We start from the raw sequence: 57,671 nt of genomic DNA, 5'->3' as shown, positions 1-57,671 counted from the left end.
TTCGCGCACCTGCGGCAGTTCGCCTTCCGACAGTGCGGCGACGTCGAGTTCGAAGACCACGGGCGCATGCGCCAGATCAGCCTGCTGCGCCAAACGCGGGTGCAGTTCGCCGATCCAGCCGACCTGCTGGCCATCCAGCAGCACGCGGGCGCCACGGCCCGGATGCAGCGCGGGATGCGCGGCGGCTTCAAAACGCAGGCGCCGGCCGCGGGCGCCGAACAGGGCCTCGACGTCCATCTTCACATCGAAGAAGTCCACGTGGCGCGTAGGCACGCCCCACTGCTCTTCCACCGCCGGGCCCCAGGCCGCGCCGGCCAGCTTCATGGGCTGGCGCACGCCGGCCACTTCAAGCGGACCATCCTGGGCCGAGGCGTCGCGCACGAAGACGCGGCCCAGTTCGAACAGGCGCACGCGCGACTGCTTGCGGTTGGCGTTGTGGCGGATGTTGGCCACCAGGCCGCCAATCAGGCTGGAGCGCATGACCGACAGGTGGCTGGCGATGGGATTGACCAGGCGGACCGGGTTGTCGTTGCCGGCGTAGTCGCGTTCCCAATCGGACTCGACGAAGCTGTAGTTGACGACTTCCTGGTAGTCCTGCGCAGCGGTCAGACGGCGCAGCGCATGTGCGCCGCGGCGCACCTCGGGCTGCGAGAACATCTTGGCTCGCGCCATCGGCGGCACGTCGGGAATGCTCTCGAAACCGTAGATGCGCGCGACTTCCTCGATCAGGTCTTCCTCGATCTCCAGATCGAAGCGGTACGACGGCGGGTTGACGATGAAATCGTCGCCTTCGACCGTGAACTCCAGGCCCAGGCTGCCGAAGATCTGCGCGACCTGTTCCTTCGTGACCGGCACGCCCAGCACGCGATGGCAGCGCGCCAGGCGCATGCGCACGGGCGGACGCTGGGGAAGATTGACGATCTGGTCGTCAACGGGGCCGACCTGGCCGCCGCAGATGTCGACGATCAGACGCGTGATGAATTCAAGGTGCTCGGGAATGCTGGCGTAGTCCACGCCGCGCTCGAAACGATGGCTGGCTTCGGAGCTGAACTTGTAGCGGCGCGCGCGGCCGGCAATGGCTTGCGGCCACCAGAACGCGGCTTCCAGATAGATGTTCTGCGTGTCCAGCGTCACCGAGGTGGCTTCGCCGCCCATGATGCCGGCCAGGCTTTCGACCTGATCGCCCGCGACCACGACGCCGACCTTCGGGTCCAGCGTGACGGTCTGGCCATTGAGCAGTTCCAGCGACTCGCCTTCACGCGCCCAGCGCACGCTGATGTCGCCGCCGATCTTGTCCAGGTCGAACACGTGCGACGGACGGCCAAGTTCCAGCATGACGTAGTTGGAGATATCAACCAGCGCGGACAGCGAACGCTGGCCGGCGCGCTCCAGGCGCGTCTTCATCCAGTCGGGCGTCGCGGCGCGGGCATTCACGCCGCGGATGACGCGGCCGCCGAAACGGCCGCACAGGTCCGGGGCTTCGATCTTGACCGGCAGGCGCTCGTCCAGGGTGACCGGCACCGCGACCGCAGTGGGCACCGACAGCGGCGCGCCCGTCAGCGCCGCCACTTCGCGCGCCACGCCCAGGATGGACAGGCAATCGGCGCGGTTCGGCGTGAGCTTAAGGGTAAAGAGGGTGTCGTCCAGATCCAGGGCCTCGCGGATGGACTGGCCGGGAACCATGTCGGCCGGCAGTTCCAAGAGGCCCGCATGGTCTTGCGACAGGCCGAGTTCGCGGGCCGAGCACAGCATGCCGGACGACTGCACGCCGCGCATCTTGGCCACGCCGATCTTCATGCCGCCGGGCAGTTCCGCGCCGACGCGGGCCAGCGGCACCTTCAGGCCGGCGGCCGCGTTGGGCGCGCCGCAGACGATCTGCAGGCGCTCGCCGGAGCCGTCGTCCACTTGGCAGACGCGCAGCTTGTCGGCGTCGGGATGCGGAGCGATCTCGACGATGTGCGCCACCACCACGCCGGAGAACGCCGGCGCGGCGGGCGCGGTGTCTTCGACTTCCAGGCCGGCCATGGTGAGCCGGTGCGCGAGTTCATCGGTTGCGATCGGGGGATTGACCAGCGTACGCAGCCAGGATTCGGGAAATTGCATGATCAGCCGTCTGTTATTCGTTGAACTGGCGCAGGAAGCGCAAATCGCCTTCGTAGAACTGGCGCAGGTCGTTGACGCCGTAGCGCAGCATCGTCAGGCGCTCGAGGCCGGAGCCGAAGGCAAAGCCGATGTAGCGCTCGGGATCCAGCCCGAAGTTGCGCACCACCTGGGGATGCACCTGGCCGGAGCCGGAGATTTCCAGCCAGCGGCCGCGGTTCGGGCCCGACGTGAACATCATGTCGATTTCGGCGGACGGTTCCGTGAACGGGAAGAACGACGGACGGAAACGCACGACCAGATCGTCGCTTTCGAAGAAGCAGCGCAGGAAATCGGTGTACACGCCCTTCAGGTCGGCAAACGAGATGTCCTCGGCGATCCAGAGCCCTTCCACCTGGTGGAACATGGGCGAGTGCGTGGCGTCGCTGTCGACGCGATAGGTGCGCCCGGGCGCGATGACCTTGATGGGCGGCTTGTTCATGCGGGCGTAGCGCACCTGCATGGGGCTGGTGTGCGTGCGCAGCAGCAGCGGCAGGCCGTCCGCGTCGTTCATGTCGACGTAGAACGTGTCCTGCATGGAACGCGCCGGATGGTCCAGCGGGTTGTTCAAAGCGGTGAAATTGGTCCAGTCGTTTTCCACTTCGGGGCCGTCGGCCACATCGAAGCCAATGGAACGGAAGATCTCTTCCACGCGTTCCCAGGTCCGGATCACCGGATGAATGCCACCCGGCGCGCGACCGCGGCCCGGGAGGGTGACGTCAATGGTTTCGGATGCCAGACGGGCATCCAGCTCCGCCTGCGCCAGTTCGGCGCGGCGCGAGTTCAACAGTTCTTCGATCTTTTGCTTGGCCTGATTGATCCGCGCACCCGCTTCGCGCTTTTGCTCGGGATCGAGCTTGCCCAGGCCTTTGAGCAGCACCGTCAGTGCGCCTTCCTTGCCGAGGAAGCGAGCCTTTGCGTTCTCAAGCGCGGCGGCATCCGTAGCCGCGGCGAACCGTTCTTGCGCCTGGGATACCAGGTCATCAACCAATCGAGTCATGAAATCCAGCCTTCAAAACGCAAACGGGGCTATTACAGCCCCGTTTGCAGCGATGCGCGATGAGTTAAAGCGCGCGATCAGGCAGCCAAGGCAGCCTTGGCTTGCTGCACGATGGCGGCAAAGCCGGCCTTGTCGCGCACGGCCAGATCGGCCAGGACCTTGCGGTCGAGTTCGATCGAAGCCTTCTTCAGGCCAGCGATGAACACGCTGTAGCTGACGCCATGCTCGCGGACGGCCGCGTTGATACGCGTGATCCACAGAGCGCGGAACGTGCGCTTCTTGTTGCGACGGTCGCGGTAGGCGTATTGGCCAGCGCGCATGACTGCTTGCTTGGCAATACGGAACACATTACCGCGGCGGCCACGGTAACCCTTGGCGGCGGCAATGACTTTCTTGTGACGTGCGCGGGCGGTAACGCCGCGTTTGACGCGAGGCATAGTAGATCTCCCTTAGATCAAGCGAAAGGCATCATGGCCTTGACGGAGGCCACGTTGGTTTCATGAACCGCCGCCGAACCGCGCAGCTGGCGCTTGTTCTTGGTGGTCTTCTTGGTCAGGATGTGACGCTTGAACGCCTGACCACGCTTGATGGAGCCGCTGCCGCGAACCTTAAAGCGCTTCGACGCGCTTTTCTTGGTTTTCATCTTGGGCATGATGATTCCCTAAACTAAAACACTCATTGTTGATTTACATGACGCCAGGTGCTTGGCGCGCGCTTTGGGTTTCAGCCACTTGTGCTTGAATCGCCACTCGGGCTTGAACCTTCACGCAACGACAAAACTTGTAGACCTGTTGCCACTTCTGGGGGGTACTGCTGGGGTACTGCACCTACGCCTTCGATACTGCCAAAGGATTCCCTTCCGGACGGCCCTTCAGGCGCAAGTTCTTCCCCAGCCAAGGCAAAAAAACAGCCCTGATCCGGGAAAGCCTTTGATTATATGGTGATTTCCCGCAGTTTGTCGAGTCGGCGGGGCGCGGCGCGCACGGGAAGCGACGTTGCGTCCCCGTGGATGGCAATCATACTTCGGGGCGCCGGTACTGGACCGCTTGCGCCACATGGCAGGCCGCAAGCCTGTCCTGGCCGTCCAGGTCGGCGATGGTGCGAGCCACCCGCAAGGCGCGGTGCATCGCGCGGGCGGATCCTTTCAGGCGCCGCATCGCTTGAGACATCAGGTTCCGGGCGGCGTCGTCCATGGCGCAGAACTCGTCGAGCTCGGCCCCTGCCAGCCCCGCGTTGGGCTTGCCCTGCCGGGCGTGCTGCCGTTCCCGGCACCGGACCACGCGCGCCCGGACGGCGTCCGAGGCCTCGCCCGGCGCTGCGGCCATCCAGTCGGGGTCGGATGGCGGCAGGGTCACGTGCAGATCGATGCGGTCCAGCAAGGGGCCGGATATCTTGCCCGCGTAACGCGACACCTGATCCGGCGTGCAGGCGCACGCGCGGGCGGGATGGCCGCGCCAGCCGCAGGGACAGGGATTCATCGCGGCGACCAGCTGAAACCGGGCGGGAAACTGCGCGGCGTGCAAAGCCCGGGCAATGACCACCCTGCCCGCTTCCAGGGGTTCCCGCAGCGCTTCCAGCGAACGGCGGCTGAACTCGGGCAATTCATCAAGAAAAAGCACGCCGTGGTGCGCCAGGCTGATTTCGCCCGGCCGGGGCCGACCGCCTCCGCCCACCAGGGCGGCGACCGAGGCGGAATGGTGCGGCGCCCTGAACGGAGGCTGGCCTGTCAGGGCCTCGGGCAGACCCGCCATGGCGGCTACTGCGGCGGTTTCCAGGGCCTGACCGCGCTCGAGCGGCGGCAGCAGGCCCGGCAGGCGGGCGGCAAGCATGGTCTTGCCGGCGCCAGGCGGCCCCACCATCAGCAGGCTGTGCGCCCCTGCCGCCGCGACTTCCAGCGCCCGTCGCGCACCTGGTTGCCCCCGGACGGCAGACAGGCAGGGAGCAGGCGCCGCGTCGGGCCAAGGGCTGGGCACGGCATTCGGCAGCAGGCAGACGCCGGCCGCGTGCGCCGCGACGTCGGCCAGGCTGCGCGCCGACAATACCCGCAAGCCGGGCACCCAGGCCGCCTGCTCGGCGCTGCCTGCGGGCAATATCAGCGTGGCATCGGGCGCTTCGCGCGCGACGCCCAGCGCAATGACCAACGGCGCGGCGACCGGCACCAGCGCGCCGGTCAAGGACAGCTCGCCGGCCAGGACCAGATGCGCCAGCGTGGCATCCTGAGGCGCGACATTGGCGCCGTCGGCGGCGGGCGGCGCCAACTGGCCGGAAGCCAGCAGCAAACCCAGAGCAATGGGCAAATCGAAGCGCCCGGATTCCTTGGGCATGTCGGCGGGCGAGAGATTGACGGTGATGCGGCCTGCCGGGAATTCGAACCCGCTGTTGATGATCGCAGCCCTGACCCGTTCGCGGCTTTCCCGCACTTCGGTGTCGGCCAGGCCAACCACGTTGAAGCCCGGCAGCCCCGGGCCCAGGTGAGTTTCGACGCGGACTGCGTGGGCGTCCATGCCGGAAAGGGCCCTGCTGGCAAGAACGGCAAGCGTCACTGCGGTCTCCGGATCGGTTCGGTGTCCGCCAGTATCCGCAAAAAACAAACGGCCGCGGATGCGGCCGTGACAAAACCATCACGCGCCTACGCATCCGACGACGCGCGGCGCGGCTGGGGTCGCCTACTTGTCCAGGGCGGACAGGCGCGACTCCATCTGCTGCACCTGGGCAGCCAGCTGATCGACGCGCGCACGGGTGCGGGCCAGCAGATCGGCCTGGACATCGAATTCTTCGCGCGTAACCAGATCCAGCTTGGAAAAGGCTTGCGTCATCATGGCGCGCACATTGCGCTCGACATCCGCAGCAGGACTGCGGGCGATCAGGTCGGAGATGTTCTTCTGAAGATCTTCCATCCATTGGGTGCGATTGTTCATATACGGCCTCTCGATGTTCTTGATGGCTCAAGTGTAGTGCGTCGACGCACATGTTTCAGAGCCTGCAGGCGTTGCGCCAAAAAAAAGGGCGGGCCGCATGCGGTGACCGCCCTTCAAAGCACAGGAGAAAACCGGGCTGCCAGACGGCAACCCCCTACCAACACCTTTACTCATGCCCGCTGCCCGTTCGGGCAGCGCCTTGGCATCCTCCAATTGGCCGATGCCGTGTTCCTGAGTCCGATTCTTCTCGAGCGCACCCGGACCAACAAGCTCACCCGTGTAAACCCTCGTATCACGGTCGCACCCCAATTTGAGGGGCGTTTGGCGGGTCGCAGCCCGGATCGCAATCGGTCCATTGCTCCCGAAGCCGCAGCCAGCAACGCTGAGCGAGAAGCAGCCTGCCGCAAGGCGCCCCCTCGCGGCCGTCTGCGGAGGATCCGGCTGTCATTGCACTCGCATCAATTCGCTACAAATGCTTGATGCGGAACATATTTCGTTGCATGCCGCACCTCGCGACGACTGCGCACCAAATTGAGGCCGCATCGCGGTGCATGGCGCACCACAACAGTGCAGTTACGCACAACTCTTGCGCCCTTCTGCGGCGCTGCGGGGTCTTCCCAACATGGCACAGATATTGCTTTAACCACGGTGCGTGCAACCATGAGAGGAAATGCCATGAAACTCATCATCGCCATCATCAAGCCCTTCAAGCTCGACGAGGTGCGGGTGGCTCTATCCGGAATCGGGGTCCAGGGCCTGACTGTGACAGAAGTAAAGGGATTCGGCCGCCAGAAAGGCCACACCGAGCTCTACCGCGGCGCTGAATACGCCGTCGACTTCCTGCCCAAGCTGCGAGTCGAGGCCGCCGTGCCCGACCACCTGGTCGACCAGGTCATCGAAGCGATCGAACAAGCCGCCCGCACCGGGAAGATCGGCGACGGCAAGATCTTCGCAGCCCCCCTGGAACAAGTGATCCGTATCAGAACGGGCGAAGCCGGCGAAGCTGCGCTGTAAATAAATAAAAACTCAATGGAGCCCTGAAAATGGATAAAGCAGATATCTCCTGGTTGCTCGTCTCTACCCTGCTTGTATTGATGATGGCCGTACCCGGTCTGGCGATGTTCTATGGTGGCCTGGTACGCAGCAAGAACGTGTTGTCCGTGTTGCTCCAAGTGCTGTGCACGTTCGTGCTGGGCCTGGTTCTCTGGTTCATCTATGGATACTCCCTCGCTTTCACCGAGGGCAACGCCTTCTTCGGCGGCCTGTCGCGCGCCTTCTTCTCCGGCATGTTCAACCCGGCTGACGGCGCGTACGCCATGTCGAACACCCTGACCGAGCTGCTGTTCGCCTCGTTCCAGGCCACGTTCGCCGGCATCACCTGCGCCCTGGTGGTCGGCAGCTTTGCCGAGCGCGCACGCTTCTCGGGCGTCCTGGTGTTCACGGTGATCTGGTTCACGTTCGCCTATGTACCCATCGCCCACATGGTCTGGTTCGCGTCCGAAACGGCGCCGGGCCTGCTCAACGCCCAAGGCGCGCTGGACTTCGCCGGCGGCACCGTGGTGCACATCAATGCCGGCGTGGCCGGCCTGGTGGGCGCCTATGTGGTCGGCAAGCGCGTCGGCTATGGCCGCGAAGCGATGCAGCCGCACAACCTGCCGATGACCTTCGTGGGCGCCGCCCTGCTGTGGGTGGGCTGGTTCGGCTTCAACGCCGGTTCGGCGCTGGCCGCCAACGAGAACGCCACCCTGGCCTTCTTCAACACGATGATCGCCACCGCGGGCGCCGTGCTGGCCTGGCTGTTCACGGAATGGGCCATCAAGGGCAAGCCCTCGATGCTGGGCGCCGCTTCGGGCGCGATTGCCGGCCTGGTCGGCATTACCCCGGCCGCCGGCCTTGTCGGCCCCGTGGGCGCACTGATCATCGGTGTGGTTGCCGGCGTGGTCTGCGTCTGGGGCGTGAACGGCCTGAAGCGCATGCTGCGCGCTGACGACGCGCTGGACGTGTTCGGCATCCACGGCGTGGGCGGCATCGTCGGCGCCCTGCTGACCGGCGTGTTCAACGCCCAGGTCTTCGGCGGCCCCGGCCTGGCCGAGCCCGGCATGATCGCCCATCAGCTCTGGGTCCAGCTCGAAGGCGTGCTGCTGACCATCGTCTGGTCCGGCGTGGTGGCCTGGATCGCCTACAAGATCGCCAACGCCCTGTGCGGCATGCGCGTGCCGGAAGACCAGGAACGCGAAGGCCTGGACGTCACGAGCCACGGCGAGTCGGCGTACCACAGCTAAAAGCTGCAATCAGCGCCCTTTTCCCGCCGCCCGCTGCGGCGGGAAAGGCGAAAAAATAGAGCCCCGAATCGGGGCTCTATTTTTTGGGTCGGCGGGAATCAGGTGGGACCGAGCGCGTCCAGATCCACGGGCAAGGCCCGGTTCAGCGCCGTCGCCACTTTGATGCGCAGGGCGTTGGAATGCGCGCGGCGGACCTCGCGCTTCACGTCCAGCAATTGCTGCGGATGCATCGAGAATTCGGTCAGGCCCAGGCCCAGCAGCAGCCGCGTCATGCGCGAATCACCCGCCATTTCGCCACACACGGCAACCGGCTTGCCCGCCCGCTCGCCCGCGTTGATGGTGTTGGCCACCAGCCGCAGCACGGCGGGGTGCAGGGGATCGTACAGCGCCGCCACGTCATGGTCGCCGCGGTCGATCGCCAGCGTGTACTGGATCAGGTCGTTGGTGCCGATGGACAGAAAATCCAGCGCCTGGGCGAACGGTTCGATCGCGATGGCGATGGCCGGAACCTCGACCATCGCGCCCACTTCCATGTGAGGCGCATAGGCTTGCCCGCGCGCATCGAGTTCGCGCCGGGCGGACTCGATGGCCGCCTTGGTCGCCACGACCTCGTGCATATGGGCGATCATGGGAATCAGCAGCCGCACCGGGCCGTGGGCCGAGGCCCGGAGTATGGCGCGCAGTTGCGTCGCGAACATTTCCGGCCGGGCCAGGCAGTAGCGGATGGCGCGCTGCCCCAGGGCGGGGTTGGTCGCCACGGTGGCCTCGCCATCCAGCGTCTTGTCTGATCCGATGTCCAGCGTCCGGATCGTGACTGGCCGGCCGGCCATCACCTTGACGACCGACGCGTAGGCTTCGTACTGCTCTTCTTCGCCGGGCAGGTCCGGCCGTCCCATGAACAGGAATTCGCTGCGGAACAGGCCGATGCCATGCGCCCCCGCCGCCAGCGCAAGCGCCGCCTCGTCGGGAAGCTCGATGTTGGCATGCAGGACGACGTCGATCCCGTCCAGGGTCACGGACGGCTCGTCGCGCAGCAGGCCGAGCTCGGCGCGTTCATCGGCGTAGACCGTCTGGCGGCGGCGGTATTCCTGCAGGATGCGTTCGGAGGGATTGACCACCACCGCGCCGGAGCCGCCGTCGATGATGAGCATGTCGCCGTCGCGGACGAGTTCGCGCACGTTCCCCATGGCGACCACCGCCGGCACGCCCATGCTGCGCGCCACGATCGCGGTATGCGAGGTCGGGCCGCCCAGATCGGTGACAAAGGCGGCAAAGCGCCCGCCCCGCAGGCGCAGCATGTCCGCGGGAGAAATATCGTGCGCCACCACCACCAGCGCTTCATCGCCGCCCATGTGCGACATGTCGGGCAGGATTGCCGACGTGCCGGCCAGGACGTGCAGCACCCGCTCGATGACCTGGCGCACGTCGGCGCCGCGTTCACGCAGGTACTCGTCTTCCATGGCGTCGAACTGCTGGCCCAGGATCTGGCCCTGCGTCGTCAGCGCCCATTCGGCGTTGTAGTGGCGTTCGGCGATCAGGGCGAGCGTCTGCTCCGCAAGCAGCGGATCGCCCAGCAGCAGGCTGTGCACGTTCAGCATGGCGCCAAGCTCGCGCGGCGCGTCGGCCGGCAAGGTGTCGGCCAATTGCAGCAATTCCTGCTGGGCGGACGCCAGCGCGGAGGTCAGGCGGCTGCTTTCGGCCGGCACGTCTTCCGGCGAGATGCGGTAATGGGCGACTTCGAGCGCTGCGGCGCCCATGACGACCGCGCGTCCGATGGCGTAGCCCTTGGCAACGCCTTTTCCGTACAGACAGACAACGGGGCTGGCAGCGCCAGCCCCGTTGCGAGCGTCCGCCATGGACGCGGGCGAACCGGTCCGAGCTGGGCTCGGGCCGGCCGCTTCAGAAGAAGTTCTATTCCTGCTCACCGAATTTGCTGTCGAAGAGGGTTTCGATTTCGGAAAGAGCCTGCTCGGCATCGCTGCCCGAAGCCTCCAGTTTGACCGTCACTCCCAGCCCAGCGGCCAGCATCATGACGCCCATGATGCTCTTGGCGTTCACGCGCTGCGCGCCGCGTGAAATGAAGATTTCGCTGGAGAACTTGCTCGCGAGCTGCGTCAGCTTGGCGGCGGCCCGGGCATGCAGGCCCAGTTTGTTGCTGATGACAATGTCTGTATTAGGCATAGGAAATATTATGACCGCGGCCTACGCCGCAGTGTTGATCGCAGCCAATCGTCGAACCGATCTTCGGCCTGAAATAATAGCCGACATAATAGGGCAAGTCCCTGCCCGTCAGTCTACACGTAAGACGCCCTGAACCCCTCCGGCCAGGGCCTTTTCGCGCGTCTCGGCCAAAGGCAGGTTGCGGTAGGTCAACGCGCGCAGCAGCATCGGCGTGTTCAATCCAGCCAGCACACAGCACTGGATGCCCTGGGCCTGGGCGTCCGCGACGGCCCGCTTGGAGATATTGGCCGGCGTGGCGCCGATCAGGTCCGTCAGCACCAGCACGCCCCCGCCGTGGTCCTGCTCCAGGATGTCCTTCAGGACATCCGGAGCCAGGTCGTCCGGCCGGTCCTCGGGCAGGATATCGTGGATGGCCAGCATGCCGTCGAGGTTGCCCATGACGTGGCTGGCGCATTCGCGCATTGCCGCGCCCAGGGGCGCGTGCACGACGATCACAATACCCGTGGTCATGTCAGGCGTTCCGACAGGTCAGGCCGCCACGGCGTCGGACGCCGCAGCTTTGGCCGCCACGGCTTTGGCCGCCACGGCCTTTTCCAGCGCCTGGACGAACATGCCCGCGACATCGAAGCCGGTCTGTTCGGCGATTTCCACGAAACAGGTGGGGCTGGTGACGTTGACCTCGGTGACGTAATCGCCGATGACGTCAAGGCCGACCAGCAGCAGGCCGCGGGCGGCCAGCTTGGGAGCCACGGCCTCGGCGATCTCGCGGTCGCGCGGCGACAGCTCCTGCGCGACGCCGCGTCCGCCGGCGGCCAGGTTGCCGCGCGTTTCGCCGGCCAGCGGAATGCGGGCCAGCGAATACGGGACCGGCTCGCCGCCGATGAGGAGGATGCGTTTGTCGCCCTTGACGATGTCGGGAATGTAACGCTGCGCCATGATGGTGCGCGCGCCGTTGTCCGTCAGCGTTTCCAGGATGGCGTTCAGGTTCGGATCCTTGGGCTGCAGGCGGAAGACGCCCGTGCCGCCCATGCCGTCGAGCGGCTTGACGATCACGTCCTGGTGGGTGTCGTGGAACGCCTTGAGGCGGGCCATGTTGCGCGTCACCAGCGTGGGCGCGGTGAACTCGCTGATTTCGGTGATGGCGAGCTTTTCGGGATGGTTGCGGATGGCCGCGCCGCCATTGAACACGCAGGCGCCCTGCGCCTCGGCGTATTCGAGCAGGTGCGTCGAATACACGTATTCCATGTCGAACGGCGGATCCTTGCGCATTACCACCGCGCCGAAGTCGGCCAGCGGCAGGTCGCGCGCGGCGGACTCGCGCCACCAGTCGTGGCCGTGCAGATCGGCGTCGGAGACCAGTTCGATCGGCGTGGTCGTGGCCTTGACCGAGCCGGCCTCGATATAGAGGTCGCCCTGCATGGCCACGCTGAGCGTGTGACCGCGCGCCACCAAGGCGCGCATCATGGCGACGGAACTGTCCTTGTACGCCTTGAGCAGCGGCAAAGGATCCAAAACGAACAAAACATGCATCGCGACACCCTGAACGGACGCCGCCTCCCCTTGCGGGAAGGCGGCTTTGCTTTATGACATCGTAGCTCAGAGCCGCCCAATAAGCGAACCCGCCGGTCACGAGACGGACACGGCGGGTTGCTGGATGGGAAGGCTGAGCCTTGCCTTAAGAGCTACAGCTGGCGCTCAGGCCGCCGATTCAGGCTTGCCCGCGGGCACGGCCTTCTTCTTGGGGGCCAGCACCATGACCATCTGACGGCCTTCGAGCTTCGGCATGGCTTCGACCTGGGCAAGCTCCAGGAGATCGTCGCGCACACGTTCAAGCACCCGCATACCCAGCTCTTGGTGAGCCATTTCGCGGCCGCGGAAGCGCAGCGTCACCTTGGCCTTGTCGCCTTCTTCGAGGAAACGGCGCAGATTGCGCAGCTTGACCTGATAGTCGCCCTCGTCGGTGGCCGGACGGAATTTGACTTCCTTGACCTGGATGACCTTCTGCTTGGACCGGGCTTCGGCCTGGCGCTTCTGCTCTTGGTACTTGAACTTGCCGTAGTCCATCAAACGGCAGACCGGCGGCTCGGCGTTCGGCGCGATTTCCACCAGATCCACGTCGTTTTGCTCGGAAAGACGGAACGCGTCGGCGATCTTGACGATGCCCAGCTGTTCTCCGTCCAGACCTATCAGGCGCACCTCGGGGACGCGGATTTCACCGTTGATGCGATTGGCTTTTTCAGTGGCGATGTTGAAAGCTCCTAGAAATGTTAAGCAGCGCTGCTATCAGGTTGATTGACGTCACGGCGGGTGGAAACGTCCTCGGACAGTCGCGCGACGAACTCGTCGTATGCGATGGCGCCAAGGTCCAGTCCACCCAGTCCGCGTACGGCTACGGTGCCGTTTTGCTTCTCCTTGTCGCCGACGACAAGAATGTACGGCACCTTTTGCAGGCTGTGCTCCCGAATTTTACGAGTGATTTTTTCACCGCGCAAATCGGACTCTACTCTAAAGCCTTGTTTTTTCAGGCTTTGCGTGATTTGGGCCGCATAATCGGCCGAAGGTTCGGAAATGCAGCATACGACAGCCTGCACCGGAGCCAGCCAGGGAGGCATCGCGCCGGCGTGGTTTTCGATCAACATGCCGATAAAGCGCTCGAGGGAACCCAGGATCGCGCGGTGCAGCATGACCGGCGGACGGCGCTGGTCGTTCTGGTCCACGAACTCGGCGCCCAGGCGCACGGGCATGGAAAAGTCCACCTGGATCGTACCGCACTGCCAGTGGCGCCCGATGGCGTCCTTCAGCGTGTACTCGACCTTGGGGCCGTAAAAAGCGCCCTCTCCCGGGGAAATCTCGAACTCGCAGCCGGTGCGGCGCAGGCTTTCCATCAGGGCGGCCTCGGCCGTATCCCAGACTTCATCCGTGCCGATGCGCTTTTCGGGACGCGTGGCGACCTTGTACAGGACCTCGGTGAAGCCGAAGTCGCGATAGACCTTCTGGAGCAGCGCCGTGAAGTCGGCGCACTCGTCCTGGAGCTGTTCTTCGGTACAGAAGATGTGGCCGTCGTCCTGCGTGAAGCCGCGCACGCGCATCATCCCGTGCAGCGAACCCGAGGGCTCGTTGCGGTGGCACTGGCCGAATTCGCCGTAGCGCAGGGGCAGTTCGCGATAGGAATGCAGGCCGGCGTTGAAAATCTGCACGTGGCCCGGGCAGTTCATCGGCTTCAGGCCGTAGACGCGGTTCTCGGACTCCGTCGTGAACATGTTTTCACGGTAGTTGTCCCAGTGGCCGGTTTTTTTCCAGAGCGAAATGTCGAGGATCTGCGGCGCCTTCACTTCCTGGTAGCCGTTGTCGCGGTAGACGGAGCGCATGTATTGCTCCACCTGCTGCCACAGGGCCCAACCCTTGGGGTGCCAGAAAATCAGGCCCGGCGCTTCGTCCTGGAAGTGGAACAGGTCGAGTTCGCGGCCGATCTTGCGGTGATCGCGGCGCTCGGCCTCTTCCAGCATATGCAGGTAGGCTTCCTGTTCTTCCTTGGTGGCCCAGGCGGTGCCGTAGATGCGCTGGAGCATCTCGTTCTTGCTGTCGCCTCGCCAGTAGGCGCCGGCCACCTTCATCAGCTTGAAGACCTTCAGCTTGCCCGTGGACGGCACGTGCGGCCCGCGGCACAGGTCGATGAAGTCGCCTTCGCGATACAGGCTGAGCGGTTCGTTGGACGGGATCGAGGCGATGATCTCGGCCTTGTACTTTTCGCCGATGCTTTTGAAGAACTCGACGGCGTCATCGCGCGACCATTCTTCGCGCGTGACCACTTCGTCTTTCTTGGCCAGCTCGGCCATCTTCTTTTCGATGGCGGCCAGGTCCTCGGGCGTGAACGGGCGCTTGTACGAAAAGTCGTAGTAGAAGCCGTTGTCGATCACCGGACCGATGGTGACCTGAGCGTCCGGGAACAGTTCCTTGACGGCGTAGGCCAGCAGGTGAGCCGTGGAATGGCGGATCAGATCCAGGCCGTCGGCGTCCTTGGCGGTGACGATAGCCAGGCGGGCATCGCCTTCGATGCGGAAGCTGGTGTCGACCAGCTTGGATTCCGCGCCTTCAACCGTCACGCGGCCGCCCAGGGCAGCCTTCGCCAGGCCCGTACCGATCGATTGCGCCACTTCGGCGACCGTTACCGGCCCCGGATATTGGCGCTGCGAACCATCGGGCAATGTGATCTGTACCATCGGGAGTGCTTCCTGGGGTTCTTGGAACAAAAAAAACGAAAAACGGAAACGAAAAACGCGGCCTGGAAGCCGCGTTCATTTGATTGTCTTGATGAGTCCTACCGCTGACCTGACACGGTGAAACCCGACGCACGAAAAACTAACGCGACATAGGGCGAAAGTTCCGGGTCGTAGTTCGTGCAAGCGGGAAAAACATGGTCTGTAGGCCTGTTGGTGCGCGGCCGGTGCGGCGCGGATCAATATGCAGCAAGACAATTGCAGCAAGTGCAGCTGCATTTATCGTTGCCGATTGTAGCACCCTTTGCACCCTTTCCGTGGCGAAAACGCCACTACGGAGCGCGCCAGGGCAAGGAGTCCCAAGCCTGGCGCGCCGTCCGGAGAGATTTGCCCGCCCCTGCTGCCCCCTGAGGCGCATTCGAATCGTGGCTCGCGCCGGTCTGGCTGGTCGTGTGTGCGTCGGTCTGATTTTGCCTGGATTCACATCCGCTCTGCCGATCCACCACGTAATCTGCCCTCCAAAATCTAGGACCAATCGGGACGTGCGCGCCAGATCCGCCTCATGACGGCTCCGGCCCGCTGGCGTCCCCATCCGTGGAGCAACGATGCATCCCCTTTCAGAGCCAGCCAGCAAGCCGCCCTGCCCTACGCCCCACGAAAACTCCGACGCACCGGCGGGCAGCGCCGGCACGCGCCGGCATCTGCTGCTGTCGCGCCCGCCCCCGCTCATCCGCGTCGCCATCCTCGACGACCACCCCGTCGTGGCGCTGGGCGTCGGCGCCTACCTGGAAAGCCGGCCCGGTTTTCAGGTTCTGCACCGGGAAACCTCGGCGCGGGCGCTGCTGGAAAAGCTGGCGCACTCTCCGTGCGACGTGGCGCTGATCGATTTCTACCTGCCCCTGGAACCGTGGGACGGCGTGAACTACCTGCGGCGCGTGCGCCGCTACCACCCCCACATGGCGATCATCACGTTTTCGGCAGGGAATCGGCTCGAAACCGAATATGCGGCCTATCGCGCGGGGGCCAACGGCTACCTGGCCAAGCAATGGGGCATGGTGCTTCTGCCCGACATGATCAAGGGGGTCGTCAGTGCCCGGGCGCCGTTTCTGTCTGTGCAAGACGGCAAGATCCACAGCATGCCGCCTTCTTCCCCGCACGCGTTGCTGACCACCTCCGAAGTGGAGATCCTGCGCCACATCAGGCAGGGCCTGTCCGTCACCCAGATCGCGGAACGGCTGGTCCGCAGCAAAAAGACCGTCAGCACCCACAAGCGCCGCGCCATGCGCAAATTGCAGCTTGCCGACGACCTGTCGCTGGCGCTCTACCTGCGCGACAAATTCGCGGAGTAGCGTTGCCGCGATGCGCCGAATCAGATGATGCGGGAGTAGCTGGCGCCCGTGGCGACCGTGCGCAGGTACCCGTCGAAAGCCATGGCCACGGCGCGCACGAAGTACCAGCCCAGGCCGGTCACGCGCAGTTCTCCCAGGTGCAGGTTGACCAGGCCCAGTTCGGCCAGGCTTGCCATCTGGGAGAGCTCGCGGCTGAAGTAGTCGCCAAACCGCAGGCCATGGCGTGCTTCGATGCGCGCGAAATCGACGCGTCCCTGGCACATGATGTCCATGATGACTTCTCGCCGCGCGAGGTCGTCGGGGCTGAGCGCCAACCCTCTCTCCACAGCGAACCGCCCTCCTTCGATGGCCGCGTAGTATTCGTCGAGCACCTTGGCGTTCTGGCTGTAGGTGTTGCCGATGCGGCCGATGGCGGACACGCCGAGCGCGATGAGGTCGCGGTCGGGCTGCGTGCTGTAGCCCTGGAAATTGCGGTGCAATTCGCCACGCTGCTTGGCAATGGCCAACGCGTCGGTGTTCAGCGCGAAATGGTCCATGCCGATGTAGGTGTAGCCCTGCTTCAGGAACCCCTGGATCGCCGCGCTGAGCAGCCCCACGCGCGTGGCGCGGTCGGGCAGGTCTGCTTCAATGATGCGGCGCTGCGGCTTGAAGCGTTCCGGCAGGTGCGCGTAGGCATAGAGCGCGATGCGGTCGGGCCGCAACGCGATGACCTGTTCAATCGTGCGGGCAAAGGACTCGGCGGTCTGCAAGGGCAGGCCGTAGATCAGGTCCACGTTGACCGACGCATAGCCCAATGCCCGTGCGCTATGCATCAGCGCGGCGACGTCTTCGTAGGACTGCACGCGGTGCACCGCCACCTGCACGCGCTTGTCGAAGTCCTGGACGCCGAAGCTCAGCCGGTTGAAGCCCAGTTGCTTCAGATAGGCCAGACGCTCGGGGGTGGCCGTGCGCGGATCCACTTCAACGGAGATTTCGGCATCAGGCAGGAAATGGAAAGCCCCACGCAGATCGCCCATCAGGCGCGCCAGTTCTTCGTCGGAAAGGAAGGTCGGCGTACCGCCCCCGAAGTGCATCTGCGATACCGGCACGCCCTGTCCCAGTTCCTGCACGTGCAGCGCGATTTCCTGCGACAGGGCATCCAGATAGCGGGCGGCGCGGTCGTGGTGGCGGGTCACCACCTTGTTACAGGCGCAGTAATAACAGACCGATTCGCAGAAGGGAATGTGGACGTAGAGCGACAGCGGCTCGGCAGGGCTGACCGCGCGCCGCTGCTGCAGCGCCAGCCGGTAGTCTTGTTCGCCAAAGCCGCCGTGGTAGCGATCGGCGGTGGGATACGACGTGTATCGCGGTCCGTTCTTGTCCAGCCGGGCCAGCAGCTGCGGAGGAAAAAACGGCTCGGCGGTGGCGGGCGCCGGCGTTTCCAAAGATTGAGGGCGTAGAGCGGCTTGCATACCCTGAATTATTCGCCTGTGCTGCCGTCCGGATCTTGATCTTGCGCAAACGCCCGGCAAGGAGCCTGCCTCCGGGCAAAACGCGCGGGCTCGGCGGCAACTTGGTCCGGCCCTAAAATGCAGGCATTCATGAAGCAAAACAAGGACATGCAAATGGACACCGAATTGGACGGCCGGCTGTTGGCCATGCGCCAGGCGTTGGCGATCGCCATCGCCCTATCCACCCGCAGCAGCCCGCAGGCCACCGACATGGCCCTGGAACTGCTGGACGACCTGAAGGCGAACCTGGACCGCACGCCGTCGGACAGCCCTTTCGAAAAGCCCGAATGGGTCGTGGGCGCGCACGACGAGCTCGACGGCATCGCGCGCCTGGTGCGCGCCTTCACGCAGACGCCCGACCCCGACGAAGACCCCCAATAGCGCCCGCCGGACGCCGTCGCGCCATGCGGCGTCCATCCTTGTCCTAACTGGCCTGACCACCAGACGAAAAGAGGTGGTATCCCTCACATCGTTTTCCCTGAAGCAGGAGGATTTTCCTTTTATTTCAATATCAAGGTGCTTATATTAGTGGCCTGACCACCAGGCCAAAACATTGCGCGAACCGCCCGATGAGCACCTTCCAAGCCGTTGCCGTCACCCGCCTGTACCGCATGATCGCCGACCAGATCGCCGGCCGCATCAAAGCGGGCGATTTCCCCCGCGGACGGCGCCTGCCATCGGAAAGGGATCTGGCGGAACAGTTGCAGGTCAGTCGCGCATCGATCCGCGAGGCGCTGATCGCGCTTGAGATCGAGGGTTACGTCGAAGTGCGGGTGGGCACGGGCGTGTTCGTCGCCGACAAGGAAGGCGCCGCCGCGACCGCGGCGTCCGGCGCAATGGATCCTGCGCGCGGCCGGGACGACATCGGCCCCTTCGACCTGCTGGAAGCACGCCTGATCGTCGAGCCGGAATGCGCCGGCATGGCCGCGCAGAACGCAACCCCGGCACAGCTCGTCGCCATCCGGGAGGCCCACGAAGGCATGTCCCTGACCGACGCCCCGGGCCGCCACGACCGCGAGTTCCATGGCGCCATCGCCGCAGCCTGCGGCAATGCGGCGCTGGCCGCCACCGTTGCCCACTTGTGGAACCTGACCCTGTCCAGCTCGGTGTATCGCCGGATGCAGGACTATTTCGTCGACGCCAAGGTCTGGGCCACGGCCCATGCCGAGCACCAGCGCATCCTGACCGCCCTCCTGGCGCGCGACCCCATCCGGGCGCGTCATGCCATGCATGCGCATCTGCTGGGCATCCTGGCGCGGCTGCGGGAAGACTTCGGCGACGCACCCGGAAGGATTCCGCCGGACACCTAGCGCCGGCCAGCGCCTGGCGCCGCTGCCAACGCCGCTTTCCCGGCAGGCCCGGCTAAATCGACTTTCCCCGATACCCCCCAATCACCGAGGCGACTTATGACGACCCCTTCCCTGTCCATCGATGGCAACCGGCTGTGGCAGTCCCTGATGGACCTGGCCCAAATCGGCGCCACGCCCAAGGGCGGCAATTGCAGGCTGGCGCTGACCGCGCTGGATGGCCAGGGCCGCGACCTTGTCACGGGCTGGATGCGCGATGCCGGCATGACGGTGCGCGTGGATCAGGTGGGCAACATCTTTGCCCGCCGTGCTGGCCGCAACAACGACCTGCCGCCGGTCATGACGGGCAGCCATATCGACACCCAGCCCACCGGCGGCAAGTTCGACGGCTGCTACGGCGTGCTGGCCGGCCTTGAAGTGATGCGTACGCTCAACGATGCCGGCGTCACCACCGAAGCCCCGCTGGAAGTGGCCATCTGGACCAACGAGGAAGGTTCGCGCTTCGTGCCCGTCATGATGGGCTCGGGCGTGTTCGCGGGGAAGTTTCCCCTGGAGACCGCGCTGGCCGCGCGCGACGCGCAGGGAATCAGCGTGCGCGACGAACTGCAGGCCATCGGCTATGCGGGCTCCGACCCGGTGGGCGGCCGGCCGGTGGATGCCTACTTCGAAGCGCACATCGAGCAGGGTCCCATCCTTGAGCACGAAGAGAAAACCGTCGGCGTGGTGACCGGTTCGCTCGGCCTGCGCTGGTACGACATCACGGTGACCGGCATGGAAATGCACGCCGGCCCGACGCCCATGCCGATCCGCCGCGATGCGCTGTTCGCCGCCAGCTTCCTGCTGCAGGCCGTGGTGAACATCGCCAACACGCACCAGCCCCATGGACGCGGAACCGTGGGCGAGATCCACGCCCACCCGGGTTCGCGCAACGTCATCCCGGGGCAGGTCCGCTTCACCGCCGACCTGCGCCACGAAAACGAAGCGACGCTCACGCGCATGGACCAGGAATGGCGGCGCATCTGCGACGACATCGCCGTCGCGCACGGCGTGCGCGTCGAAGTGAAGGACGTGCAGTACTTTCCGCCGACGCCCTTCGACGCCGACCTCGTGGACAAGGTGCGCCAGGGCGCCGCCGCCCGCGCCCTGCCCGCCATGAACATCGTCACCGGCGCGGGCCACGACGCCGTATACATGGCCGCGGTCGCGCCCACCGCGATGATCTTCGTGCCCTGCAAGGACGGCATCAGCCACAACGAAATCGAAGATGCGCGGCCGGACCACCTGGAAGCCGGCTGCAATGTACTGCTCGACGCCATGGTGGCTCGGGCCAACGGCGCGCGCTAGCGCCCTCTCCAAGGTCATCGCCATGTCACTGCACACCCTTGAATACTGGCAGCAAAAGGCGGAAACGCTGGCGCTGCGCGGCCAGGCCTACATCGACGGGGCTTACGCCGACGCCGCCGACGGCGCCACCTTCCCCGCCACCAGCCCGATCGACGGCCGCAAGCTGGCCGACGTGGCCGCCTGCGGCCAGGCCGACGTCGACCGGGCGGTGGCCGCGGCCCGCCGCGCCTTCGACAGCGGCGTCTGGTCCGCGCTTGCGCCGCGCGACCGCAAGGCGCGCATGCTGAAGCTGGCCGCGCTGATCTCAGCGCACACGGAAGAATTGGCGCTGATCGAAACGCTGGACATGGGCAAGCCCATCCGCGACGCGCTGGCGTTCGACCTGCCCGAGACCATCCAGACCTATGCCTGGTACGGCGAGGCCATCGACAAGCTGTATGACGAGATCGCGCCCGCCGGTCCCGACGTGCTCGCCACGGTCACGCGCGAGCCGGTCGGCGTGGTGGCGGCCGTGGTCCCGTGGAACTACCCGCTGCTGATGGCGGCGTGGAAAGTGGCGCCCGCGCTGGCCGCGGGCAACAGCGTCATCCTGAAGCCCGCCGAGCAATCCTCATTGAGCGCCTTGCGCCTGGCCGCCCTGGCGCAGCAAGCCGGCATCCCCGCGGGCGTCTTCAACGTGGTGCCCGGTACGGGCCCGGTAGCCGGCCGCGCGCTGGGCGTGCATCCCGACGTCGATTGCCTGGCTTTCACCGGGTCCACCGCCACGGGCAAGCGCTTCATGAGCTACTCCGGCGAATCCAACCTCAAGCGCGTCTGGCTGGAATGCGGCGGCAAATCCCCGCACATCATTTTCGAAGACTGCCCCGACCTGGACCGCGCCGCGCTCATCGCCGCGCTGGCGATCTTCTCGAACCAGGGCGAGGTATGCATCGCGGGCTCGCGCCTGTATGTGCACGACTCCATCTACGAACCCTTCATGGAAAAGGTGGCCGCGCACGCCGCCGCCATGAAGCCCGGCAACCCGCTGGACCCCGAAACCACGCTGGGCGCCATGGTGGACGAGCGGCAGACGCGTTCCGTGATGGCGCGCATCGAGGCCGGCGCGAGCCAGGGCGCAAGCTTGCGCATCGGCGGCCGCCAGGTCCGCACCGACACCGGCGGCTTCTACATCGAGCCCACCATCTTCGACTGCGTCGACGCCGGCAGCGCGCTGGTCCGCGAGGAGATCTTCGGCCCGGTACTGGCGGCGCAGCGTTTCCATACCGAAGACGAGGCCATCGCCCTGGCCAACGATTCGTCGTACGGCCTGGGCGCCGGCCTCTGGACCGCCAATCTGGGACGGGCCCATCGCCTGTCGCGCCGGCTGCGCGCGGGCCTGGTCTGGGTCAACACCTATGCCGCCGGCGACATCACCGTGCCCTTCGGCGGCGTCAAGCAATCGGGCTTTGGCCGCGACAAGTCGCTGCACGCGCTGGACAAATACAGCGACCTGAAAACCACATGGATCGATATCACCGTGTAGCCGCCAAGCCCGCTTGCCCATGCCGTAGACCGCACGCCTGATTCGTCCAACAAAAATGCAAAGGGGAAAAACTTGCAGCCGGACACTCAACGCATTGCCGCCGACATCGACGCCCCCGGGCCCTGCCCGGCCCAGGCGTCGCCGCGCGCGCCCTTCGCCGACGCTCGCACGCCCCGTTCCCGCTGCGCAGGCACGCGCAGCCACGCACGCGCCATGCACCGCTGATTTCGCCGCATTGGTGCGCGGCGCCTTACCCAGCACCTAAACGAAGCATTGTTGCAGCAGCTCCACCCGCAGTACCCAAGAAGCGCAGGTGGCATGAGGTTTGCTTATTCCGGCACGGCGTTCGCCGCGCATGAAGCGGCCGCCTGTCAGACCCTTTCCAGCCCGGAGGCTCGCAGTGAAATCTAAGAAATGGTTCTCCCTCAGCATCGGCGCACTGGTCCTCGCGGCCGCGCTGCCCGCCACGCAGGCATTGGCTCAGACCAAGGGCGGCACGCTGAACATGATCGTCCAGCCCGAACCGCCCGTGATCGTCACGGCCATCAACCAGCAGGGGCCGACCCAGTTCGTCGCCGGCAAGATCTATGAAAGCCTGCTGACCTATTCCACCGACCTCAAGCCGCAGCCCGGCCTGGCCAAGTCCTGGGAAGCCTCCGCGGACGGGCTGACCTACACCTTCCATCTGCAGGACAACGTGAAGTGGCATGACGGCAAGCCCTTCACGGCCGACGACGTGGTGTTCTCGCTGGCGGACATGCTGCCCAAAACCCATGCGCGCGCCCGCGTCATCCTGAACAAGTTCGTCGATTCGGTCCAGGCGCCCGATGCCAAGACCGTGGTGATCAAGCTGAAATCGCCGTTTCCGGCCTTTATGCTGATGTTCGAGCCGGGCTTTGCGCCGATGATGCCCAAGCACCTCTACGCCGGCACCGACTACATGACCAACCCGGCCAACCAGAAGCCCGTGGGCACCGGGCCGTTCATGTTCAAGGAATGGAAGCGCGGCGAATACATCAAGCTGACGCGCAACCCCGACTACTGGAAGCCGGGCATGCCGTACCTGGATGAACTGGTGTTCAACGTGATTCCCGACGCGGCCTCGCGCGCCGTGGCGTTCGAGCGCGGCAGCGTGGACGTGCTGCGCGGCGGCGACGTGGACAACGTCGACATCAAGCGCCTGCGCGCCCTGCCCAAGGTGGAATACACCACGGCCGGCTGGGAGATGTTCTCGCCACAGGCCTACCTGATCTTCAACATGCGCAAGCCGCCCTTCGACAACCTGAAGGTGCGCCAGGCCGTCATGGCCGCCATGAACCGCAACATGGTGGTCAACAACATTTTCTTCGGCCTGGGCAAGGTGTCGACCAGCCCCTTCGTGACCACCGAGATGTTCTACGACAAGAACATGCCGGCCATGGCGTTCGACATGAAAAAGGCGCGCGCGCTGATCAAGGAATCGGGCATCAAGCCCGAGGACTACACGATCCGCCAGCTGAGCTTTCCGTACGGCTCCACCTGGGACCGCCTGGGCGAATACACCAAGCAGGCGCTTGAACAGCTGGGCTTCAAGGTCAACCTGGAATCCACCGACGCGGGCGGCTGGGCCAGCCGCACCGGCAACTGGGACTTCGACCTGACAACCAACTTCACCTACCAGTACGGCGACCCCGCGCTGGGCGTGCAGCGGCTGTACATCTCGTCGAACATCGTCAAGGGCTCGCCCTTCGCCAACGTCCAGGGCTACAGCAATCCCGAGACCGACAAGCAGTGGGAAGCCGCGGCTTCCGAAGTCGATCCGGCAAAACGCCAGGAGCTCTACAGCAAGATCCAGACGACCCTGGTCAACGAGGTGGCCAACGGCTTCATGGTGGACATGGAGTTCCCCACGCTCTACCGCGCCAACGTGAAGAACCTGGTGAAGACGGCCATCGGCCTGAACGAGTCGTTCGACGACGTCTACATCGAGAAGTAAGCGCTGCAAGACGCCGCCGCGGATGTTCCCGCGGCGGCGCACCCCGGCCGCGCGACGGACACGCATGAACGCTCCGCGCCCGACCTGAGAGGACCCCAGAGCATGAAATTCCTGACTTTCCTTCTTTCCCGCATCGGCAAGGCCCTGGTGGTGGTGCTGGGCGTGGTGATCATCAATTTCTTCCTGATCCGCCTGGCGCCCGGCGACCCCGCCGCCGTGCTGGCGGGCCAGGCCGGCGCGGGCGACGCCGCCTACGTCGAACAGCTGCGCGTGGCCTTTGGCCTGGACAAGCCCGTCCTGACGCAGTTGCTGCTGTACCTGAAGGGCGTGCTCCAGCTCGACCTGGGCTTTTCCTACCGCAACCATGTGCCGGTGCTGGACCTGATCGTCGAGCGCCTTCCCGCCACGTTCCTGCTGATGTCCTGCGCCTTCGTGTTTTCCATCGTGCTGGGCGTCCTGCTGGGCGTGGTGGCCGCCAAGGCGCGCTACCGCAACAAGCGGCGCTGGATCGACAGCTCGGTGATGACCGGCGCCCTGCTGCTGTACGCCACCCCGCTGTTCTGGCTGTCGCTGATGGGCATCCTGCTGTTTTCCGTGGTGCTGGGCTGGCTGCCCGCGTTCGGCATGGAGACGGTGGGCGCGGGCCTGACGGGCTGGGCGCGCGCGGGCGACATCGCCCAGCACCTCATCCTGCCCACCGTCACCCTGGGCTGCTTCTTCATGGCGGTCTACGTCCGGCTGACCCGCGCATCGATGCTGGAGGTGATCGGCATGGACTTCGTGAAGACGGCGCGCGCCAAGGGGGTGAGCCCCAGCCGCGTGATCCGCGCCCACGTGCTGCGCAACGCACTGCTTCCCGTCATTACGTTCGCCGGCATCCAGCTTGGACAGATGGCCGGAGGCGCCGTCCTGACCGAGACCGTGTTCGCCTGGCCGGGCATCGGCCGGCTGATGTTCGACGCCCTGCTGCAGCGCGACTATCAGCTGCTGCTCGGGATCTTCCTGGTCACCTCCATCATGGTGGTGGTCTTCAACCTGCTGACCGACGTGCTTTACCGCCTGATCGATCCGCGCATCGCCGCAGGCGCGCAGCAAGGAGTCTCCGCATGAAGTCATTCGCCCAACGTTACATGCGCAATTACGGGGCGGTGGCCGGCCTGATCATCATGCTGGTCGTGGTTGTCGTGGCCCTGGCCGCTCCGCTGCTGTACGAAGAGTCCCCGTGGATGATGGTGGCCGATCCGCTGATTCCCCCCTTCACCAATGCCGACTATCCCTTCGGCACCGACATGCTGGGCCGCGACATCACCGCGGGACTGGTGTGGGGCGCCCGGGTGTCGCTGATGGTGGGCCTGCTGTCGACCGCCGTGGCGCTGCTGTTCGGCATCCTGGTGGGTTCGGTGGCGGGCTATTGCGGCGGACGGGTGGACGACGCGCTGATGCGCTTCACCGAGTTCTTCCAGACCATTCCGCAACTGGCGATGGCCGTGGTGCTGGTTGCGATCCTGAGCCCGTCCGTGTATTCCATCATGGGCGCCATCGCGGTGGTGTCGTGGCCGCCCGCCGCGCGGCTGGTGCGGTCGGAATTCATGACGCTCAAGCAGCGCGAATTCGTGCAGGCGGCCATCGTCATCGGGCAGACGCCCGCCCGCATCGTCGGCACCCAGATCCTGCCCAACGCCATGTCGCCCATCATCGTCTCGGCGTCCTTCATGGTGGCCACCGCCATCCTGACGGAATCGTCCCTGTCCTTCCTGGGCCTGGGCGACCGCAACCTGATGAGCTGGGGCTTCATGATCGGCGCGGCGCGCACCATGATCCGCGAGGCCTGGTGGATGAGCGTCTGGCCAGGCGTGGCGATCCTGCTGACGGTGCTGGCCATCAACCTGATCGGCGAAGGCCTGAACGATGCCCTCAACCCCCAACTGCGCAAGCGCGGCGAATAGGAGGCCGACATGAAAGAGACCCCGCCGCTGCTGTCCATCCAGAATCTCAGCATTGCGCTCCCGAAGGGCGGCGACCGCCCCTACGCCGTGCAGGACGTGTCCTACGACATCCGCGCCGGCGAAATCCTGTGCATCGTCGGTGAATCCGGCTCGGGCAAGTCCATGAGCGCGAACGCCATCATGGGGCTCCTGCCCGACTACCTGACGCCGCAGCAAGGCCGCATCCTGTTCCGCGGCCAGGACCTGCTGGCGCTGGACGAGCCCGCCTTGCAGGCCATGCGCGGCAAGGACATGGCGATGATCTTCCAGGAGCCGCTGTCGGCCCTGAATCCGCTGATGACGGTCGGCGAGCAGATCAGCGAAGTCATGCGCGTGCATAACGCGTACCCCGGCGCGCAACGCCTGAAACGCACGCTCGAACTGCTGGAATTCGTGGGACTGCCCGACCCGGCCACGCTCTATCACGTGTATCCCTTCCGCCTGTCGGGCGGCCAGCGCCAGCGGGTGATGATCGCCATGGCGCTGGCGCTGGAGCCGGCGCTGCTGATCGCCGACGAGCCCACGACCGCGCTGGACGTCACCACCCAGGCCCAGATCCTGGCGCTGATCGCCCGCATCCAGAAGGAAAAAGGAATGGGCGTGATGTTCGTCACGCACGACTTCGGCGTGGTGGCCGAGATCGCCCACCGCGTCGCGGTCATGGAAAAAGGCGTACTGGTCGAGCAAGGCCCGGCCGACGAAGTGCTCAACCGGCCTCGCCATCCCTATACCCAGCGCCTGATCGCCGCCGTGCCGCACCGCCGTGGCGAGGAGCGCACCGCCGCCGCGAGCGACCGGCCGGTGCTGGAAGTGAAGGACCTGAAGAAAACCTACGTGATCGGCCACGGCTGGCTGGGCGGCAAGCGGGAAGTCCATGCGGTGGACGGCGTGAGCTTTGCCGTGCGCCGCGGCGAGACGCTGGGCATCGTGGGCGAGTCCGGGTCGGGCAAGTCCACCATCGGCAAGTGCCTGCTCAAGCTGGTGGGCATCAATGGCGGCCAGCTGCTTTTCAACGGCCAGGACATCGCCGCCCTGTCCGAGTCGCGCTTCCGCCCCATGCGCCACGAGATCCAGATGATCTTCCAGGATCCCTTCGCCTCGCTCAACCCCCGCCACACCGTCGGCCGCATCATCAGCGACGGCCCCGTCGCCAATGGCGTGCCGCGGGCCCAGGCGGAAGCGCGGGTGCGCGAACTGCTGTCGCTGGTGGGGCTGGATCCGTCCGCCTTCGACCGCTATCCCAACCAGTTCTCGGGCGGGCAGCGCCAGCGCATCGGCATCGCGCGGGCCCTGGCGCTCGAACCGAAGGTGCTGGTGGCCGACGAGTCGGTGTCGGCGCTGGACGTTTCCGTGCAGGCGCAGGTGCTGCAACTGCTGCATGACCTGCAGCAACGGCTGAAGATCGCGCTGGTGTTCATTACCCATGACCTGCGCGTGGCGGCGCAGATCTGCAATTCGGTGCTGGTCATGCACCGCGGCAAGGTGGTGGAATACGGATCGCCCGCGCAGATCTTCGACAACCCCCAGCATGCCTATACCCGGCAGCTGATCGCCGCCGTGCCCGGCCAGCACTGGGATCCGACCAAGGCGCAGGCCGCCTGAGCCCTTTTCCCATCCATGATTGAACCCAGGAGAGAATCCATGCAACGCCCCGCCGCCGTTCCCACCGTGCAGATCGACAACGAACTGGTCACCGTCACCGAATGGCGCTTTCCGCCGGGCGGGGAAACCGGCTGGCACCGGCACGGCATGAACTACGTGGTGGTGCCGCAAACCACCGGCCCCCTGCTGCTGGACACGCCCAACGGCCAGGTGACCAGCCAGCTCACCACGGGCGTGGCGTACTACCGGCCTGTCGGCGTCGAGCACAATGTCATCAATCCCGGCGATACCGAGTTCGTGTTCGTCGAAATCGAGCTCAAGCAGGCCCAGGGCCACGCGTAACCGCCTGGGCGCAGACACCCGCCCGAGACCCACCGAGGACATCCATGAAGGCGTTTTTTTCGGAAGAACAGTTGCTGCATTCGCCCCAACAGTTCATGCGGCTGGGGCGCATCAGCGCGCCCACCGACCTGCCCTCGCGTGCCGAAAGCCTGCAGGGCGCGCTGGCAGCCCGGGGCGTCAGGGTCGAAGCGCCCGCCGACTACGGCCGCAAGCCGCTGGAGCAGATCCACAGCCAGGATTACCTGGACTACCTGGAGACCGCCTACGCGCGCTGGCAGGCCATGAAAGCGCCGGGCGTGGACCCGGGGCCGGAAGTGTTGCCCAATCTTTCGCCCTACTACAACGGCCGGATCGACATGACCGGGCGCGGCCCCTGCCCGTCGCCCTCGATCGTGGCGCAGACCGGCTACTACCTCAGCGACCTGTCCTGCCCCATCGGCCCCCAGACCTGGCGGTCGGCGCTCCGGTCCACCCACAGCGCCGTCGCCGCCGCGGACCATGTCGCCGGCACCGGCCAGACGGCGTATGCCCTGTGCCGTCCCTCCGGCCACCACGCCCACCGCGACCGCGCGGGCGGTTTCTGCTACCTGAACAGCAGCGCCGCCGCGGCCGCCCGTCTGCTGCAAACGTGGTCCAAGGTCGCGGTGCTGGACGTGGATGCCCATCACGGCGATGGCACGCAGAACATCTTCTATCAGCGCGCGGACGTCATGACCGTATCGCTGCACGCCGATCCCTCCGGCTACTACCCCTTCTACACGGGCTACGCGCACGAGCGCGGACAGGGCCCCGGCGAAGGCTTCAACCTGAACCTGCCCTTGCCCCATGGCGCCGGCAACCAGGACTTCCTGCGGGCCCTGAACAGCGCGCTGGAAGCGCTGGCCGGCTATGCACCCCAGGCGCTGGTCCTGGCGCTGGGCTTTGACACCTACAAGGACGATCCCATCAGCGTGCTCAAGCTGGACATGGACGCCTACCGCGACATCGGCGCACGCGTGGCCAGCCTGGGCGTGCCCACGGTGGTGGTGCAGGAAGGCGGCTACATGGTCCAGGCCATCGGGCCGGCGCTGGACGCCTTCATCCAGGGCATGGCGCAAGCCCGCGCCTGAAGGCAGCCCCGCCCCATGAGCGCCGTACCCGCCTCGTTGCCCGCCCAGTCCGCCACGCGCCAGGCCGGGATCCTGCTTTTCTTCGCCGCGCTGGTCGCGTTCGCGACCTTCGACGCCGGGGCCAAGCAGATGCTGGAGCGCTACCCCGCCCCCTTCCTGAACGTCATGCGCTATCTGGCGGTGGTGACGCTGGCGGTGGCCATGCTGTGGCGCCATGGCCGCGGGGTCCGGCTGCGCGACGCGCCGGAAAAGCCCTTGCTGGTGCTGCGCGGCGTCATGCTGGCAACGGTTGCCACGTGCTTCATGACGGCGCTCATCTGGATGCCTTTGTCCGAGGCCACCGCCATCTACTTCACGGCGCCGCTGATCATGGTGGCGCTGTCGCCGTGGATGCTGGGGGAGCGCGTGCGCCCCGCGCAGTGGGCGGCCGTCGGCGCGGGGTTTGCCGGCATGCTGCTGATCGTGCGGCCGGGATCCGACCTGCCCGCCCTGGGCACGCTGCTGATGGCGGTGTCCGCCGTCAGCTACGCGATCTTCCAGGTGCTGACGCGCAAGCTGTCGGGCAAGGTGCCCGGTCCGGTGCAATACGCGTACACGGCCTTCATCTGCCTGCTCGTGACCGCGCTGCCGGCGCCTTTCTTCCTGCCGGATCCGTGGCCCGGCCTGGCCGATACCCTCATCATCGTCAGCCTGGGCGCCTGCAGCGGCCTGGCGCAGATCCTGCTGATCGCCGCCTTCCAGCGCGTGTCGGCCGCCACGCTGGCGCCCCTGAACTACTTCCAGCTGCTGCTGGCGGTGGGCTTCAGCACCTTCTGGTTCCAACGCCCTCCCGACGCGCTGGCGCTGGCCGGCATGGGGCTGATCATGGTGTCCGGCGTATTTCTGGCGCTGCGCCGCGCGCAGTGACGCCGCGCAGAAACCGGCGCCGCGCTAGCTCGTTTCGCGCTGGACCAGTGTGAAGCCCAGATCCACATGCCGTTCGGCGACGACTTCGCCCGCCAGATGCCGCATAAGCAGTTGCGCCGCGGACAGGCCGATCTGGTAGCGCGGCGTGGCAATGGTCGACAATGGCGGCGTGGTCCAGGCCGTGCCCGCCAGGTCGTGAAAGCCGATGATGCCCATCTGTTCAGGCACCCGCAGCCCCGCGCGGCCGCACTGGAAGACGGCGCCCTGGGCCAGGTCGTCGTTGCAGAAGAAGACGGCGTCGCAGTCGGGGTGGCGCGCGTGCAGGTCCTCCATCAATGCGGCCCCCAGGCTGATCGACGATTTCTCGGGCGTCATGATCTCCAGCGCCGGGTCATACAGGCCCGCGTCACGCAGCGCCTGCCGGCAGCCTTCGCAGCGCCGCAGTGAACGCGGATCCAGCTGGGCGCCCACGATGCCGATGCGGCGGTAGCCGCGCTCGACCAGATGGCGCCCGGCGGCGTACCCGGAATCGAACTGCGAAAACCCGACGCTCATGTCTTCGGCGCCGTCCAGCGTTTCGATCGTGTGGACGGTGGGAATGGCCTGTGCCCGCAGCAGTTTCCACACGCCGGGATTGTGATCGATGCCGGTCAGGACCAGCCCGTCCGGCGAATGCTGCAGATACTTGCGGAGCAAGGCCTCTTCCTCGTCCGGCGAGTATCCCGTGACCCCGATCAGCATGTGGTACCCGTTGCGGTCCAGCACTTCTTTGATGCCGGAGATGATGTCCACGAACACCACGTTGCTCAGCGACGGAATGAGCACCACGATGGTCTGGGACCGCGCCGATGCCAGCGCGCTGGCCGCGTGGTTGGGCACATAGCCCAGTTCCTGGCAAACCCGGGCAATGCGCTGGCGCAGTTCCTGTCCCACCTTGTCGGGCGTGCGCAGGGCCCGCGATACCGTGATGGCGCTGACGCCCACGCGGCGCGCCACGTCCTGCATGGTGACGCGCCCGGCGCGCGAGGTTCTGGGTTTACGGACGGACATGGGCCCTCTCGATAGGTCGAAGCGCGTAGTCTGACGCAAAAAAAGGGGGTTGCCAAAGCGAAAATGTTAGCGCTAACATCATTCCCAGCATAACCCTAAAAAATTCCGGGAAACGGATAGGAGACAAACATGCATGCATCCCCATCGGGGCGGCCCGGCCCCGCTCGGCCGGATCGTTCCCCCCTGGCCCGGGCTGCGGACTGGTCCTTTGCGCTGCAGACCTGGCTGATGGTCGCCTGTCTGGTCGTCATGGTCGTGCTGCTGTTCGGCAACGTGGCGCTGCGCTATCTCTTCAACTCCGGCATCAACGTTTCCGACGAGGTCTCCCGGCTGGCCTTCGTGTGGATGATTTTCCTGGGTGCGGTGATCGCACTCCGGGAACACCAGCACATCGGCGTGACCATGCTGGTCGAGCGCTTCGGCCCGGCCGCCCGGCGCGTTTCGCACATCGTCTGCCAACTGCTGGTCCTGTGGGTGCTGTGGCTGATGGCCGAAGGCGGCTGGGTCCAGACGGTCATCGGCATGGACACCGTGCTGCCCGTTACCGGCATGCCCCTGGCCGTGTTCAACGCGGCCGGCTTCTATGCCGCCGTCGTCATGGGCATCCTGACGCTCATCGATCTGGTCCGCGTGATCGCGGGCGGTCCCCTGCCGGCGGAGTCCAGCCCGGAAGACCCCCTGGTCTGACCTGGCCCTGCGCCCCGCCTCCAACCATCCGCCCGGATATCCGCAATGATCCTGACCGTCTTCCTCGCCGTTCTGCTGGGGCTGATCGCCCTGGGCATGCCGATCGCCTTCGCGCTGATCATCAGCGCGATCGTCATGATGTTCCAGCTGGACTTCTACGACACCCAGCTCCTGGCCCAGAACATGCTGTCCGGCGCCAACAGCTTCACGCTGATGGCGGTGCCCCTGTTCATGCTGGCCGGCGAATTGATGAACGCCGGCGGCATATCGCGCCGGATCGTCCATCTGGCCAACACATTCGTGGGACACATCCAGGGCGGCCTGGGTTACGTGGCCATCTTCGCCAGCGTGATGCTGGCCTCGCTCTCGGGCTCCGCCGTGGCCGACGCCGCGGCGCTGGGATCGTTGTTGATCCCCATGTTGCGCGAAAAAGGCTATGACGCAGGCCAGGCGTCGGGACTGATCGCCTCTGGCGGCATCATCGCCCCCATCATCCCGCCGTCGATCTCGTTCATCATCTTCGGGGTCGCCACCAATGTGTCGATCACCAAGCTGTTCTTTGCCGGCATCGCGCCGGGCCTCATGATGGGGTTGACGCTGGTGGCGGTGTGGACTTGGGTGGCGCGCAAGCACGGCAGCATCACGCCCTCGCCGCGCGAGCCCTGGAGCAACCGGCTGAAGGCCCTGCGTGGATCGCTGTGGGCGCTGTTCCTGCCCGTCATCATCATCGGCGGACTGCGGGGCGGCATTTTCACGCCGACGGAAGCCGCCGTCGTCGCGGCCGTCTATGCGCTGCTGGTCAGCCTCTTCGTCTACCGCGAGATCGGCTGGCGCGACCTGGGACCGCTTTTCATCAACGCCGCCCGCACCACGGCCGTCGTCATGTTCCTGGTGGCGGCCGCCATGGTCTCTTCCTACATGATCACGCTGGCGGATCTGCCGCAGGACCTTATCGCCCTGCTCGAACCGGTGATGGACCAGCCCAAGCTGCTGATGTTCGCGCTGCTGATCCTGCTGACGCTGGTCGGCACGGTCATGGACCTGACGCCCACCATCCTGATCCTGGGACCCGTGCTCATGCCGGTCGTCACCAAGGCCGGCATCGACCCCGTGTACTTCGGCGTCATGTTCGTCATGGTCGGCAGCGTCGGTCTGCTGACGCCGCCCGTAGGCACGGTGCTGAATGTCGTGTGCGGCGTGGCCCGCATCAATATGGAAACCATCTGCAGAGGGGTGTGGCGCTACGTCGTGGCCTACACGCTGCTGCTGGTCCTGCTGGTGATCTTCCCCGAGCTGATCACCGTACCCGCACGCTGGATGCACTAGCGGCATTGAAAAACCCCAAGGAGGAACACCATGATCAAGCACTTCAAGACCCGCATTCTTGTCCTGGCCACGGTGCTGTCCTGCACCGTGGCCGGCGTGGCCGCGGCCGCGGACGTCAAACCGCGCCTGATCCGTTTCGGCTACGGCCTGAACGAAGAAAGCGTGCAGGGCCGCGCCGCCCGCTTCCTGGCGCAGGAACTGGAGAAATCCAGCGGCGGCAAGCTCAAGATGAGGACCTTCGGGTCCGCCAATCTGGGCTCCGACGAGCAGATGCAGAGCGCGCTGGTCGGCGGCGCGCAGGAAATGATGGTGGGCTCCACCGCGCCGCTGGCCGGCATGGTCAAGGAATTCGGCGTGTTCGACCTGCCCTTTCTCTTTAACAGCGAAAAAGAGGCAGACGCCGTGCTGGACGGACAGCTGGGGCAGGACCTGCTCAAGAAGCTCGAGGCCAAGGGGCTGGTGGGCCTGGTCTACTGGGAGAACGGCTTTCGCAACATGACCAACTCCAAGCGTCCGATCACGCGGGCCGAGGATCTGCAAGGCATCAAGCTGCGCGTCATGCAGAACCAGATCGCGCTGGGCGTCTTCAACACCCTGGGCGCCAACGCCGTTCCCATGCCGTTCTCCGAACTCTTCACCGCGCTGGAAACCCGCACGGTGGACGGCCAGGAAAACCCCATCACCACGATCCAGAGCAGCAAGTTCTATGAAGTGCAGCCCTACCTGACCATCACGCGCCACGTCTACACGCCCTGGGTGGTGCTGGCGTCCAAGAAATGGTGGGACACCCTGTCTCCCGACGAGCAGAAGCTGATCCGCCAGGCCGCCGCGGCATCGCGCGACTTCGAACGGCAGGACAGCCGCGCCGATTCCACCAAGGCCATGGGCACGCTCGAGAAAAACGGCATGAAGATCAACACCGTCACGCCCGAGGAAGTCGCCCGCATGCGGCAGAAGGTTCAGCCCGTCGTCGACAAGTACACGCAGGAGCTGGGCCCCGAACTGGTGAAGCAGCTCAACGACGAAATCCAGAAGGCGCGCAACTAGCGCTGGCGGCCCGGACCCGGTCCGGGCCGACCTGCAACCGAAGCAAGCGAGACCACCATGTCCCAGACACCGCGCAGACTGCGCAGCCAGAAATGGTTCGACGATCCCTCGCACGCCGACATGACGGCGATCTACGTCGAGCGCTATCTCAACTACGGCCTGACGCGCCAGGAACTGCAGTCGGGACGGCCGATCATCGGCATCGCCCAGACCGGCAGCGATCTGGCGCCCTGCAACCGGCATCACCTGGCGCTGGCCGAGCGCATCAAGGCAGGCATCCGGGACGCGGGCGGCATCCCGATGGAGTTCCCGGTGCATCCGCTGGCCGAACAGGGCCGGCGGCCCACCGCCGCGCTGGACCGCAATCTTGCCTACCTGGGATTGGTGGAAATCCTGCATGGCTATCCACTGGACGGCGTGGTCCTGACCACCGGCTGCGACAAGACCACCCCCGCCTGTCTGATGGCCGCCGCCACCGTCGACATTCCGGCCATCGTGCTGTCGGGCGGACCGATGCTGGACGGCTGGCACGAAGGCCAGCGCGTCGGATCGGGCACCGTCATCTGGCACGCGCGCAACCTGATGGCCGCGGGCAAGCTGGACTACGAAGGCTTCATGACCCTGGCCACCGCCTCATCGCCGTCGATCGGTCACTGCAACACCATGGGCACGGCGCTGTCGATGAACTCGCTGGCCGAGGCGCTGGGGATGTCGCTGCCCACCTGCGCCAGCATCCCCGCTCCCTACCGGGAGCGCGGCCAGATGGCCTACGCCACCGGCATGCGCATCTGCGACATGGTGCGCGAAGACCTGCGCCCCTCCCACATCATGACGCGCCAGGCGTTCGAGAACGCCATCGTCGTGGCGTCGGCGCTGGGCGCGTCCAGCAACTGCCCGCCTCACCTCATCGCGATGGCCCGCCATGCGGGCATCGACCTGAGCCTGGACGATTGGCAACGGCTGGGCGAAGACGTGCCCCTGCTGGTCAACTGCGTGCCCGCGGGCGAATACCTGGGCGAAGGCTTTCACCGCGCGGGCGGCGTGCCGGCGGTCCTGCACGAGCTGCTGGCCGCCGGCCGGCTGCATGCCGATTGTCCGACCGTGTCCGGCAAGACCATCGGCGACATCGCCGCAGCCTCGAAAACCCACGACGCCGACGTGATCCGCAGTTGCGATGCGCCGCTCAAGCATCGCGCCGGCTTCATCGTGCTGTCGGGCAACTTCTTTGACAGCGCCATCATCAAGATGTCGGTGGTGGGCGAAGCGTTCCGCCGCGCGTACCTGTCCGAACCCGGCTCCGAGAACGCATTCGAGACGCGCGCCATCGTATTCGAAGGCCCCGAGGACTACCACGCGCGCATCGAGGATCCCGCCCTGAACATCGACGAACACTGCATGCTGGTGATCCGTGGCGCCGGCACCGTCGGCTACCCTGGCAGCGCAGAAGTGGTCAACATGGCGCCGCCCTCGCACCTGCTAAAGCGCGGCATCGATTCCCTGCCCTGCCTGGGCGACGGCCGCCAGAGCGGCACGTCCGCCAGCCCGTCCATATTGAACATGTCGCCTGAAGCCGCCGTGGGCGGCGGCCTGGCGCTGCTGCGCACCGGAGACCGGATCCGCGTCGATCTGAACCAGCGGTCGGTCACCCTGCTGGTGGACGAATCGGAACTGGAAAAACGCAGGCAGGAACCGCCGTACGAAGCGCCGGCCTCGCAGACGCCCTGGCAGGAACTGTATCGTCAGACCGTTGGACAACTGTCGACGGGCGGCTGCCTGGAGGCCGCCACGCTGTACCTGAAAGTGGTGGAGACGCGCGGCGATCCACGGCATTCCCACTGACCGGGGCGCGCTACTTGACGGACGGTTCCTTGCTGGAATCGTCCGCCTTCGGACTCGGGCGACTGACGACATAGGCCGCGCTGGCCAGGAAAAAGACGCCCACGCCGATGGCCAGCGGCAGCGAGGGGTGCGCGCTCCAGAAAAAAAGGACGTAGCCCGCCGCCATGCCCGCACTGGCGTACGCCTTGCCTTTGCGCGACACCGCCCGCTGCTCGCGCCAGGCGCGCAGCGACGGGCCGTACGTCGGACTGTCGAGCAGCCATTTCTCAAGCCGCGGCGACGACCGGGAAAAGCAGGCCACCGCCAGGATCAGGAAAATCGTCGTCGGCATGACCGGCAGGAACGCGCCGATGACGCCCAACGCCAGCATCAGGCAACCCAGGCATAACCAAAGTGCTCTCATCATGATGGTCAGCAGGATATCGCAAATGGCCGGACGGATCGCCCGCCGCGCACTTCAGGAGGGCGCCGGTTCGGGCATCCTGGCGCGCAGCATTTCCACGAACGCCGGACTGGGATTGCCGCCTGCGGCGCGAGACCGGTGCACCATGGCCCAGGCTTCGCCATATTGGCCGCGCCAGTAGTAGGCGGTGGCCCACGAGGCATACAGATACCCCTTGTCGGGTTCGACGGCTTCGCTCTTGCGATACCACTCGTCCGAACGCGCCGTGGCCGCGATGCGCGCTTCGGGCGGCAAGGTCCTGTCTTCCGCGGCGCACCGCGCGGCAATCCGCCCCGCATCCGCATAGATGCCGCGAAACGTCGGCGGATGCAGGCTGACGGCGCGGTCCATCATGCTCATGGCCTGGCAGAACTTGCGCTGGTCTTCCAGGACCACCGCAAATCCCGCGTACACCTCGGCATTGTCGGGATTCAGCAGCCACGCCTGGTTGAAACGCCGCATGGCCATGCCCGGCTGAGCCTCCCGATGCAGACGGTATCCCTGCTCAACCAGGGCTTGGGACGCCGCGCTGCGGGAACCGTATGAGCGGGCAGCCTGCGCGATCGACTCGTCGTCGGCGCCGCCGACGGCCGCGCCGGCCGGCTTGCGCGCGCCGTACATCGGCAGTTCATCCGCGCGCGCCTGCTGCGCCTGGGGCGCCGGCGCCACGCAGCCCGCAAGCCACAGGCAGGAATTCAGGAATGCGAGCTTGCCGCGCAACTGCATGGATTTATCCTGGTGAAACGCCCAATGCCACTGACGGCAGACAGTCGCGCAATACCGCCGCGATCAAAGAAGCAATAATGCCGCAGTCCGGGAACCGGTGTCTGCGGCATTCGGATTTGCGAGTGCCACGGCATCTTGATGCCATTCCAAAATCGGCATCCGGATGCCATTCCATTTCAATGGACGATCAAGAAACGCGTTAACGCGTCAGAACGTTTCGAGAGCGCCACGATTATCGAAACCAATGCGCGAAAACAGGCACAACGACATAAAGAAGACACCGAACGAAGAGACCAAAGCAAAAAGCCGCGAAGTCAAAAGACTTTCGCGGCTTTTCAGGTCTGTGTCCGACTAGCTCTATCGGGCACACCTTTGCAGGAATTTGGTAGGCGGTATTGGAATCGAACCAACGACCTCCACGATGTCAACGTGGCGCTCTAACCAGCTGAGCTAACCGCCTGCAAAGAAGAAGAATTATATAGTGCTTTTTTGAACTGTGCAAATCGTCTTGGAAGATTTTTTGCATTTTTCATTGCGTTCAGAGTGCTTCGGCATTTGCCTGAAAACCTCTTATCGCAATGCGTTCCGAAGTGGTTTGAAGTGCTGCATTTTCAGCTGGCACATCTTCCCTTCCGCACTACTTGGTGTACTACCACTAGTTGGTGTACTACTTATTCATCCTTCACTTCGTGTCTGCGTCATGTGCCGCAGCAACGAAGAACGAGATTTTATCAGAACTTTTTATTCCTTGCTCGACTTCGACGCCGCTACTTACATCGACCGCCCAAGGACGCACCAACTGCACGGCCCCGCCCACGTTTTCGGCGTTCAATCCGCCCGACAGAATCAGCGGGCGCGACATGGGATCGGCCCGCACGTCGTCGAGCAGCGCGTAGTCGAAGCCGTGGCCGCTGCCGCCGTAGCCGGCGCTATAGCTGTCGAACAGCCAGCCCGCAGCCTCGCCGTACGCGCGGCAGCTGGACGCCAGGCTTTCCGCCGTGTCCATGCCGGGCGCGCCGACGCGGAAGGCGCGCAGGAACCGGCGCCCGTAACGGGCGCACTCCAGCGGGGTTTCGTCCCCATGGAACTGCAGCAGTTCGGGGCCCACCTGATCCAGCACGGCCTGGACTTCGTCCTGCGCGGGGTTCACGAACAGCGCAACGACGTCGACAAAGGCCGGCACCCTGCGACGCAACTGCGCGGCGCGCGTCGGGGTCAGGCAGCGCCTGCTCTTGGAATAGAAGACAAAACCGATCGCATCCACGCCCGCCGAAATGGCGGCGTCGACATCCTGTTCGCGGGTCAGCCCGCAGATCTTGATGCGTGTACGCATGACACTCTTTACTAACGTCGCCCAGCGCGACTTGCAGAATCAGTATATCTGGGCCTGGACTTTCGACTACGCGCCCGGCAGGCCCAGCGTCGCCACCATGTTGTCGAAGCTGCCCTCGGCCATCCGGAACCACGGGACCTGCTTGTGCTGGAACGCCAGCATGCTGTCGTAGAGCTTCTTGAACATCGGATGCTTGGCGCTCAAGTCCTTATACGCCGCCAGCGACGCTTCCTGGCAGGCTTGCAGCACCGGCTTGGGAAACGCCTTCAATTGCGCTCCTTGCGACACCAGCCGGCGCAGCGCGTCCGGATTGCCGGCGTCGTATTTGGCGATCATGTTGCTGGAGGCCATGTTGCAGGCCAGCGCCAGCGCGGACTGGTAGGACTTGGGCAGCTCGTCATAGGCACCCTGGTTCACGTACAGCGACAGTTGCAGTGTGCCCGCCCACCAGCCCGGAAAATAATAATTGCGCGCCACCTTATAGAGCGCCAGGCGCTCGTCGTCGTACGGCCCGATCCAGGCCACGGCGTCCACGACGCCCTGCTCCAGGGCGGTGTACGTCTCCGCCGCGGGAACCTCGACCGGCACGGCGCCAAGGCGCGACAGCACATGGCGGGCGAATCCGCCGGCCTTCACCTTGAGCCCGCGCAGGTCATCCACGGTCTTGATTTCGCCGCGGAACCAGCCGCCCATCTGCGCGCCGGTATAGCCGCACGGAAAGTTGAGGATGCCGTATTTGTCGAACAGGACGCGCGTCAGCGCCAGGCCTTCGCCCTGATTCATCCACGCATTCATCTGGCGTGTATTCAGCCCGAACGGCACGGCGGCATCGAAACACAGCGCGGGATCGGTGTCGAAATAGCGCGTGGACGCCGTGTGGCCACAATCGACGACGCGGTGCTGCACCGCCTCGAGCACCTGGCCGGGCTGCACCAGGTCTCCTGCGGGAAAGATCTCGATCGTGAAGCGCCCGTCCGTCACTTCGGCCACGAAGCGCGCCACGTCTTCCGCACCGGCGAACAGCGTGGGCGATTCGTTGGGAAAGCTGGATGCCAGCCGCCATGAAACCCTGGGGGCATTCTGCGCGGCTACAGGAGCATTCTGCGCCGCCGGGCAGGCATCCTGCGGGACCACGGGGGTATCCTGCGGCCGCTCGGGGGCATCCTGCGGCACCGGAGGGACATCCTGCGGCACCGGGGGAACACCCTGCGCCATCGCGGGGGCCGCCATCAGGACGGCGCTGCCAGCGGCGGCGCCCAAGGCGGTTTGCTTCAGGAACGCGCGGCGTTGCATGGCTCGATCTCCATGGAGCGCGGGAACCCGCCGCGTACGCGGCGCCTTCCCTAATAGGATTGGGTAAATGGCGACAGCAGCGAAGACCCGCCGTCGAGTTCCTGCAGGCCAAACGCTTCGGGATAATCGATCGCGGACAGGTAGAGGCCGTCGGGTGCGAACGTGGGTGCGCCCAGTTTGCGGTCGCGCCACGACAGCAACTGCGCCATCCAGTCCACCGATTCCCTGCCCTGCCCGACCTGCAGCAGCGCGCCCATGATATTTCGGACCATGTGATGCAGGAAAGCATTTGCCTTCAGCGTGAACACAAGGAACGGCCCCCGCTCCTCGATCTCCAGGCTATGCATGTGGCGCACGGGATGCTTGGCCTGGCATTGCGACGAGCGGAAACTGGAAAAATCATGTTCGCCGACCAGCGCCTGTGCAGCCACGCGCATCGCCGGCACGTCCAGCGGCTGGAAACACCAGCCGGCTCGCCCCGCCCACAAGGCCGGGCGAACCCGTCCGCGCCACAGCAGGTAGACATACGTGCGAGCGCGTGCGGAAAAGCGCGCATGGAATTCATCGGACACCTGTTGCGCCCATTGCACCGAAATGCTGGGCGGCAGGAAGGCATTCACGCCTCGCACCCAGGATTCCATTCTTCGGTCCAGGTTCGTATCCAGGTGGACCACCTGCATCGCGCCATGCACGCCGGTGTCGGTGCGGCCCGCGCAAATCGTGGGCACCGGAACGTCGATACCGCAAAAACTGGCCAGGGCGGACTCCAGTGTGTCCTGCACCGTCTGCCGGTGCGGCTGTGTTTGCCAACCCTGCCAAACGGAGCCGTCATACGCCAGCCCCAATGCAACTCTAGACATGCTTCAAACCCGTGGACCGCCGACCCGGCGCGGTTCGTCCGTGGGCGGTTCGTCCAGGTCGAGATTGATGGTGTCGAGCTTGCGGTTCAGCGCTGCCGTGTCCAGCACCGGCTCGTTGTAGGCATACGTTTCTTCGTCATCGTCGCCACGCCGGGCGCCCGCCCTGCGCAGCAGCCAGGCGATGGCAAACGCAATCAGCGCCAGCACCGCGGTCACGATCACGAGCAAGTTGTCGGCCAGCCAGCCGGGCATGCCCGACGGCGCGGTCTTGTCGGGCAGCGTGCCGACCGGTTTGTCTGCCGCGGCGGGCGTGCCCGTTGCGGCAGACGTGCCTGCCACTCCCGGCGTGCCCGCTGCGCCCGGCGTGCCTGCAGCCCCTGGCGTGCCTGCTGCACCCGTAGAGCCTGCTGCACCCGACGCGCCTGCTGCACCCGTAGCGCCTGCTGCGCCCGAAGCGCCTGCTGCGCCCGAAGCGCCTGCTGCGCCCGAAGCGCCTGCTGCGCCCGGCGTACCTGCTGCCCCCGGCGTACCTGCTGCCCCCGAAGTGCCTGCTGCCCCCGAAGTGCCTGCTGCCCCCGAAGTGCCTGCTGCCCCCGAAGTGCCTGCTGCCCCCGAAGCGCCCGCTGCACCCGAAGCGCCCGCTGCGCCCGAAGCGCCTGCTGCGCCCGAAGCGCCTGCTGCACCGGAAGCGCCCGCTGCACCCGGCGTACCTGCCGCGCCTCCGGCGCCAGCCGATTGCTGGGCCACGGCCTTGTTCAGGTCGTCGACGTTGCTCTGAAGCTGGCTGACACGCCCCTGCACGTCCGCCATTGCACGCTCGGTCGATGTCCGTGCGTCCGCCTGCGCCTCGGCTTTGGCGGACGCGCTGTCCTGCGCCTGGCCGGTGGACAGGCGCACCCGGTCCTGCGCGGGGGCCGCGCTGGCCACGCCGGTGTCGGCAGCCGGCGCGACGGTTCCCGACGCGGCGTCCTGGCCCTTGACGACCGACGGATTGGCTCCGGCGGCTGCGCCGACGCGACCGCGGTACTTGGCATAGGCTTCCGCGTGCTCGTTGAAGATGCGGCGGGCTTCGGCGGGATCAATGGCGCGAACCGTGGCCGCATCCGGAATCTTGAGTTTCTGCCCGGTGCGCACCAGATTCATGTTGTTCTGGATGAAGGCCTCGGGGTTGGCCCGCCACAAGGCCACCAGCATCTGGTAGACCGACGCGTTGGGCACCGCATTGCGCTGGGCGATGGCGAAGAGATAGTCGCCGGACTTGACGGTGACCGTGCCGGTCGTGCCGCCCTGCCGCGCCGGCGCGCCCACCGAGGCCGGCGTGACGTCGGCGCCCGTGCCGCGCAGCGGCACCAGGATGCTGACCTGAACCTGCCGTTGCCCCGAACTGGAATTGATGTCCAGCAACAGATCCACCGCGCCGCTGGCAGGCATTTGCGTGGATCGGACGCGCAGGTTCTTGCGCGTGGCGTCCATGCCGTCTTCGACCCGGACCACCATGCTGGCCAGCGGAACCGGAGGCTTGACGCCCGCGCGCTGCCAGGCGGCCTCGTCGGCGATGGAGACCTTCAGCGATCCGATTTCATCGGGCGTCAGTTCCTGCAGGCCCACAACCGCCTGCAACGGCGCGCCCGGCGCGGAAACCACGCGCGAATGCCCCACGCGCATGGCCAGCGCAGAACCACAAACGCTTGAGCCTATCGCCAGCGCAATCGCCCACTGGAGGGTCTTCAAACGGCGGGCATGCTTCACTTGGCGCGAACGCTGGGTCATAAGCTGGAATTCCGTTCTTGTAGTCGAATTTCGGGCCAGGGCCGATTCACGCCATTTGCTGCGCGAAAAGGCCTCAATTCACCCGAAAAGTGTAATGGATCAAGCGCATTTCACAAACCTGAAAGGGGTATGGGCGTTGGACAAACAACAAGGGCACCCGAAGGTGCCCCTGCCCGCCCATCGCGCGTGATCGGACGGCGCTGCGCGCCGCCCGCGCGGCATCAGGCTTCGTTGAGCGCGATGCGCAGCATGCGGCGCAGCGGCTCGGCGGCGCCCCACAGCAGCTGGTCGCCGACCGTGAACGCGCCCAGGTACTGCGAACCCATCGAGAGCTTGCGCAGGCGGCCCACCGGAATATCCAGCGTACCGGTGACGGCAACCGGCGTCAGTGCCGCGACAGTGGCTTCCTTGGTGTTGGGAACGACCTTGGCCCACTGCGTGCCCTGCGCGATCAGCGCTTCGATCTCGTCGAGCGGCACATCGCGCTTGAGCTTGATGGTCAGGGCCTGGCTGTGGCAGCGCATGGCGCCGATGCGCACGCACAGGCCGTCGATGGGGGTTGCGGGCGTGCCGAAGGCGGCGCCGCGGCCCAGGATCTTGTTGGTTTCGACTTCGCCCTTCCATTCTTCCTTGGACATCCCGTCGCCCAGGTCCTTGTCGATCCAGGGAATCAGGTTGCCGCCCAGCGGCACGCCGAAGTGTTCATGGGGCAGCGCCGGATCCTTTTGCTTGGCCAGCACGCCGCGGTCGATTTCCAGGATGGCCGACGCGGGGTCGTCCAGCAGGGGCTTGACCGACTGGTTGATCTCGCCGAACTGGGTCAGGAGTTCGCGCATGTGCTGGGCGCCGCCGCCCGACGCCGCCTGGTAGGTCATGGAGGTCATCCATTCCACCAGGTCGTTGTTGAACAGGCCGGCCAGGCCCATCAGCATGCAGCTGACGGTGCAGTTGCCGCCGATGAAGTTGCGCACGCCGCGCTTGAGCGCCGCGTCGATCACCGGGCGATTGACCGGATCCAGCACGATGATGGCGTCCTCGGCCATGCGCAGCGTGCTGGCGGCATCGATCCAGATGCCCTTCCAGCCGGCGCCGCGCAGCTTCGGGTAGACCTCGGACGTGTAGTCCCCACCTTGCGCCGTGACGATGATCGGCAGTTTTTTCAGAGCATCAATGTCGTAGGCGTTTTGCAGCGGGCCCGCGCCAGTCGCCCAAGTGGGCGCGGCGCCGCCAGCGTTGCTGGTGGAGAAAAACACCGGTTCGATCAGTGCGAAGTCGTTCTCGTCGCGCATGCGTTGCATGAGCACCGAGCCGACCATACCGCGCCAGCCGACAAGGCCTACTGCTTGATTCATTTCAATCGCTCTTTAAAGGTGGAGACAAGGTCCGGGAGGAAAAATTACGTGCAATTCAACAATTTATCAGAATGCACGGAGGGATGTTGCGATGCAGCTAGAAAAAAATGGGGCCACAAGCTTCGCGGCGCGCCCGCAGGCCATCGACAGCCATGCAAAGGGCCGCCCCAGGGGCGGCCCCGATTAAAGAAAGGGGCCGCGCCGCAAGGGCGCATCCCTTGCTCGGTGTCAGGCCAGGGCTTTCAGGACAGCGTCGCCCATGCCCGCGGTGCTGACTTTGGTCGTGCCGGGTTCGAAGATGTCGGCGGTGCGCAGGCCGCTTGCCAGAACGCTGCGCACGGCGGCTTCAATGCGGTCCGCCTGCGGCGCCAGATTCAGCGAGTAGCGCAGCAGCATGGCGGCCGACAAAATGGTGGCCAGCGGATTGGCGATGCCCTGCCCGGCGATATCCGGCGCCGAGCCGTGGCTGGGTTCGTACAGCCCCTGGCCGCCAGCGTTCAGCGAAGCCGAGGGCAGCATGCCGATCGAGCCGGTCAGCATGGCGGCCTCGTCCGAGAGAATGTCGCCAAACAGGTTGCCGGTGACGATGACGTCGAACTGGCGCGGATTGCGCACCAGCTGCATGGCCGCGTTGTCGACGTACATGTGGGACAGCTCGACATCGGGGTACTCGCGCGCGACTTCGATGACGATATCGCGCCAGAACTGCGACGTCTCCAGCACGTTGGCCTTGTCCACGCTGCACAGCTTCTTGTTGCGCTTGCGGGCGGATTCGAAGCCGATGCGGGCGATGCGGCGCACCTCGGATTCGGCGTAGCGCATGGTGTCGTAACCCTCGCGCTCGCCGGCAAAGGCGCCGTCCGGCGACGAACGCACGCCGCGCGGCGTACCGAAATAAATGTCGCCGGTGAGTTCGCGGATGATCAGGATGTCCAGGCCCGAGACGATTTCCGGCTTGAGCGACGACGCGCTGGCAAGCTCGGGGTACAGGATGGCGGGGCGCAGGTTGGCAAACAGGCCCAAGGCCTTGCGCAGGCCCAGGATGGCCTGTTCGGGGCGGAATTCGCGCGGCAGGCTGTCGTACTTCCAGTCGCCGACGGCGCCGAACAGCACGGCGTGCGACTCCTTGGCCAGGTTCAGCGTGGCGGGCGGCAAGGGGTGCTCGAACTGGTCGAACGCCGCGCCGCCGACCGGGGCCTGCTTGATGTCAAAGGGCACGTCCAGCGCCTGCAGGACGCGCACGGCCTGCTCGACGATTTCCGGGCCGATGCCGTCACCCGGCAAGACTGCGATGTTGTGGGTCATTGTGTAGCGATCCAGTGTTCAGAGTGATGATCAGGCGATGGGACGGCTTTCCAGCCAGGGATGGCGCGCCAGGCGTTCGGCTTCGAAGGCGCGGATCTTTTCGGCATGGCGCAGGGTCAGGCCGATGTCGTCCAGGCCGTTGAGCAGACAGTACTTGCGGAAGGGTTCGATGTCGAAGCCCATCGCGCGGCCGTCCGCCGCCACCACGACCTGCCGGTCCAGGTCGATATTGAGCTTGTAGCCCGGGAAGGCCTTCACTTCGTCGAACAGCCGCGCCACTTCGAGTTCGGACAGCACGATCGGCAGCAGGCCGTTCTTGAAGCTGTTGTTGAAGAAGATGTCCGCGTAGGACGGCGCGATGATGGCGCGAAAGCCGAACTGCGTCAGCGCCCAGGGCGCGTGCTCGCGGCTGGAGCCGCAGCCGAAGTTCTTGCGCGCCAGCAGCACCGAGGCGCCCTGGTAGCGGGGCTGGTTCAGCACGAAATCCGGGTTCAGCGGACGCTTGCTGTTGTCCATGCCGGGCTCGCCGTGGTCCAGATAGCGCAGCTCGTCGAACAGGTTCGGCCCGAAGCCCGTGCGCTGGATCGACTTGAGGAATTGCTTGGGGATGATGAGGTCCGTATCGACGTTTTCGCGGTCGAGCGGAGCCACCAGGCCTTCGTGAGTGGTAAATGCTTGCATGTTGTCTACTCGGTGCTTGACGCTTAACGGAACGTGCGGACGTCGACGAAATGGCCGGCGACCGCGGCAGCGGCGGCCATGGCCGGGCTGACCAGGTGCGTGCGTCCGCCCTGCCCTTGCCGACCCTCGAAATTGCGGTTCGACGTGGAAGCGCAGCGCTCGCCCGGTTCGAGGCGGTCGGCATTCATGGCCAGGCACATCGAGCAGCCCGGTTCGCGCCATTCAAAGCCGGCTTCGATGAAAATCTTGTCCAGGCCTTCGCGTTCGGCCTGCTGCTTGACCAGGCCCGAGCCCGGCACCACCATCGCCTGGCGCACGTTGGAGGCCACCCGCTTGCCGCGGGCCACCACGGCCGCCGCGCGCAGGTCTTCGATGCGCGAATTGGTGCAGGAACCAATGAACACGCGGTCCACGCGGATGTCGGTCAGCGGGGTATTGGGCTTCAGGCCCATGTATTCCAGCGCGCGCTCCATGCCGCTGCGGCGCACGTCGTCTTTTTCGCGGTCGGGATCCGGCACCCGCGAATCCACCGGCAGCACCATTTCGGGCGACGTGCCCCAGGTGACCTGCGGCTTGATGTCGCGCGCGTCGACTTCCACGACGGTGTCGAACTTGGCGCCCGCATCGGTGTGCAGGGTGCGCCAGTACTTGACCGCCTGATCCCAGACCACGCCGTTCGGCGAGAAGGGTCGGCCGCGGAAGTATTCGACGGTCTTGTCGTCCACCGCCACCATGCCCGAGCGTGCGCCCGCTTCAATGGCCATGTTGCAGACGGTCATGCGGCCTTCCACGGACAGCGCGCGGATGGTGCTGCCGGCGAATTCGATCGCGTGGCCCGTGCCGCCGGCGGTGCCGATGATGCCGATGACGTGCAGCACCACGTCCTTGGCCGTACAGCCGAAGGGCAGGTCGCCTTCGACCTTGATCAGCATGCTCTTGGCTTTCTTCATGAGCAGTGTCTGGGTGGCCAGCACGTGCTCGACCTCGGACGTGCCGATGCCGAAGGCCAGTGCGCCCAGCGCGCCGTGCGTGCTGGTGTGCGAGTCGCCACAGACGACCGTCATGCCGGGCAACGTGGCGCCCTGCTCCGGTCCGATCACGTGGACGATGCCCTGGCGCAGGTCGTTCATGCGGAATTCGGTGATGCCGTACTTGCCGCAATTGGCGTCCAGCGTGTCCACCTGCAGGCGCGAGATCGGATCGTCGATGCCCTGGGCGCGATTCAGCGTGGGCACGTTGTGGTCCGCGACAGCCAGGTTGGCGCCGGTGCGCCACGGCTTGCGGCCAGCGATCGTCAGCCCTTCGAACGCCTGCGGGCTGGTGACCTCATGCAGCAGGTGGCGGTCGATATAGAGCAGACAGGTGCCGTCTGATTCCTGGTGGACGACGTGGGCGTCCCAGAGTTTGTCGTAAAGGGTTTGGGCCATGGATGCGCTCTGCAAATAGACAATCCGGCTCGAGCCTGACGTGCGGGGAAAACACTTCCCTGCCCGCAGGCTGCTGCGGCATGAGAGGAATTATGCCGAGGCACTGAACCTAGTACAAGCACACCACATATACCAGTACTACCACTACCACGATCGGTGCTGCGTGGGCAGGTATGGAACCAGGCATCTCGATTGGTTACATAACCCGCGCTCGTGGAAGAAATAACCACATTGATACAAATTGGTAAACAAAATAGATACAAAACTCTCAGATAGATATAATCGCCGTTCGCAGCGATAACATGTCTTTCGAAATAATGCGCAATAAACCGTATTAATAGAAATAATATTTTTTCGACTAAGCGATGTTCGTGCAAATTCAACGAAGTTAGTAGATGTTGCGCGAAAATTACCTCAATGACCGCCGGAAAAATTGGTCAGGAATTAACAAATCTTGACTCGCCAAATCTGACATTTACATACAACATGGCGGCCATTCAATCTCAACTTGACTCGCGAATAATCACTATGGCTTCGTTTTTGCTTAAAAGCACGACTTCGGTCCTTGCCCTTGCATTCGTCCCTGCCGCATTTTCCCAGTCTGCGCCGTCGCCGGCGAGCCAAGCCGCCGGCCAGCCGGCGGTGACGTTGAATCAGATCGTTGAACAAACCCTGATGAGCAACCCGGAAATCCAGGCCAAGTACCACGATTTCCAGGCTTCTCTCGAAGGTCAGGCCGTTGCCCGAGCCGCCTACTTCCCCCAAATCAATGCGCAGGGCTACCTGGGCCGCGAGTGGCGCAACAACGTGCCCGCGGTCGGGTCCCAGAGCTGGAACCGTCCCGGCTGGAGCGTCGAACTGCGCCAGCTCATATTCGACGGCTTCCGCACGACCAATGACGTGAAGCAGGCCGGCTTCGACAAGCTCGCCCGTTTCTACGACGTGCTGGCAACCAGCGACACCACCGCTTTTTCCGCCGTGCAGGCCTACATCGACCTGCAGCGCTACCGCGACATGGAACTCCTGGCCCGCCAGAACTATTCCCTGCACGAGCAGACCCTGAAGCAAATCGGCGAACGCACGGAATCCGGCGTGGGCCGCCGCGTGGACCTGGAACAGGCGGGCGGCCGACTGTCGCTGGCCCAGACCAACCTGATGACCGAAACGGCCAACTTGCTGGACGTGCAGCAGCGCTTCCAGCGCGTGACCGGCGCCCTCCCGCCCGAATCGATGCAGCCGCCGCCCGACATCGCCGACAAGCTGCCCAAGGCCCCGGGCAACTTCAATGATTCGCTGCGCCGCAACCCCAGCTTCCTGTCCAAGCAGGCCGGCCTGCAGGCCGCGCAGGCCGGAGTCCAGTCGTCCAAGGGCGCGTTCTCGCCGAAGTTTGAATTCGTTGCGAACACGGGCCGCGACCAGAACGACCCCACCCCGCAGAGCCGCGACATCCAGAGCTCCAGCGTGCAGGTCGTGATGAGCTACAACCTGTACCGCGGTGGCGCGGATTCCGCCCGCGTGCGCCAGACCGCCGCCCAATCCTACGCCGCCCGCGACATCCGCGATTACACCTGCCGCAACGTGCAGCAGGATCTGGCCGTGGCCTGGAACAACATCGTCAGCCTGAGCCAGAAGCTGCCGTTCCTGCGCGACCACGAAGTGGCCACCACCAAGGTGCGCGACGCCTACGCCCAGCAGTTCCAGATCGGCCAGCGTTCGCTGCTGGACCTGCTGGACACGGAAAACGAATTGTTCGAGTCGCGCCGCGCATTGACCAATGGCATCTATGATCTGCGTCTTGCGCAGTATCGCTGGCTGGCGCTGTCCCACACCCTGCTGCCGGCGCTGTCGCTGCAACCCGCGCGCAATGAGATGCCCGAGGAAAACGGCAAGCTGGAAGTGTCGGACGAAGTGATCAAGCTCTGCAATTCGACCGTTCCAGACACCGCCCGCCTCGCTCCCGTGCGCGTGCATTACAACGAAGGCACCCTGCCGCCCACGCTGGTGCCGATGAACGCGCCCAACGCCAGGCCCTGAACGGCGAAGGACGCAAGGAGGCCGGATGGCAAACCAGGGCAATGAATTCTCGCAGTTGGACGCGGACTTTGTCCGCGTCCTGGAAGACTTGATCGACGCGTTGATTGCCAACGGCACCTTGCGCATGACGGATCTGCCTATCCAGGCCCAGCAAAAACTCACCCAGCGCAAGCAGCAGCGCGCGCGGCTCTCGGAACATCTGGACCTGCTCGATGACGAAGATGGACAAGTTATCTGACCTGGCGGCCCGGGAATGGCGCGCGGACGCCCGCGCCGCGCACGACGACCCCTTGCTCGACTGCCTGGTTGAAATTACCCGGCTGCATGGGGTCACGGCCACCGCGCAAGCTTTGTCTTCGGGCCTTCCCCTGGAAGAGCACCGCCTGACGCCCGCCCTGCTGCCCCGCGCCGCCGCGCGGGCGCAGCTTTCCGCGCGCGTGGTCAAGCGCACGCTGGACGAGATTTCCCAGGACCTGCTGCCCGCCATCCTGCTGCTGAAAGGCGAACGCGCCTGCCTGCTGCTGAAACGGGATGGCGGCAAGTTCATCGTCAGCCACCCCGAACTGGGCGGCAGCTCCATCGAAATGGACCCCAATGAACTCGCCGCGCAGTACAGCGGCCTGGTCTGCTTCGTGCGCCCGCAGTTCCGCTTCGACGCCCGCTCGCCGGAAGTCGCCAAGGTGCGCGAACGCCATTGGTTCTGGGCGGCCATCATGGAGAACCGCCGGCTGTACCGCGACGCGCTGGTCGCGGCGCTGCTGATCAACATCTTCGCCATGGCGATGCCGTTGTTCACCATGAACGTCTATGACCGCGTGGTGCCCAACAACGCCGTCGAAACGCTGTGGGTACTGGCCATCGGCATCACGCTGGTGGTGATTTTCAACATGATCCTGGGCACGGCCCGGTCCCATGTGGTGGACAGCGCCAGCAAGCGGGTGGACGTGCGTCTGTCGGCGCAGATCATGGAACGCGTGCTGGATCTGCGCATGGAAGGCCGCCCGGTGTCGGTGGGTTCCTTCGCGGCCAACCTGCGTTCCTTCGAGTCCATCCGGGACTTTATCGCATCGGCCACGATCACCACCCTGGTCGACCTGCCCTTCATCCTGCTGTTCCTGGGCGCATTGGCGTGGATCTCGCCCTGGATGATCCTGCCGCCGCTGGTCGCCATTGTGCTGATCCTGCTGGTGTCGCTTGCAGCGCAGGCCCGCATGGAAGCGCTGACCATGGCGTCGTTCCAGGCTTCGTCGCAGCGCAACGCAACGCTCGTCGAAGCGCTGACCGGCCTGGAAGCCGTCAAGACCCTCAATGCCCAGGGCTCGATCCAGCGCAACTGGGAACGCGCCACGGAATTCATCGCCCAGACCGGCGGCAAGCTCAAGCTCATTTCCTCGTCCACGGTCGGCTTCGTGCAGGCGGTCCAGCAGCTGGTGTCGATCGCCGTCGTGATCATCGGCGTGTACCTGGCGCAGGAGTCGGCCCTGTCCATGGGCGGCATCATCGCGGCGTCCATGATCGCCGGCCGCTGCCTGGCGCCGCTTGGCCAGGTCGCGGGCCTGCTTATGCAGTACCAGAATGCCCGCACGTCGCTCGGCTCCATCGACAACTACATGAAGCTGCCGATCGAGCGCCCTGCCGAAGCCGAGTTCCTGCACCGCCCCGTCTTCCACGGCGGACTGGAATTCCGCGACGTGACCTTCGCCTACCCCGGCAGCACGCAGCCGGTGCTCAAGAAGGTTTCTTTCAAGCTCAAGCCCGGCGAGAAGGTCGGCATCATCGGCCGCATCGGTTCGGGCAAGACGACGCTGGAAAAGCTGGCGCTGGCCCTGTACCAGCCCACCGAGGGCGCCGTGCTGCTGGACGGCGTGGACGTGCGCCAGATCGACCCGGTGGACGTGCGCCGGGCCATCGGCCACGTGCCCCAGGACCCGCTGCTGTTCTACGGCAGCCTGAAGCACAACCTGGCCATGGGTGCGCCCTACGCCGACGATGCCAGCATCCTGGCGGCGGCCAACATGGCCGGGGTCTCGGAATTCGCCAACCTGCACCCGAACGGCTTTGACATGATCATCGGCGAACGCGGCGAATCCCTGTCGGGCGGCCAGCGCCAGTCGGTGGCCGTGGCGCGCGCCCTGATCAACGATCCGCCCATCCTGCTGCTGGACGAACCCAGCAGCAACATGGACCACCAGAGCGAAGCCCAGTTGCGCAAGCGCCTGGGCGAGGCCAGCGCGACCAAGACGATCCTGCTGGTCACGCACCGCACCGCGCTGCTGGAACTGGTCGACCGGCTCATCGTGATCGACAACGGCCATATCGTGGCCGACGGTCCGAAGGAACAAGTTGTCGAAGCCCTGCGTCAAGGACGCGTCGGACGCGGAAGCTGAGAACACCATGCTGAACAATCCTGGAGCCCCCAAGCACGGTTTCTTTGGCAGCCTGCTGCGCGCGCCCCGCGACATTTTCGTGTTCTTCTTCGACCGGCTGCTGGACGGCACCGAGAAGGGCAAGCCGGTCAAGCGTTCCGACTATATCGGCAATGCGGAATGGGTCATCCATGAATCCCAGGCGCGCGGCTCGCGCATCCTGCTGTGGACGTCGCTGCTGGCGACCATGGGCCTGCTCATCTGGGCCGGCACCGGCAGCATCGACGAGGTAGTCCGCGGCGAAGGCAAGGTAGTGCCGTCGCGGCAGGTGCAGATCATCCAGAGCCTGGACGGCGGCATCGTCCAGGAAATCCTGGTCCGTCCCGGCCAGGAAGTGGAAACCGGTGAAATCCTGCTGAAGATCGATTCCACGCGCTTTGCCTCGTCGCTGGGCGAGAACAACGCGGAATACCTGTCGCTGCTGGCCAAGGCGGCCCGCCTGAAGGCGCTGGCTACCGGCGAGCCCTTCGTGGCGCCGGAGGAAGCGCTCAAACAGGCGCCCGGCCTGGTGGAGATGGAGCGCAACGCCTGGCAGGCGCGCACCACGGAGCTGAACGCCACCGTCAACGTGGCGCGCGAACAGCTCAAGCAGCGCCAGGAAGACCTGCGCGAAACGATCGCCAAGCGCGACCAGGCCTCCGCGAGCTGCGGCCTGACTTCGCGCGAGCTGCAGGTTACCCGTCCGCTCCTCAAGAGCGGCGCCGTGTCCGAGGTCGACCTGCTGCGCCTGCAGCGCGACGTCGCCCGCTATTGCGGCGAACAGAAAGGGGCCGAGGCGCAGATCGACCGCTTCCAGGCGTCCATCAAGGAAGCAGAAAGCAAGATCCAGGAAACGGAACTGAACATCCGCAACCAGGCTCGCAGCGAGCTGTCGGAAACCAACACCAAGCTGGCGACGCTGCGCGAGGGCAAGGCGGCGCTGGTCGACCGGGTCAAGCTGGCCGAAGTGCGCGCGCCGGTGCGCGGCACCGTCAAGACGCTGTTCAACAACACGGTCGGCGGCGTGGTGCAGCCCGGCAAGGACATCATCGAAATCGTCCCCAAGGACGACACCCTCTTGCTGGAGGTGCGCATCCAGCCGCGCGACATCGGCTTCCTGCACGCGGACCAGAAGGCGGAAGTGAAGTTCACGGCCTACGATTTCGCCATCTACGGGGGCCTGGAAGGCCGGGTGGAACAGATCGGCGCGGACACCGTGACCGACGAGAAAGGCAATTCGTACTACGTGGTGCGCGTCCGCACGGACCGCAGCACGGTCGGCGACAAGCTGTTGCCCATCATCCCCGGGATGGTGGCGGAGGTTCATATCCTGACAGGCAAGCGCACGGTGCTCCAGTACCTGCTCAAGCCCATTCTGCGGGCCAAGGCGAACGCCTTTACCGAACGTTAATGGAGAGCTTCAAGGCCTTATGAAACCCATTCCCGTCCTGTTGATTACGCACGACGATCTGCTCTGGCAGCACTGGCGCGCGCTTGACCCGGCGCGCTGGATGGCCGCCCGCGGGCGAGGCCTGGCCGATCTGCAACGCTGGCGCGAGCAGGGCCGTTCGCTCGCGGTACTGGACGCTGACGTGCCGAAGCTGCCGTCGTGGCACGACCCGGCCTGGGCCGCCACGCTCTCCGGCCTGCACGTGGTGGTTGCCAGCGCCAGCCCGAACGACGAGCAAGGCACGCAGGCGCTGGGCGCCGGCGCCCACGGCTATTGCCACAGCTATGCGCAACCCGCGGCGCTGTCGCAGGCGCTGGAGGTCGTCGCTTCCGGCGGCATCTGGATGGGACGCTCCCTGGTCTCCCGCCTGCTCAAGCTGGTGACCGAGCGCGCCCAGGATGCCTACGATTGGGACGGCGGCCGCCTTACCGAACGGGAATCCACGGTGGCGCGCTACGCCGCCAGCGGCCAGGCCAATGCGCAGATCGCCGAGGCGCTGGGCATCACCGAACGCACGGTCAAGGCCCACTTGTCGGCGGTTTTCGACAAACTCGGCGTCACCGACCGCCTGCAGCTCGCCCTGCTCGTTCACGGCATTTCCGCGCCGGCGCAAGCCCGCAGCAAAATCACTGCTTGAACCTGTCCTTGAGGACAATATCCGCCGGCATCGGCGCCCCGTAGTATCTGGCCATCTTGGATAACTCCCTGAAACGGAACCAACATGGCCAACACTTCTCCCGCTGTCGTCAATGAAATCACCGGTCGCGCGTGGATACGCAACAGCGACGGCTCCCTGACCGAATTGCACCAGGGCAGCAAGGTCCCGGCCGGCAGCGACGTCGTCACCGCCTCGGGCGCCACGGTTTCGCTTCAGGTTGAGAACGGCATGCCGATCGTGATCGGCGAGGGCCGCGAAGTGGCCGTGAATGGCGACATGACGGGCCCGTTGGCCGACCCGACCGAAGCCGCGGTCGCGCCGCCTTCCGGCACGGATTCCGACCGCCTGCTCGCCGCCCTGCAAGCCGGCCGCGACCCGTTCGAAGTGTTGGACCCGACGGCTGCCGTGGTCGCCGGCGGCGGTGAAGCCGGCGGCAGCAGCTTTGTCCGCCTGGCCCGCATCCTGGAAACGACCTCCCCGCTGGATCTGGCTTACCCGAACCCGGCGCGCGGCGAGGATACCTTGCCGCGCGTTTCGGGCGCGGCCCTCACCGGCGATGACGACGGCGACGCCGCCGTGACCACGCCCACCGTTACCAACAACGCGCCGAATGCGCTGAACGACACGGGCAGCGGAAACCAGAATTCTGCAATCCGCGGCAACCTGCTCAGCAACGACTCCGATCCCGACGGCGATCCGCTGGCGATCACGTCGATCAACGGCCGTCCGATGGTTTCGGGCGGCGTCAGCGTGCTGGGTTCCACCGGCGGCACTTTCGTCGTCCAGCCCGACGGCTCGTATGTGTTCACCCCCGGTGGCCAGTACGACTACCTGGCCGCGGGCGAGACGGCCACCAGCACCATTTCGTACACCATCACGGACCCGAGCGGCGCCACCTCCACCGCCACCGTGGTCGTGACGATCACCGGCACCAACGACGGCCCCGTGTCGTCCGCGCTGTCCAACCAGTCCGGCATCGATGCCCAGACGGAAATCCGCTACGACGTGTCGGACCGCTTCTCGGATCCCGACACCAGCGACAAGCTGACATACAGCGCCACCGGCCTGCCGCCGGGCCTGTCCATCGATCCGGACACCGGCATCATCACCGGCACCATTGATCATTCCGCCTCGCAGGGCGGCAGCAACGGCGTCTACGACGTGACCGTGACCGCGACGGACCCGTCCGGCGCCTCGACCTCGCAAGAGTTCCAGTGGAACGTCACCAACCCCGCGCCCAGCGCCGTCAACGACAGCGGCGAGACCGACGAAGACACCAGCCTGAACGTCGACGTCCAGAACGGCGTGCTGGCCAATGACACGGATCCCGATGGCGACGCCCTGCAGGTCTCGCAAGTCAACGGTCAACCGGGCAACGTGGGCGTCGCCGTGGCCGGCTCCAACGGCGGCAGCTTCACGCTGAACGCCGACGGCTCCTACAGCTTCAATCCCGGCTCGGCGTTCCAGAACCTTGCCGCCGGCCAGACCGCGACCAGCTCGATCACCTACACCGTTTCGGACGGCGAAGGCGGCACCAGCTCGGCCACGCTGACGGTCGAGATCACGGGCACGAATGACGCGCCCACCGCCGTTGCGCTGGACAACAAGGACAACATGGACGGGGACGTCGTCAACTACGACCTCTCCGGCTTCTTCAGCGATGTCGATGACGGCGACGTGCTGACCTACTCGGTCGATCACGTGCCCGGCGGCCTGACGTTCGACGAAACCACGGGTACGTTTACCGGGAAGTTCGCCAACTGGGCGTCCGATCACAGCAATGTGAACATCAAGGGCGAATACCACATCACCGTGACGGCCACCGACCAGTCGGGCGCCACGGTTTCCAAGACGTTCGTCTGGACTGTGGGCAACCCCGAGCCGGTCGCCGCGAACGACACCGGCGCCACTGGCCAGGACAACACCCTGGTCGTCGACCACCCCACCGAAGGCGTCCTGGCCAACGACAAGGATCCGGACGGCGACCCGCTGCACGTTTCTCACGTCAACGGCCAAGCCGCGGGCGTCGGCGCGTCCGTGGCCGGTTCCAACGGCGGCACGTTCACCCTGAACGCCGACGGCACCTACACGTTCAATCCGGGCACGGCATTCCAGCACCTGGGCGCAGACCAGCAGACCACCACCTCGATCACCTACACGGTCTCCGACTTCCAGGGCGCCACGAGCACCGCCACGCTGACCATCACCGTCACCGGCACCAATGATGCGCCGATCCTGACCCCGGGCGTCACGCTGGGCGACCTGGCCAGCAATGACAGCGACGACATCACTCCGGTCGATATCGCCAAGCAGTTCCAGGACGTTGACAACGGCGACACGTTGACCTACTCGGCCAACGGCCTGCCTCCCGGCCTGACCCTGGATCCGGACACCGGCCTGATCACCGGCAAGATCGACTCCTCGGCTTCGCAGGGCGGCAACAACGGCGTCTACACCGTTGTCGTCACCGCCACCGATGGCGCCGGCGAGAAGATCACCCAGACCTTCGAATGGGACGTCAAGAACCCGGCCCCGACCGCCGTCAACGACACCGGCGCGACCGACGAAGACACGTCGCTGACCGTCAATGCCCAGAACGGCGTGCTCGCCAACGACCGCGACCCCGATGGCGACACCATCCGCGTTTCGCACGTCAACGGCAACGACGCCAGCGTCGGCCAGGCCATCGCCGGCTCGCACGGCGGCACCTTCACGCTCAATGCCGACGGTTCGTACTCGTTCAATCCGGGTTCGGACTTCCAGTCCCTGGGCGACAAGGCCGTGGCCACCACGTCGATCACCTACACCGTGACCGACGCCGACGGCGCCAGCACCACCGCCACCCTGACGGTCACCGTCACCGGCACCAATGACACGCCGATCCTGACCCCGGGCGTCACCCTGGGCGACCTGGCCAACAATGACAGCGACAGCATCACCCCCGTCGATATCGCCAAGCAGTTCCAGGACGTCGACAACGGCGACACCCTGACCTACTCGGCCAATGGCCTGCCTCCCGGCCTGACCCTGGATCCGGACACCGGCCTGATCACCGGCAAGATCGACTCCTCGGCTTCGCAGGGCGGCAACAACGGCGTCTACACCGTTGTCGTCACCGCCACCGATGGCGCCGGCGAGAAGATCACCCAGACCTTCGAATGGGACGTCAAGAACCCGGCCCCGACCGCCGTCAACGACACCGGCGCGACCGACGAAGACACGTCGCTGACCGTCAATGCCCAGAACGGCGTGCTCGCCAACGACCGCGACCCCGATGGCGACACCATCCGCGTTTCGCACGTCAACGGCAACGACGCCAGCGTCGGCCAGGCCATCGCCGGCTCGCACGGCGGCACCTTCACGCTCAATGCCGACGGTTCGTACTCGTTCAACCCGGGTTCGGACTTCCAGTCCCTGGGCGACAAGGCCGTGGCCACGACGTCGATCACCTACACCGTGACCGACGCCGACGGCGCCACCTCCGTCGCGACCCTCACCATCACGGTCTCGGGCACCAATGATGCGCCGATCCTGACCCCGGGCGTCACCCTCGGCGACCTGGCCAGCAATGACAGCGACGACATCACCCCCGTCGATATCGCCAAGCAGTTCCAGGACGTCGACAACGGCGACACCCTGACCTACTCGGCCAATGGCCTGCCTCCCGGCCTGACCCTGGACCCGGACACCGGCCTGATCACCGGCAAGATCGACTCCTCGGCTTCGCAGGGCGGCAACAACGGCGTCTACACCGTTGTCGTCACCGCCACCGACGGCGCCGGCGAGAAGATCACCCAGACCTTCGAATGGGACGTCAAGAACCCCGCCCCGACCGCCGTCAACGACACCGGCGCGACCGACGAAGACACGTCGCTGACCGTCAATGCCCAGAACGGCGTGCTCGCCAACGACCGCGACCCCGATGGCGACACCATCCGCGTCTCGCACGTCAACGGCAACGACGCCAGCGTCGGCCAGGCCATCGCCGGCTCGCACGGCGGCACCTTCACGCTCAATGCCGACGGTTCGTACTCGTTCAACCCCGGGTCTGATTTCCAGGCTTTGAACGAGGGCCAATCCGTTACCACGTCGATCAGCTACACCGTGACCGATGCGGACGGCGCAAGCTCCACCGCCACGCTGACGGTCACGGTCAACGGTCAGACCGACGGTCCCCCGGTGGTCACCCCCGTCGACACCGACGGCAACGTCACCAGCGCCCACAACAGCGTGGTCGAAGGCTCCGGCGCGACCGTCCTCGGTTCGGTGGGCGTGTCCGCCGAGGCCGGCATCGCCGCCGTCACCGTCCGCGGCCACG

At 65.5% G+C, this 57,671-nt stretch carries 48 protein-coding genes and 1 tRNA gene (1 of these 49 running past the window's edge); 24 read left to right on the top strand and 25 right to left on the bottom strand.

Annotation, left to right across the window (positions count from 1 at the left end; genetic code table 11):
* From pheT to ABE485_RS12035, 6 genes are all read right to left on the bottom strand, one after another.
* Positions 1-2,103 carry the 5' portion of a phenylalanine--tRNA ligase subunit beta gene (gene pheT, locus ABE485_RS12060; RefSeq protein WP_346515532.1) on the bottom strand. The gene continues 315 nt to the left of window position 1, outside the view, so only the first 2,103 of its 2,418 coding nucleotides appear in the window; it begins with the start codon at positions 2,101-2,103; its stop codon lies off the left edge, out of view.
* A gap of 13 nt (positions 2,104-2,116) precedes the next feature.
* Positions 2,117-3,139 (bottom strand): phenylalanine--tRNA ligase subunit alpha, encoded by a 1,023-nt coding sequence (gene pheS / locus ABE485_RS12055; RefSeq protein ID WP_346515531.1) that lies wholly within the window; start codon positions 3,137-3,139, stop codon positions 2,117-2,119.
* 77 nt (positions 3,140-3,216) lie between these two features.
* Positions 3,217-3,576 (bottom strand): 50S ribosomal protein L20, encoded by a 360-nt coding sequence (rplT, locus tag ABE485_RS12050; RefSeq protein WP_006218741.1) that lies wholly within the window; start codon positions 3,574-3,576, stop codon positions 3,217-3,219.
* Positions 3,577-3,593: 17 nt separating this feature from the next.
* On the bottom strand, positions 3,594-3,791 hold the full coding sequence (gene rpmI, locus ABE485_RS12045) for a 50S ribosomal protein L35 (protein ID WP_066659711.1): 198 nt from the start codon (positions 3,789-3,791) through the stop codon (positions 3,594-3,596).
* Between the two features lie 364 nt (positions 3,792-4,155).
* On the bottom strand, positions 4,156-5,682 hold the full coding sequence (locus tag ABE485_RS12040) for a YifB family Mg chelatase-like AAA ATPase (RefSeq protein WP_346515530.1): 1,527 nt from the start codon (positions 5,680-5,682) through the stop codon (positions 4,156-4,158).
* A gap of 123 nt (positions 5,683-5,805) precedes the next feature.
* Positions 5,806-6,057 (bottom strand): accessory factor UbiK family protein, encoded by a 252-nt coding sequence (locus ABE485_RS12035; RefSeq protein ID WP_008159910.1) that lies wholly within the window; start codon positions 6,055-6,057, stop codon positions 5,806-5,808.
* A gap of 675 nt (positions 6,058-6,732) precedes the next feature.
* Between ABE485_RS12035 and ABE485_RS12030 the strand changes: the two genes are divergently transcribed.
* Positions 6,733-7,071, top strand: a complete 339-nt coding sequence (locus tag ABE485_RS12030; protein WP_006218735.1) for a P-II family nitrogen regulator — start codon at positions 6,733-6,735, stop codon at positions 7,069-7,071.
* 29 nt (positions 7,072-7,100) lie between these two features.
* A complete protein-coding gene (gene amt, locus ABE485_RS12025) occupies positions 7,101-8,339 on the top strand; it encodes an ammonium transporter (protein WP_346515529.1) in 1,239 nt (412 codons plus the stop codon).
* Positions 8,340-8,437: 98 nt separating this feature from the next.
* Here amt and ptsP read toward each other — a convergent pair whose 3' ends face one another.
* The 6 genes from ptsP to thrS form a co-directional block, all read right to left on the bottom strand.
* On the bottom strand, positions 8,438-10,195 hold the full coding sequence (gene ptsP / locus ABE485_RS12020; protein ID WP_346515528.1) for a phosphoenolpyruvate--protein phosphotransferase: 1,758 nt from the start codon (positions 10,193-10,195) through the stop codon (positions 8,438-8,440).
* Between the two features lie 55 nt (positions 10,196-10,250).
* Positions 10,251-10,520 (bottom strand): HPr family phosphocarrier protein, encoded by a 270-nt coding sequence (locus tag ABE485_RS12015; protein ID WP_006387993.1) that lies wholly within the window; start codon positions 10,518-10,520, stop codon positions 10,251-10,253.
* Between the two features lie 108 nt (positions 10,521-10,628).
* A complete protein-coding gene (locus ABE485_RS12010; RefSeq protein WP_346515527.1) occupies positions 10,629-11,030 on the bottom strand; it encodes a PTS sugar transporter subunit IIA in 402 nt (133 codons plus the stop codon).
* A gap of 18 nt (positions 11,031-11,048) precedes the next feature.
* Positions 11,049-12,050: a glutathione synthase gene (gshB, locus tag ABE485_RS12005; protein WP_346515526.1), complete on the bottom strand. Its 1,002-nt coding sequence runs from the start codon at positions 12,048-12,050 to the stop codon at positions 11,049-11,051.
* 165 nt (positions 12,051-12,215) lie between these two features.
* Positions 12,216-12,767: a translation initiation factor IF-3 gene (gene infC, locus ABE485_RS12000; protein ID WP_076812461.1), complete on the bottom strand. Its 552-nt coding sequence runs from the start codon at positions 12,765-12,767 to the stop codon at positions 12,216-12,218.
* A 20-nt stretch (positions 12,768-12,787) separates the two neighbouring features.
* Positions 12,788-14,740, bottom strand: coding sequence for a threonine--tRNA ligase (thrS, locus tag ABE485_RS11995; protein ID WP_346515525.1), 1,953 nt, complete (start codon positions 14,738-14,740; stop codon positions 12,788-12,790).
* Between the two features lie 602 nt (positions 14,741-15,342).
* On the opposite strand from thrS, the gene ABE485_RS11990 reads away from it, so the two are divergent.
* The gene (locus tag ABE485_RS11990) at positions 15,343-16,086 is read left to right on the top strand and encodes a response regulator transcription factor (RefSeq protein ID WP_346515524.1); all 744 of its coding nucleotides are present in this window, start codon (positions 15,343-15,345) and stop codon (positions 16,084-16,086) included.
* Positions 16,087-16,106: 20 nt separating this feature from the next.
* On the opposite strand, the gene hemN is transcribed toward ABE485_RS11990, so the two are convergent.
* Complete coding sequence (hemN, locus tag ABE485_RS11985; RefSeq protein WP_346515523.1) at positions 16,107-17,537, bottom strand: oxygen-independent coproporphyrinogen III oxidase; 1,431 nt, start codon at positions 17,535-17,537, stop codon at positions 16,107-16,109.
* A gap of 153 nt (positions 17,538-17,690) precedes the next feature.
* On the opposite strand from hemN, the gene ABE485_RS11980 reads away from it, so the two are divergent.
* From ABE485_RS11980 to ABE485_RS11930, 11 genes are all read left to right on the top strand, one after another.
* Positions 17,691-17,957 (top strand): hypothetical protein, encoded by a 267-nt coding sequence (locus ABE485_RS11980; protein ID WP_346515522.1) that lies wholly within the window; start codon positions 17,691-17,693, stop codon positions 17,955-17,957.
* Positions 17,958-18,145: 188 nt separating this feature from the next.
* Positions 18,146-18,886 carry a FadR/GntR family transcriptional regulator gene (locus ABE485_RS11975; protein ID WP_346515521.1) on the top strand — a complete coding sequence of 247 codons (741 nt, stop codon included), beginning with the start codon at positions 18,146-18,148 and terminating at the stop codon, positions 18,884-18,886.
* 96 nt (positions 18,887-18,982) lie between these two features.
* Entirely contained in the window at positions 18,983-20,227 is a 1,245-nt protein-coding gene (locus ABE485_RS11970) for a Zn-dependent hydrolase (RefSeq protein WP_346515520.1), read from the top strand.
* A gap of 22 nt (positions 20,228-20,249) precedes the next feature.
* A complete protein-coding gene (locus tag ABE485_RS11965) occupies positions 20,250-21,749 on the top strand; it encodes an aldehyde dehydrogenase (RefSeq protein ID WP_346515519.1) in 1,500 nt (499 codons plus the stop codon).
* Positions 21,750-22,149: 400 nt separating this feature from the next.
* A complete protein-coding gene (locus ABE485_RS11960) occupies positions 22,150-23,724 on the top strand; it encodes an ABC transporter substrate-binding protein (protein ID WP_346515518.1) in 1,575 nt (524 codons plus the stop codon).
* Positions 23,725-23,826: 102 nt separating this feature from the next.
* A complete protein-coding gene (locus ABE485_RS11955) occupies positions 23,827-24,834 on the top strand; it encodes an ABC transporter permease (RefSeq protein WP_346515517.1) in 1,008 nt (335 codons plus the stop codon).
* Positions 24,831-25,670, top strand: a complete 840-nt coding sequence (locus ABE485_RS11950; RefSeq protein WP_346515516.1) for an ABC transporter permease — start codon at positions 24,831-24,833, stop codon at positions 25,668-25,670. The genes ABE485_RS11955 and ABE485_RS11950 overlap by 4 nt, the downstream gene beginning before the upstream one ends.
* Positions 25,671-25,679: 9 nt before the next feature.
* On the top strand, positions 25,680-27,311 hold the full coding sequence (locus ABE485_RS11945; RefSeq protein ID WP_346515515.1) for an ABC transporter ATP-binding protein: 1,632 nt from the start codon (positions 25,680-25,682) through the stop codon (positions 27,309-27,311).
* Between the two features lie 39 nt (positions 27,312-27,350).
* A complete protein-coding gene (locus ABE485_RS11940) occupies positions 27,351-27,653 on the top strand; it encodes a cupin domain-containing protein (RefSeq protein WP_346515514.1) in 303 nt (100 codons plus the stop codon).
* 44 nt (positions 27,654-27,697) lie between these two features.
* Positions 27,698-28,762, top strand: a complete 1,065-nt coding sequence (locus ABE485_RS11935; RefSeq protein ID WP_346515513.1) for a histone deacetylase family protein — start codon at positions 27,698-27,700, stop codon at positions 28,760-28,762.
* 15 nt (positions 28,763-28,777) lie between these two features.
* Positions 28,778-29,668 (top strand): DMT family transporter, encoded by an 891-nt coding sequence (locus ABE485_RS11930; RefSeq protein ID WP_346515512.1) that lies wholly within the window; start codon positions 28,778-28,780, stop codon positions 29,666-29,668.
* 24 nt (positions 29,669-29,692) lie between these two features.
* Here ABE485_RS11930 and ABE485_RS11925 read toward each other — a convergent pair whose 3' ends face one another.
* Positions 29,693-30,718, bottom strand: a complete 1,026-nt coding sequence (locus ABE485_RS11925) for a LacI family DNA-binding transcriptional regulator (protein ID WP_346515511.1) — start codon at positions 30,716-30,718, stop codon at positions 29,693-29,695.
* Between the two features lie 129 nt (positions 30,719-30,847).
* Here ABE485_RS11925 and ABE485_RS11920 point away from each other — a divergent pair, with 129 nt between their 5' ends.
* The 4 genes from ABE485_RS11920 to ABE485_RS11905 are packed head-to-tail and all read left to right on the top strand — an operon-like array spanning position 30,848 to position 35,617.
* Positions 30,848-31,405 carry a TRAP transporter small permease gene (locus ABE485_RS11920; RefSeq protein ID WP_346515510.1) on the top strand — a complete coding sequence of 186 codons (558 nt, stop codon included), beginning with the start codon at positions 30,848-30,850 and terminating at the stop codon, positions 31,403-31,405.
* A 45-nt stretch (positions 31,406-31,450) separates the two neighbouring features.
* On the top strand, positions 31,451-32,731 hold the full coding sequence (locus tag ABE485_RS11915) for a TRAP transporter large permease (RefSeq protein WP_346515509.1): 1,281 nt from the start codon (positions 31,451-31,453) through the stop codon (positions 32,729-32,731).
* A gap of 30 nt (positions 32,732-32,761) precedes the next feature.
* Positions 32,762-33,778 carry a TRAP transporter substrate-binding protein gene (locus ABE485_RS11910; RefSeq protein ID WP_346515508.1) on the top strand — a complete coding sequence of 339 codons (1,017 nt, stop codon included), beginning with the start codon at positions 32,762-32,764 and terminating at the stop codon, positions 33,776-33,778.
* 57 nt (positions 33,779-33,835) lie between these two features.
* Complete coding sequence (locus ABE485_RS11905; RefSeq protein ID WP_346515507.1) at positions 33,836-35,617, top strand: IlvD/Edd family dehydratase; 1,782 nt, start codon at positions 33,836-33,838, stop codon at positions 35,615-35,617.
* Between the two features lie 10 nt (positions 35,618-35,627).
* Here ABE485_RS11905 and ABE485_RS11900 read toward each other — a convergent pair whose 3' ends face one another.
* From ABE485_RS11900 to leuC, 11 genes are all read right to left on the bottom strand, one after another.
* A complete protein-coding gene (locus ABE485_RS11900) occupies positions 35,628-36,023 on the bottom strand; it encodes a YbaN family protein (protein WP_346515506.1) in 396 nt (131 codons plus the stop codon).
* Between the two features lie 51 nt (positions 36,024-36,074).
* The gene (locus ABE485_RS11895; RefSeq protein WP_346515505.1) at positions 36,075-36,785 is read right to left on the bottom strand and encodes a hypothetical protein; all 711 of its coding nucleotides are present in this window, start codon (positions 36,783-36,785) and stop codon (positions 36,075-36,077) included.
* A gap of 383 nt (positions 36,786-37,168) precedes the next feature.
* A tRNA-Val gene (locus tag ABE485_RS11890) sits at positions 37,169-37,245 on the bottom strand.
* A gap of 222 nt (positions 37,246-37,467) precedes the next feature.
* On the bottom strand, positions 37,468-38,118 hold the full coding sequence (locus tag ABE485_RS11885) for a phosphoribosylanthranilate isomerase (protein WP_346515504.1): 651 nt from the start codon (positions 38,116-38,118) through the stop codon (positions 37,468-37,470).
* Between the two features lie 66 nt (positions 38,119-38,184).
* Positions 38,185-39,411, bottom strand: a complete 1,227-nt coding sequence (locus tag ABE485_RS11880; protein ID WP_346515503.1) for a TRAP transporter substrate-binding protein — start codon at positions 39,409-39,411, stop codon at positions 38,185-38,187.
* A gap of 50 nt (positions 39,412-39,461) precedes the next feature.
* Complete coding sequence (truA, locus tag ABE485_RS11875) at positions 39,462-40,271, bottom strand: tRNA pseudouridine(38-40) synthase TruA (RefSeq protein ID WP_346515502.1); 810 nt, start codon at positions 40,269-40,271, stop codon at positions 39,462-39,464.
* A 3-nt stretch (positions 40,272-40,274) separates the two neighbouring features.
* Complete coding sequence (locus tag ABE485_RS11870; RefSeq protein WP_346515501.1) at positions 40,275-42,041, bottom strand: type IV pilus assembly protein FimV; 1,767 nt, start codon at positions 42,039-42,041, stop codon at positions 40,275-40,277.
* Positions 42,042-42,262: 221 nt separating this feature from the next.
* Positions 42,263-43,393 carry an aspartate-semialdehyde dehydrogenase gene (gene asd, locus ABE485_RS11865; RefSeq protein ID WP_346515500.1) on the bottom strand — a complete coding sequence of 377 codons (1,131 nt, stop codon included), beginning with the start codon at positions 43,391-43,393 and terminating at the stop codon, positions 42,263-42,265.
* Positions 43,394-43,621: 228 nt separating this feature from the next.
* Positions 43,622-44,698 (bottom strand): 3-isopropylmalate dehydrogenase, encoded by a 1,077-nt coding sequence (gene leuB, locus ABE485_RS11860; RefSeq protein ID WP_008164864.1) that lies wholly within the window; start codon positions 44,696-44,698, stop codon positions 43,622-43,624.
* A 30-nt stretch (positions 44,699-44,728) separates the two neighbouring features.
* Positions 44,729-45,379, bottom strand: a complete 651-nt coding sequence (gene leuD, locus ABE485_RS11855; RefSeq protein ID WP_346515499.1) for a 3-isopropylmalate dehydratase small subunit — start codon at positions 45,377-45,379, stop codon at positions 44,729-44,731.
* Positions 45,380-45,402: 23 nt separating this feature from the next.
* Positions 45,403-46,806, bottom strand: coding sequence for a 3-isopropylmalate dehydratase large subunit (gene leuC, locus ABE485_RS11850; protein ID WP_346515498.1), 1,404 nt, complete (start codon positions 46,804-46,806; stop codon positions 45,403-45,405).
* A 528-nt stretch (positions 46,807-47,334) separates the two neighbouring features.
* On the opposite strand from leuC, the gene ABE485_RS11845 reads away from it, so the two are divergent.
* From ABE485_RS11845 to ABE485_RS11820, 6 genes are all read left to right on the top strand, one after another.
* Positions 47,335-48,840, top strand: a complete 1,506-nt coding sequence (locus ABE485_RS11845) for a TolC family outer membrane protein (protein WP_346515497.1) — start codon at positions 47,335-47,337, stop codon at positions 48,838-48,840.
* Between the two features lie 25 nt (positions 48,841-48,865).
* Positions 48,866-49,078 carry a hypothetical protein gene (locus ABE485_RS11840; RefSeq protein ID WP_346515496.1) on the top strand — a complete coding sequence of 71 codons (213 nt, stop codon included), beginning with the start codon at positions 48,866-48,868 and terminating at the stop codon, positions 49,076-49,078.
* Positions 49,062-51,227, top strand: a complete 2,166-nt coding sequence (locus tag ABE485_RS11835; protein WP_430795417.1) for a type I secretion system permease/ATPase — start codon at positions 49,062-49,064, stop codon at positions 51,225-51,227. Before ABE485_RS11840 ends, ABE485_RS11835 begins: the two co-directional genes overlap by 17 nt.
* A gap of 7 nt (positions 51,228-51,234) precedes the next feature.
* Positions 51,235-52,656 carry an HlyD family type I secretion periplasmic adaptor subunit gene (locus tag ABE485_RS11830; RefSeq protein WP_346515494.1) on the top strand — a complete coding sequence of 474 codons (1,422 nt, stop codon included), beginning with the start codon at positions 51,235-51,237 and terminating at the stop codon, positions 52,654-52,656.
* A 19-nt stretch (positions 52,657-52,675) separates the two neighbouring features.
* Positions 52,676-53,332 carry a response regulator transcription factor gene (locus tag ABE485_RS11825; protein ID WP_346515493.1) on the top strand — a complete coding sequence of 219 codons (657 nt, stop codon included), beginning with the start codon at positions 52,676-52,678 and terminating at the stop codon, positions 53,330-53,332.
* An 84-nt stretch (positions 53,333-53,416) separates the two neighbouring features.
* Positions 53,417-57,671: retention module-containing protein (locus ABE485_RS11820; protein ID WP_346515492.1), on the top strand; the 4,255-nt coding region annotated here is incomplete at its 3' end.

Origin of the sequence: Achromobacter spanius (genome assembly GCF_039673305.1) — a bacterium.
GTDB lineage: Bacteria > Pseudomonadota > Gammaproteobacteria > Burkholderiales > Burkholderiaceae_B > Achromobacter > Achromobacter spanius_F.
The sequence above is the reverse complement of the archived record's forward strand: the minus strand, read 5'-3'. Positions and strand labels throughout refer to the sequence as shown.

Bases quoted from the DNA above. Each gene is read 5' to 3' on its own strand.
- pheS (WP_346515531.1), bottom strand. From the start codon at position 3,139: ATGACTCGATTGGTTGATGACCTGGTATCCCAGGCGCAAGAACGGTTC.
- rplT (WP_006218741.1), bottom strand. From the start codon at position 3,576: ATGCCTCGCGTCAAACGCGGCGTTACCGCCCGCGCACGTCACAAGAAA.
- rpmI (WP_066659711.1), bottom strand. From the start codon at position 3,791: ATGCCCAAGATGAAAACCAAGAAAAGCGCGTCGAAGCGCTTTAAGGTT.
- ABE485_RS12035 (WP_008159910.1), bottom strand. From the start codon at position 6,057: ATGAACAATCGCACCCAATGGATGGAAGATCTTCAGAAGAACATCTCC.
- ABE485_RS12030 (WP_006218735.1), top strand. From the start codon at position 6,733: ATGAAACTCATCATCGCCATCATCAAGCCCTTCAAGCTCGACGAGGTG.
- amt (WP_346515529.1), top strand. From the start codon at position 7,101: ATGGATAAAGCAGATATCTCCTGGTTGCTCGTCTCTACCCTGCTTGTA.
- ptsP (WP_346515528.1), bottom strand. From the start codon at position 10,195: ATGGCGGACGCTCGCAACGGGGCTGGCGCTGCCAGCCCCGTTGTCTGT.
- ABE485_RS12015 (WP_006387993.1), bottom strand. From the start codon at position 10,520: ATGCCTAATACAGACATTGTCATCAGCAACAAACTGGGCCTGCATGCC.
- ABE485_RS12010 (WP_346515527.1), bottom strand. From the start codon at position 11,030: ATGACCACGGGTATTGTGATCGTCGTGCACGCGCCCCTGGGCGCGGCA.
- gshB (WP_346515526.1), bottom strand. From the start codon at position 12,050: ATGCATGTTTTGTTCGTTTTGGATCCTTTGCCGCTGCTCAAGGCGTAC.
- thrS (WP_346515525.1), bottom strand. From the start codon at position 14,740: ATGGTACAGATCACATTGCCCGATGGTTCGCAGCGCCAATATCCGGGG.
- ABE485_RS11990 (WP_346515524.1), top strand. From the start codon at position 15,343: ATGCATCCCCTTTCAGAGCCAGCCAGCAAGCCGCCCTGCCCTACGCCC.
- hemN (WP_346515523.1), bottom strand. From the start codon at position 17,537: ATGCAAGCCGCTCTACGCCCTCAATCTTTGGAAACGCCGGCGCCCGCC.
- ABE485_RS11980 (WP_346515522.1), top strand. From the start codon at position 17,691: ATGGACACCGAATTGGACGGCCGGCTGTTGGCCATGCGCCAGGCGTTG.
- ABE485_RS11975 (WP_346515521.1), top strand. From the start codon at position 18,146: ATGAGCACCTTCCAAGCCGTTGCCGTCACCCGCCTGTACCGCATGATC.
- ABE485_RS11970 (WP_346515520.1), top strand. From the start codon at position 18,983: ATGACGACCCCTTCCCTGTCCATCGATGGCAACCGGCTGTGGCAGTCC.
- ABE485_RS11965 (WP_346515519.1), top strand. From the start codon at position 20,250: ATGTCACTGCACACCCTTGAATACTGGCAGCAAAAGGCGGAAACGCTG.
- ABE485_RS11955 (WP_346515517.1), top strand. From the start codon at position 23,827: ATGAAATTCCTGACTTTCCTTCTTTCCCGCATCGGCAAGGCCCTGGTG.
- ABE485_RS11950 (WP_346515516.1), top strand. From the start codon at position 24,831: ATGAAGTCATTCGCCCAACGTTACATGCGCAATTACGGGGCGGTGGCC.
- ABE485_RS11945 (WP_346515515.1), top strand. From the start codon at position 25,680: ATGAAAGAGACCCCGCCGCTGCTGTCCATCCAGAATCTCAGCATTGCG.
- ABE485_RS11940 (WP_346515514.1), top strand. From the start codon at position 27,351: ATGCAACGCCCCGCCGCCGTTCCCACCGTGCAGATCGACAACGAACTG.
- ABE485_RS11935 (WP_346515513.1), top strand. From the start codon at position 27,698: ATGAAGGCGTTTTTTTCGGAAGAACAGTTGCTGCATTCGCCCCAACAG.
- ABE485_RS11930 (WP_346515512.1), top strand. From the start codon at position 28,778: ATGAGCGCCGTACCCGCCTCGTTGCCCGCCCAGTCCGCCACGCGCCAG.
- ABE485_RS11925 (WP_346515511.1), bottom strand. From the start codon at position 30,718: ATGTCCGTCCGTAAACCCAGAACCTCGCGCGCCGGGCGCGTCACCATG.
- ABE485_RS11920 (WP_346515510.1), top strand. From the start codon at position 30,848: ATGCATGCATCCCCATCGGGGCGGCCCGGCCCCGCTCGGCCGGATCGT.
- ABE485_RS11915 (WP_346515509.1), top strand. From the start codon at position 31,451: ATGATCCTGACCGTCTTCCTCGCCGTTCTGCTGGGGCTGATCGCCCTG.
- ABE485_RS11910 (WP_346515508.1), top strand. From the start codon at position 32,762: ATGATCAAGCACTTCAAGACCCGCATTCTTGTCCTGGCCACGGTGCTG.
- ABE485_RS11905 (WP_346515507.1), top strand. From the start codon at position 33,836: ATGTCCCAGACACCGCGCAGACTGCGCAGCCAGAAATGGTTCGACGAT.
- ABE485_RS11900 (WP_346515506.1), bottom strand. From the start codon at position 36,023: ATGATGAGAGCACTTTGGTTATGCCTGGGTTGCCTGATGCTGGCGTTG.
- ABE485_RS11895 (WP_346515505.1), bottom strand. From the start codon at position 36,785: ATGCAGTTGCGCGGCAAGCTCGCATTCCTGAATTCCTGCCTGTGGCTT.
- ABE485_RS11885 (WP_346515504.1), bottom strand. From the start codon at position 38,118: ATGCGTACACGCATCAAGATCTGCGGGCTGACCCGCGAACAGGATGTC.
- ABE485_RS11880 (WP_346515503.1), bottom strand. From the start codon at position 39,411: ATGCAACGCCGCGCGTTCCTGAAGCAAACCGCCTTGGGCGCCGCCGCT.
- truA (WP_346515502.1), bottom strand. From the start codon at position 40,271: ATGTCTAGAGTTGCATTGGGGCTGGCGTATGACGGCTCCGTTTGGCAG.
- ABE485_RS11870 (WP_346515501.1), bottom strand. From the start codon at position 42,041: ATGACCCAGCGTTCGCGCCAAGTGAAGCATGCCCGCCGTTTGAAGACC.
- asd (WP_346515500.1), bottom strand. From the start codon at position 43,393: ATGAATCAAGCAGTAGGCCTTGTCGGCTGGCGCGGTATGGTCGGCTCG.
- leuB (WP_008164864.1), bottom strand. From the start codon at position 44,698: ATGACCCACAACATCGCAGTCTTGCCGGGTGACGGCATCGGCCCGGAA.
- leuD (WP_346515499.1), bottom strand. From the start codon at position 45,379: ATGCAAGCATTTACCACTCACGAAGGCCTGGTGGCTCCGCTCGACCGC.
- leuC (WP_346515498.1), bottom strand. From the start codon at position 46,806: ATGGCCCAAACCCTTTACGACAAACTCTGGGACGCCCACGTCGTCCAC.
- ABE485_RS11845 (WP_346515497.1), top strand. From the start codon at position 47,335: ATGGCTTCGTTTTTGCTTAAAAGCACGACTTCGGTCCTTGCCCTTGCA.
- ABE485_RS11840 (WP_346515496.1), top strand. From the start codon at position 48,866: ATGGCAAACCAGGGCAATGAATTCTCGCAGTTGGACGCGGACTTTGTC.
- ABE485_RS11835 (WP_430795417.1), top strand. From the start codon at position 49,062: ATGGACAAGTTATCTGACCTGGCGGCCCGGGAATGGCGCGCGGACGCC.
- ABE485_RS11830 (WP_346515494.1), top strand. From the start codon at position 51,235: ATGCTGAACAATCCTGGAGCCCCCAAGCACGGTTTCTTTGGCAGCCTG.
- ABE485_RS11825 (WP_346515493.1), top strand. From the start codon at position 52,676: ATGAAACCCATTCCCGTCCTGTTGATTACGCACGACGATCTGCTCTGG.